41 protein-coding genes and 1 pseudogene are annotated in these 57,671 nt (G+C 45.5%); 22 read left to right on the top strand and 20 right to left on the bottom strand.

The features are described 5' to 3' along the window. Window positions 1-285 precede the first annotated feature (285 nt). Window positions 286-1,862 (top strand): annotated as a pseudogene (locus QUB44_RS16010) (IS5 family transposase). A 40-nt stretch (window positions 1,863-1,902) separates the two neighbouring features. Here QUB44_RS16010 and QUB44_RS16005 read toward each other — a convergent pair. The 4 genes from QUB44_RS16005 to QUB44_RS15990 form a co-directional block, all read right to left on the bottom strand. Continuing rightward, the gene (locus QUB44_RS16005) at window positions 1,903-2,076 is read right to left on the bottom strand and encodes a divalent metal cation transporter (RefSeq protein WP_333369173.1); all 174 of its coding nucleotides are present in this window, start codon (window positions 2,074-2,076) and stop codon (window positions 1,903-1,905) included. A gap of 59 nt (window positions 2,077-2,135) precedes the next feature. Next, window positions 2,136-3,056 carry a vitamin K epoxide reductase family protein gene (locus tag QUB44_RS16000; protein WP_333369171.1) on the bottom strand — a complete coding sequence of 307 codons (921 nt, stop codon included), beginning with the start codon at window positions 3,054-3,056 and terminating at the stop codon, window positions 2,136-2,138. A 70-nt stretch (window positions 3,057-3,126) separates the two neighbouring features. Further along, on the bottom strand, window positions 3,127-5,100 hold the full coding sequence (locus tag QUB44_RS15995) for a heavy metal translocating P-type ATPase (RefSeq protein ID WP_333369169.1): 1,974 nt from the start codon (window positions 5,098-5,100) through the stop codon (window positions 3,127-3,129). Window positions 5,101-5,314: 214 nt separating this feature from the next. Next, window positions 5,315-5,749 (bottom strand): VOC family protein, encoded by a 435-nt coding sequence (locus QUB44_RS15990; protein ID WP_333369167.1) that lies wholly within the window; start codon window positions 5,747-5,749, stop codon window positions 5,315-5,317. A gap of 32 nt (window positions 5,750-5,781) precedes the next feature. Here QUB44_RS15990 and QUB44_RS15985 point away from each other — a divergent pair, with 32 nt between their 5' ends. Next, a complete protein-coding gene (locus tag QUB44_RS15985; protein WP_333369165.1) occupies window positions 5,782-5,952 on the top strand; it encodes a hypothetical protein in 171 nt (56 codons plus the stop codon). 59 nt (window positions 5,953-6,011) lie between these two features. On the opposite strand, the gene QUB44_RS15980 is transcribed toward QUB44_RS15985, so the two are convergent. Beyond that, window positions 6,012-6,521, bottom strand: coding sequence for a TIGR02652 family protein (locus tag QUB44_RS15980; protein WP_006631343.1), 510 nt, complete (start codon window positions 6,519-6,521; stop codon window positions 6,012-6,014). Between the two features lie 105 nt (window positions 6,522-6,626). Here QUB44_RS15980 and QUB44_RS15975 point away from each other — a divergent pair, with 105 nt between their 5' ends. The 4 genes from QUB44_RS15975 (at window position 6,627) to QUB44_RS15960 (ending at window position 12,333) form a co-directional block, all read left to right on the top strand. After that, complete coding sequence (locus QUB44_RS15975; RefSeq protein ID WP_333369163.1) at window positions 6,627-7,172, top strand: gamma carbonic anhydrase family protein; 546 nt, start codon at window positions 6,627-6,629, stop codon at window positions 7,170-7,172. Between the two features lie 41 nt (window positions 7,173-7,213). Beyond that, complete coding sequence (locus QUB44_RS15970) at window positions 7,214-7,819, top strand: Uma2 family endonuclease (protein ID WP_333369161.1); 606 nt, start codon at window positions 7,214-7,216, stop codon at window positions 7,817-7,819. A 196-nt stretch (window positions 7,820-8,015) separates the two neighbouring features. Continuing rightward, the gene (locus tag QUB44_RS15965; protein ID WP_333369159.1) at window positions 8,016-10,427 is read left to right on the top strand and encodes a GH116 family glycosyl hydrolase; all 2,412 of its coding nucleotides are present in this window, start codon (window positions 8,016-8,018) and stop codon (window positions 10,425-10,427) included. Window positions 10,428-10,899: 472 nt separating this feature from the next. Further along, entirely contained in the window at window positions 10,900-12,333 is a 1,434-nt protein-coding gene (locus tag QUB44_RS15960; protein ID WP_333369157.1) for a protein adenylyltransferase SelO family protein, read from the top strand. Between the two features lie 215 nt (window positions 12,334-12,548). Here QUB44_RS15960 and QUB44_RS15955 read toward each other — a convergent pair whose 3' ends face one another. Both QUB44_RS15955 and QUB44_RS15950 read right to left on the bottom strand, forming a co-directional pair. Beyond that, the gene (locus QUB44_RS15955; protein ID WP_333369155.1) at window positions 12,549-14,963 is read right to left on the bottom strand and encodes a tetratricopeptide repeat protein; all 2,415 of its coding nucleotides are present in this window, start codon (window positions 14,961-14,963) and stop codon (window positions 12,549-12,551) included. Then, on the bottom strand, window positions 14,920-17,118 hold the full coding sequence (locus QUB44_RS15950) for a tetratricopeptide repeat protein (protein ID WP_333369153.1): 2,199 nt from the start codon (window positions 17,116-17,118) through the stop codon (window positions 14,920-14,922). Before QUB44_RS15950 ends, QUB44_RS15955 begins: the two co-directional genes overlap by 44 nt. A gap of 365 nt (window positions 17,119-17,483) precedes the next feature. Here QUB44_RS15950 and QUB44_RS15945 point away from each other — a divergent pair, with 365 nt between their 5' ends. Beyond that, on the top strand, window positions 17,484-17,693 hold the full coding sequence (locus QUB44_RS15945) for a hypothetical protein (RefSeq protein ID WP_333369151.1): 210 nt from the start codon (window positions 17,484-17,486) through the stop codon (window positions 17,691-17,693). A 50-nt stretch (window positions 17,694-17,743) separates the two neighbouring features. Beyond that, complete coding sequence (mnmE, locus tag QUB44_RS15940; protein ID WP_333369149.1) at window positions 17,744-19,129, top strand: tRNA uridine-5-carboxymethylaminomethyl(34) synthesis GTPase MnmE; 1,386 nt, start codon at window positions 17,744-17,746, stop codon at window positions 19,127-19,129. A 236-nt stretch (window positions 19,130-19,365) separates the two neighbouring features. On the opposite strand, the gene QUB44_RS15935 is transcribed toward mnmE, so the two are convergent. Beyond that, complete coding sequence (locus QUB44_RS15935) at window positions 19,366-20,898, bottom strand: SagB/ThcOx family dehydrogenase (RefSeq protein ID WP_333369147.1); 1,533 nt, start codon at window positions 20,896-20,898, stop codon at window positions 19,366-19,368. 224 nt (window positions 20,899-21,122) lie between these two features. Here QUB44_RS15935 and QUB44_RS15930 point away from each other — a divergent pair, with 224 nt between their 5' ends. From QUB44_RS15930 to QUB44_RS15915, 4 genes are all read left to right on the top strand, one after another. Next, a complete protein-coding gene (locus QUB44_RS15930; protein WP_333369145.1) occupies window positions 21,123-21,644 on the top strand; it encodes a pentapeptide repeat-containing protein in 522 nt (173 codons plus the stop codon). A 206-nt stretch (window positions 21,645-21,850) separates the two neighbouring features. Next, a complete protein-coding gene (locus QUB44_RS15925; protein WP_333369143.1) occupies window positions 21,851-22,183 on the top strand; it encodes a hypothetical protein in 333 nt (110 codons plus the stop codon). 33 nt (window positions 22,184-22,216) lie between these two features. Then, a complete protein-coding gene (locus QUB44_RS15920; protein ID WP_333369141.1) occupies window positions 22,217-24,292 on the top strand; it encodes a dynamin family protein in 2,076 nt (691 codons plus the stop codon). Window positions 24,293-24,306: 14 nt separating this feature from the next. Next, entirely contained in the window at window positions 24,307-25,989 is a 1,683-nt protein-coding gene (locus QUB44_RS15915; RefSeq protein WP_333369139.1) for a dynamin family protein, read from the top strand. Here QUB44_RS15915 and QUB44_RS15910 read toward each other — a convergent pair. Together QUB44_RS15910 and gloA2 are read right to left on the bottom strand one after the other, a co-directional pair. Further along, window positions 25,956-27,248, bottom strand: a complete 1,293-nt coding sequence (locus QUB44_RS15910) for an endonuclease/exonuclease/phosphatase family protein (RefSeq protein WP_333369137.1) — start codon at window positions 27,246-27,248, stop codon at window positions 25,956-25,958. The two genes, QUB44_RS15915 and QUB44_RS15910, sit on opposite strands and share 34 nt — an antisense overlap. A gap of 110 nt (window positions 27,249-27,358) precedes the next feature. Next, the gene (gene gloA2, locus QUB44_RS15905; RefSeq protein WP_333369135.1) at window positions 27,359-27,745 is read right to left on the bottom strand and encodes an SMU1112c/YaeR family gloxylase I-like metalloprotein; all 387 of its coding nucleotides are present in this window, start codon (window positions 27,743-27,745) and stop codon (window positions 27,359-27,361) included. Between the two features lie 178 nt (window positions 27,746-27,923). Between gloA2 and ilvC the strand changes: the two genes are divergently transcribed. Next, entirely contained in the window at window positions 27,924-28,973 is a 1,050-nt protein-coding gene (gene ilvC, locus QUB44_RS15900) for a ketol-acid reductoisomerase (protein WP_333369133.1), read from the top strand. Between the two features lie 1,015 nt (window positions 28,974-29,988). Here ilvC and QUB44_RS15895 read toward each other — a convergent pair. From QUB44_RS15895 to QUB44_RS15885, 3 genes are all read right to left on the bottom strand, one after another. Next, complete coding sequence (locus QUB44_RS15895) at window positions 29,989-31,647, bottom strand: alpha/beta hydrolase (RefSeq protein ID WP_333369131.1); 1,659 nt, start codon at window positions 31,645-31,647, stop codon at window positions 29,989-29,991. 615 nt (window positions 31,648-32,262) lie between these two features. Then, window positions 32,263-34,266: a cation:proton antiporter domain-containing protein gene (locus QUB44_RS15890; protein WP_333369129.1), complete on the bottom strand. Its 2,004-nt coding sequence runs from the start codon at window positions 34,264-34,266 to the stop codon at window positions 32,263-32,265. 361 nt (window positions 34,267-34,627) lie between these two features. Beyond that, on the bottom strand, window positions 34,628-36,025 hold the full coding sequence (locus QUB44_RS15885; RefSeq protein WP_333369127.1) for an amidase: 1,398 nt from the start codon (window positions 36,023-36,025) through the stop codon (window positions 34,628-34,630). 305 nt (window positions 36,026-36,330) lie between these two features. On the opposite strand from QUB44_RS15885, the gene QUB44_RS15880 reads away from it, so the two are divergent. Together QUB44_RS15880 and QUB44_RS15875 are read left to right on the top strand one after the other, a co-directional pair. Then, on the top strand, window positions 36,331-37,608 hold the full coding sequence (locus QUB44_RS15880; protein ID WP_333369125.1) for a type IV pilus twitching motility protein PilT: 1,278 nt from the start codon (window positions 36,331-36,333) through the stop codon (window positions 37,606-37,608). A 68-nt stretch (window positions 37,609-37,676) separates the two neighbouring features. After that, complete coding sequence (locus tag QUB44_RS15875; RefSeq protein ID WP_333369123.1) at window positions 37,677-38,477, top strand: circadian clock KaiB family protein; 801 nt, start codon at window positions 37,677-37,679, stop codon at window positions 38,475-38,477. A 339-nt stretch (window positions 38,478-38,816) separates the two neighbouring features. Here QUB44_RS15875 and QUB44_RS15870 read toward each other — a convergent pair whose 3' ends face one another. Beyond that, a complete protein-coding gene (locus QUB44_RS15870) occupies window positions 38,817-40,457 on the bottom strand; it encodes a thioredoxin-like domain-containing protein (protein WP_333369122.1) in 1,641 nt (546 codons plus the stop codon). A 295-nt stretch (window positions 40,458-40,752) separates the two neighbouring features. On the opposite strand from QUB44_RS15870, the gene QUB44_RS15865 reads away from it, so the two are divergent. Both QUB44_RS15865 and QUB44_RS15860 read left to right on the top strand, forming a co-directional pair. Next, on the top strand, window positions 40,753-41,475 hold the full coding sequence (locus tag QUB44_RS15865; RefSeq protein WP_333369120.1) for a hypothetical protein: 723 nt from the start codon (window positions 40,753-40,755) through the stop codon (window positions 41,473-41,475). Then, window positions 41,475-41,954 (top strand): DUF2726 domain-containing protein, encoded by a 480-nt coding sequence (locus QUB44_RS15860; RefSeq protein ID WP_333369118.1) that lies wholly within the window; start codon window positions 41,475-41,477, stop codon window positions 41,952-41,954. Before QUB44_RS15865 ends, QUB44_RS15860 begins: the two co-directional genes overlap by 1 nt. A 246-nt stretch (window positions 41,955-42,200) precedes the next feature. On the opposite strand, the gene QUB44_RS15855 is transcribed toward QUB44_RS15860, so the two are convergent. The 5 genes from QUB44_RS15855 to QUB44_RS15835 all read right to left on the bottom strand — a co-directional run bounded on the left by QUB44_RS15855 (window position 42,201) and on the right by QUB44_RS15835 (window position 49,173). Continuing rightward, window positions 42,201-43,199: a type II restriction endonuclease gene (locus QUB44_RS15855; RefSeq protein WP_333369116.1), complete on the bottom strand. Its 999-nt coding sequence runs from the start codon at window positions 43,197-43,199 to the stop codon at window positions 42,201-42,203. Next, window positions 43,180-44,586, bottom strand: coding sequence for a site-specific DNA-methyltransferase (locus QUB44_RS15850; RefSeq protein ID WP_333369114.1), 1,407 nt, complete (start codon window positions 44,584-44,586; stop codon window positions 43,180-43,182). Before QUB44_RS15850 ends, QUB44_RS15855 begins: the two co-directional genes overlap by 20 nt. Window positions 44,587-44,731: 145 nt before the next feature. Further along, on the bottom strand, window positions 44,732-46,381 hold the full coding sequence (locus QUB44_RS15845; protein WP_333369112.1) for a GAF domain-containing protein: 1,650 nt from the start codon (window positions 46,379-46,381) through the stop codon (window positions 44,732-44,734). Window positions 46,382-46,494: 113 nt separating this feature from the next. Next, window positions 46,495-47,463, bottom strand: a complete 969-nt coding sequence (arsM, locus tag QUB44_RS15840; protein ID WP_333369110.1) for an arsenosugar biosynthesis arsenite methyltransferase ArsM — start codon at window positions 47,461-47,463, stop codon at window positions 46,495-46,497. Between the two features lie 81 nt (window positions 47,464-47,544). Next, window positions 47,545-49,173 (bottom strand): hypothetical protein, encoded by a 1,629-nt coding sequence (locus QUB44_RS15835; protein ID WP_333369108.1) that lies wholly within the window; start codon window positions 49,171-49,173, stop codon window positions 47,545-47,547. 644 nt (window positions 49,174-49,817) lie between these two features. Between QUB44_RS15835 and psaA the strand changes: the two genes are divergently transcribed. From psaA to QUB44_RS15815, 4 genes are all read left to right on the top strand, one after another. Continuing rightward, the gene (gene psaA, locus QUB44_RS15830) at window positions 49,818-52,112 is read left to right on the top strand and encodes a photosystem I core protein PsaA (RefSeq protein ID WP_333057330.1); all 2,295 of its coding nucleotides are present in this window, start codon (window positions 49,818-49,820) and stop codon (window positions 52,110-52,112) included. A 110-nt stretch (window positions 52,113-52,222) separates the two neighbouring features. Next, on the top strand, window positions 52,223-54,448 hold the full coding sequence (gene psaB, locus QUB44_RS15825) for a photosystem I core protein PsaB (protein WP_333369106.1): 2,226 nt from the start codon (window positions 52,223-52,225) through the stop codon (window positions 54,446-54,448). 148 nt (window positions 54,449-54,596) lie between these two features. Next, window positions 54,597-55,628, top strand: coding sequence for a DMT family transporter (locus QUB44_RS15820; RefSeq protein WP_333369104.1), 1,032 nt, complete (start codon window positions 54,597-54,599; stop codon window positions 55,626-55,628). A gap of 191 nt (window positions 55,629-55,819) precedes the next feature. After that, entirely contained in the window at window positions 55,820-56,359 is a 540-nt protein-coding gene (locus QUB44_RS15815; RefSeq protein WP_333369102.1) for a cold shock domain-containing protein, read from the top strand. Between the two features lie 231 nt (window positions 56,360-56,590). On the opposite strand, the gene QUB44_RS15810 is transcribed toward QUB44_RS15815, so the two are convergent. Continuing rightward, entirely contained in the window at window positions 56,591-56,785 is a 195-nt protein-coding gene (locus QUB44_RS15810; RefSeq protein ID WP_333369100.1) for a hypothetical protein, read from the bottom strand. A 371-nt stretch (window positions 56,786-57,156) separates the two neighbouring features. Here QUB44_RS15810 and QUB44_RS15805 point away from each other — a divergent pair, with 371 nt between their 5' ends. Beyond that, entirely contained in the window at window positions 57,157-57,603 is a 447-nt protein-coding gene (locus QUB44_RS15805; protein WP_333369098.1) for a group 1 truncated hemoglobin, read from the top strand. The last annotated feature ends 68 nt before the right edge of the window (window positions 57,604-57,671 follow it).

The raw sequence follows: 57,671 nt of genomic DNA, 5'->3' as shown, positions 1-57,671 counted from the left end.
CTGCTATCTTTATTTTAAACATTGTTATTTGTTCGGGCTCTCTCTTGGAGTCTAGGCTATACTTAGGAATCAAAAATCAATAACTTGCACAATTAAACCAGAAGCCTTGATCCAACGTAAACTATTGCTCTATTAGTCACCTTATTTATTTTTCATTCCTAAGTAGGGCTTGCTGGATAAGTGCAGAAAGGTTACACGGCCTGGTTATGCGATCGTGCGATCAAGAAAAGTGTGCAAGATAAAGAGATAAAATAGTACAAAACCCTTGCATCACCCAGTGCGCTCGTGTACATAAAAGCTGAGCTTGCCTCAAGTCTCCCATCCGAGTTTGAACTGCCTTTTGGAGGAAGGTTGTCATCAGACAACCGTTGGGTAAAAATGGCCGAACTAATTCCGTGGTCAGATTTTGAAGCAGAATAAGCTGATACGCATTTAAATTGGGATTTTTGAAGCCTAGACTCCTTGCACCCTGGCTTTCAGGCAAAAAATTTAAATGCTGAACAGCTTATGCTGAAAACTTCCACAGAAAAGGGCGCACCAGCTTGCATCATATCGGACGGCATTGGGAGCATTAATCATCAAAGAAAAACTGGAAATTAGCGATCGCCTCACAGTAGAACAGATCCGGGAAAACCCCTATCTACAATACTTTATTGGTCAATCAAACTACAGTAACGAGCTACCTTTGACCCATCTCTATTAGTTCATTTTCGGCAACTAATTAGCCAGAACCTAATTAATAAAGTCAAGGAACGAAGGGTTAAAAAATCCGCTCTATCAGCCCAGTTTAACCCTAAAAAAAAGATTTGGACGCCAAAAAAGAATCACCCAATTGCAGAAAATTAATCATAGATGCAACCTGCGCTCCAGCCGATATTAGTTATCCGACCGACTTAGGACTATTAAACAGAGCCAGAATTCATACAGAAAAAATCATATACATTCTGTATAAACAAATTAAAGAAAAAACCACTCAAAAACCAAGAACCTACCGTAATCTAGCCAGAAAAGACTACTTAGTAGTAGCGAAACAAAGACGAGCCACGCGCAACAAAAGAAGACAGGCAATTAAAAAACAACTTCAATACATCAAAAGAAACCTCGCTCATATTGAAGAGCTAATCGATTTAGACGCGACCCTAGAAGGTCTGAATAAAAAGCAATATAAAACTTTGCTAGTCCTCACAGAAGTCTATCGCCAACAGCAATTGTTATTTGATGACAATAAACAGAGTATTGAGCATAGAATAGTAAGTCTAAGCCAACCCCATATCCGTCCTATAGTCAGAGAAAAAGCCGGAACAAGCGTAGATTTTGGAGCTAAATTATCAGCTAGCTATTTTGAAGGATATGTATTTTTAAACCGAATAAGCTGGGATAGCTTTAACGAATCAGGGGACTTAAAAGCCCAAGTAGAAGCTTATTATAGATTCACAGGATACTATCCTGAATCAGTTCATGCGGCTCGAATTTATCGTACAAGAGAGAACCGAGCTTGGCGTCATGAAAAAGGAATTAGAATCAGTGGGCTACCCCTAGGAAGACCGCCATCCCATGTCAGCAAATAAAAAAAGAGGCAAGCGTTGGAATATGATAGAATTCGCAATCCTATTGAGGGCAAATTCGGGTTAGGGAAACGAAGATTCGGTCTCAATCGAGTGATGACAAAACTTGATAATACTTCACAAACAGCTATTGCTATCCCTTTTTTAGTTGGGAACCTTTCTGCCTGGTGGCGTCGGTTTTTTTGGATGTTTTTATGTCTATTTGGAAAAAGAACACCTAATTTTGAGTAGGAGATAATCCCCAATTATAATTTGGGGCAATCGATACCGAAAAAATTTATCTTTAACCGAGCTTGAATATATCGATCGCTGTTGTTATTGATTTGCGATCGATTATTCAGCAAGCCCTATTTAATCCTACTATAATACTAGCCACTAACCAAGCTACCGCTTTCAGCCACAATGGATTCACAAACTCTCCTATTAAGCGCTGGTTCGAGGTAAACATTACCAAGGGAATTACTGCAAAGGGTAATTGCAAACTGAGAATCACTTGACTCAAAACCAGCAAATTAACCGAGATGCGTGCGATCGACTATGATTTAGGTCGATCGCCAAAAATCACTCTTGTCACCGTTCCTGATTTGAGAGGTTTTTAAATTCGCGAGTTCCCTGATAACCTGATAAATCAGCTAACTCCTGCAAAGATTTTTGCCCTGGGTAAAACTTACCATTAATTTCCCAAGTAGGAGTACCCTGAATCTTGGCAGCTTCGCAAAGATCGCGGCGAGCATTTTTCCCTTGCGGATTGCACTCGATATAATTGATAATGCGAGCCGCTTCTTTGCCAAAACTTTCCTTCTGCATCTGACAGCGATCGCAGGTAAAAGAGCCGTACATTTTAGCTCCCACTCTTTTTAAATGTCGGGCTAAAGCAATTTCTGAAGTACCAGAAGATGTTGTGGTATTCATACTTGTTTCCTTAGCTGTACCGAGATTATTGACATCGGCATAAAGAGCGAGAGAGGAAATCAGCACTAACATAGACACCAGAATTCCTATAAAAAATAGTTGCCCGATATCATCCCATTCGCGACCGATTAATGCTAAGACAAACAAGCTAGTTGCAAACAAAGCAGACGCAATACAGTAAATACAAGCTGCTTTGATATCAACAGCCAGTACATACATCAGATAGCCGCTGAAAATCGTCATAGCTGTGCTACCAGCAAACAGAAATAGTCCCGTCCAAGACTCTAACTTAGAGCGGAGACTCTTCTGTTCTGCGGGATTAACAAGTAGGGGAGCTACGGCAAAAACTATCATGCTCAAATAGCCCAAAAAACCGAACAAAGAAAGAGGCAAACCAAAGACATAGGCATAGGGACTCGAAAGCACGATATCGCAGCCTTCGATCGGACAAACTGCAGTTCCGTTGGATAACTTGACCACTGTTAGATAAGCAGTGATCGCAGCCCCTATCGAGGCAATTCCTGCCGTGATGGGACGAGAATAGCGGTGAATCCAAGGCTGAGAACGTTGACGACGCATAGTATTTTTGACCTCAAAATGTATGTCTCAATTGTGGGGTAAGGTGGGCAATGCCCGCCCTGCGAACACTCTATCTTAAAACTCTAGTCGCATTGAAAATAGCTGCTAAAGCCACCCCAACATCGGCAAAGACTGCCTCCCACATTGTAGCTAACCCAAAAGCACCCAAAGCAATAAATATGCCTTTGACTAACATGGCAAAAATGATATTTTGCCAAACAATATTGTGAGTTTTTCGGGCAATTTGGATGGCTTCAGCCACCTTGGACGGTGCATCTGCCATAATCACAACATCGGCAGTTTCGATCGCCGCATCGGAGCCCAAACCCCCCATCGCTATGCCCACATCAGCCCTAGCAAGCACGGGTGCATCATTAATTCCATCCCCGACGAAGACAATTTTATCGCCTTTTTTAGATTGGGAGATCAGTTTTTCGATCGCCTCTACTTTTTCTTCGGGTAATAACTCAGCTAAATAGGAATCTAAACCGAGCTTTCTCGCAACACTATCGGCTACAGCTTGATTATCTCCTGTTAGCATCACGATTCGCTCAACACCTAAATTTTTGAGGTCGCGAATAGCCTGTACTGCGTCTTCCTTAAGCTCGTCAGCAATTAAAATGTAGCCAGCGTAGCGGTTGTCTACCGCTAAATGGACGACAGTACCTTCAGCATTGCAGACATCGTGAGGGATCTTTTCTCGGTGGAGCAAACGGTCATTTCCCGCAAGCACAATTTGATTATTTACTTTTGCTCGAATGCCGTGTCCCGCTATTTCTTCGTAATCTTTCACATCCGATGAATCTATCTTTCCGCCGTAAGCTTCAATAATAGATTTCGCGACTGGGTGATTTGATTGAGATTCTACTTTAGCAGCTATTGTCATCAACTCTGTTTCGTGAAAACCATTTTTAGGCACAATTTGTGCTACTTTAAAAACTCCTTTTGTCAAAGTTCCTGTTTTGTCTAAAACAACTGTCTTGACTGCTGTCAGGGTATCTAAAAAAGTCGAGCCTTTAACCAAAATACCGCCCTTGGCTGCACCGCCAATTCCCCCAAAGTATCCGAGAGGGATGCTAATCACCAATCCGCAAGGGCAGGAAATGACTAACAAGACTAGGGCGCGGTAAACCCATAAAAATCTGTCTGCATTAGTTGCTCCTGAAATGAACAAAGGGGGAATTAGAGCCACTGCTAGCGATGCAAATACTACAAAGGGCGTGTAGTAGCTGGCAAATTTGGTGATAAATTTCTCAGTTTCAGCTTTTTTGCTTCTGGCATTTTCTACTAATTCTAGAATGCGGGATATTGAAGATTCACCGAAGAGTTTGGTAACTTTGACGGTGAGAACTCCTGTCTGGTTAATTGTTCCTGCTAAAACTGTTTCTCCAACTTTCACGGTTCGAGGTACTGATTCTCCAGTTAGTGCAGATGTGTCAATCTGAGAGTTGCCGTCTATAATTTCACCGTCTAAGGGAATTTTTTCTCCCGGTTTGACAAGGATGATATCGCCGACAGCTACTATTTCTGGTGCAACTTTTTTGATTTCACCCTTTGCTTTGAGGTTGGCGCTGTCTGGGCGAATTTCTAAAAGCGATCGGATCGATTGACGCGATCGCCCTACGGCAAATTCTTGAAAAAGTTCTCCGATTTTGAAAAACAACATCACCCCGACTGCTTCAGGGAGTTTGTGAATAGCGACAGCGCCGAGTGTTGCTATAGTCATTAAAAAATTTTCATCAAAAAATCGACCTCGCAGAATATTGCGACCCGCACTGGTTAAAACATTCCATCCGCTTAAAAGATAGGCTGGGATAAAAACCAGATATTCACCTATAGAATAGGGCGTGTTGTGCAGTTTTTCTTCAAAAATTAAACCGCCGACAAATAGTACAACAACCAATATCACAGGAACCAGTTCTTGATTCAGGTTAAAATCTCCGACGTTGTGGTTTTGGTTATGATTCTCCTGGCTGTGTTCCTGGTGGTCGTCCTCATGACTGCAACTACAGCAGCCGGAATTGCTCGATTTTGCTTTTTGCATGGTTTTTCCTGGGTTTATCTCAATACCTGATTGTATGAATAGATATTCATATTATAGTCAAAAATAAAAAAATACTAGATTTTGAGTTAAAAATCTAGTATTTTTTATAAAAATCTTGTTAAATTGATAGGGAACGTTACTAGGGATTAAAAGTAATAACTATTCTTAGTTTCCGATTGAGAGAGAATGATTATCCCTATTCGTTAGTGATGAACTAATTAAGCAGGCGGATAAACTCTAAGGGCAAACCATCAGTATCGGCAATAAAAGCTACTTCGTAAACATTTTGCCCGATCGCCTGTTGAGTCGGTTCTAATAAAACTTTCAAAGCTTGAAACTGGTTTGGTTGGTCTTTAGCAGCTTCCTCAAACCGTTCTTTCAGAGACTGCAACCAGCTAGGCAAGTCAGTTGTCGCCTCCGTTAAATCAAAAGATAAATGATAATATCCAACATAATGCTCGTCTCCGAAAGCATCCGGTGCGGGTTTGGGTTCCGGGATTTGAATTAGTTCGATGCGTCCGTTGAGACCTTCCATCCAACAGGCTAGGGTGTAACCTGTAGTAAAGCGATCGCTCACAGTAAATCCCAACTGTTCGTAAAAGGCGATCGCCCGGTGAATGTTAGCAGTGCGAATCGAGGCGTGGTGCATTCGATTTTAAATTTTAGATTTTAGATTTTAGATTGGGGAATTGGGAATTGGGAATTGGGCATTGGGAATTGGGCATTGGCCCGCGCAGGGCATTGGGCATTGGCCCGCGCAGGGCATTGGGCATTGGGCATTGGCCCGCGCAGGGCATTGGGCATTGGGCATTGGGCATTGGGCATTGGGCATTAGGAATAGGAACTAACTAATGACTCATAACTAATGACTAATGACTAATGACTACTGACTACTGACTACTGACTAATAACTATTCAAACAACCGAAAATAAGGATATCTAATCGGAACTCCCGGCTCTTTTTCCAAATCAAAATTAATTACTTCCCAGCAAGGGTCCTCTTGAGGATCGGGGCTAAAATCCACAGGCAAACCGTACAACCTCGGCCGGGGCGATTCCGACTGACCGCGCCAAGGCGTGCTGCGTTCCAAATAAGCGCTGATTAAGTCCCGATAGCGTTGGGCAACGATCACGCGAGTTGCTCGGTAGCCTTGAGTATACAGTCGATCGAGCGCTTCGTGAATTTCAAACCGAATCCCGTCCGGGTGCGTGTGCTGGCGATACCATTCATTCTCCCAGCGGCGCCAGTGCCGCCCAGACTGAAGGTGAACCAGTTCCCCCGTTTTTGGATCTGCCTCAAATGCCCCGTGACGCGGACACAAATAGGTATCCGTTAGCGTTAGAGCCGGAATTGTTTGGCGACAGTGGGGACACTGAATTTCCGGGCCAAACATCGGGTATTGCAAGGCAACTTCGATCATGTAGTGCGTCCCAACATATTTTCTCTGCAAAACTGCCAAATACTTTTATTATATCCCGTATCAACAACCAGCTAATCTGCTAGAAGTATAACGATCGACCAACTAATGAGCAATCTCAACCAACCTCTGTCTGCACCTCCTTCCTATTGGCCCAGGCCGGATCTGTCCCAAGCGGCTTTTGTCGCTGAAGGCGCTGTTGTGATCGGCAGGGTAGAGGTGGCTGCAGGCGCTAGTATCTGGTACGGGGCGGTGGTGCGGGCGGATGTAGAGCGAATTGCGATCGGCTCAAGTACCAATATCCAGGATGGAGCAATTCTGCACGGCGATCCGGGGAAACCGACTGTTTTGGAAGATTTCGTGACAGTCGGACACCGAGCCGTGATTCACTCAGCTTACATTGAACGGGGCTGCCTGATCGGGATTGGGGCGATCGTCCTGAACGGAGTGAGGGTGGGAACAGGCTCTATCGTCGGTGCAGGGGCTGTTGTCACCAAGGACGTTCCCCCTCACACGCTAGTTGCGGGAGTGCCTGCCAAACGCCTGCGGGATGTCTCTGAGGAAGAAGCTGCCGAGTTGGTGGAACACGCTAAGCATTACGAAAAATTGGCTTTGGTTCACGCGGGGAAAGGTTCTGAGTTGGGATTTGGTTAGTTGATAGAATAAGATTTTAAGCAAAAAACTATTAGTTTCCAATGGCTTACACTGTGCCAAAAATCTTAACTTTTGAAACATTCCTCGATCGATATTGTGACAACTTCCGCTACGAGCTCGCTGACGGAGAATTAGTTGACAGGTCACCCACAGGCCCACACGAAACCGTCAGCGGTAAACTGGCAACTCAAATCGGCATCGCCATCGCAGCCGAAAAACTACCCTGGTTCATTCCCCGCACTTGTTTGATCCGTCCATTTTCAGACGCAGCTACCGCCCGCCTTCCCGATATTGTCGTATTAGATGAAACTGCTATTGTCAGCGAACCTCTTTGGGAAAGAGAACCTGTGATTGCGCTGGGAGGATCTATTAAATTGGTGGTAGAAGTTGTCAGCACTAACTGGGAAACTGATTACGCGCGGAAAGTTGAAGAATACGCTCTTTTAGGAATTCCCGAATATTGGATAGTCGATTATCGCGGATTGGGGGGCGCGGTTTTTATCGGCAAACCGAAACAACCTACTGTCACTGTTTGCGAACTGATTGACGAAGAGTACGCGCAGCAACAATTTCGCCTCGGTCAACCGATTATTTCTCCTCTGTTAAAGACCTGGCAAATTCGCCTAGATGATATTCTTCCCCGTTAGGCGATCGACCAAGCGATTTTAGATTTTAGATTTTAGATTGGAGAATTGATGAAGCCGGCGAACCTGAAACCAATTGCTTGATAGTCAACAATCAACAGTCAACAATCTTAGGAAAAATCGGGATTTGTTCGAGCGATAAAAGTTTAAAATTAAATAAAAAAATTGTCAAGCTCGATCGAGCGCTAAAATTGATGACATGAATAACGATCGCACATCCAATCCAAACATCCCCCCGTACACCTGGAAACGTCCCATCGGCCTCGGTTGGGAAAATCCCTATACAGTCCGCTACGCCAGCAATCTCGACGACGGGCCCTGGCACGGAATGCCTCTGGGCGGGTTCGGTGCCGGCTGCATCGGGCGATCGTCCCGCGGCGACTTCAACCTCTGGCACATTGACGGCGGCGAGCACATTTTTCGCAGTTTGCCCGCTTGTCAGTTCAGTGTTTTTGAAGAAACTCAAGGCAAAAAACAAGCTTTTGCACTGTCCACTGAACCGCCTGTTGATGGCAGTTTATCGAATTGGAAATGGTATCCAAAAGAAGGAAGAAGAGAAGAGTCAAATTCTGGGAGTTATCATGCTTTGTATCCGCGCAGTTGGTTTGTATACGAAAATGTGTTTCATGCTCAATTAAGCTGCGAGCAATTTTCGCCAATTTTGCCGAACAATTATCAGGAAAGCAGTTACCCAGTAGCCATGTTTGAATGGGTAGCGCACAATCCTACAGATGCGCCGATTACTCTCAGCATCATGCTGACTTGGGAGAATATTGTTGGTTGGTTTACTAATGCCAACAAGTCGCCGAAAGTGATGGTTCGAGATGATGGTAGTCCATTTTATGACTATCAACCCCGGTGGGGAGAAAGTGCCGGAAATTTGAATTTGTTGGTGGAAGATTTTCACCGAATCGGTTGCGTGATGACGCGGTTGACTGCTGATGACGAACCGCAAGAGGGGGAGGGACAATGGGCGATCGCAACTATTACTAATCCAGCGGTAGAAGTATTCTATCAAACTCGTTGGAACCCGGCGGGGAACGGTGACGATATTTGGCGCAACTTTTCTGCAGAAGGTTTCTTGTTGGATGACAAAGATGAGACAGCCGCAGCAGCCGGAGAACAGTTGGCTTGTGCGATCGCAGTTCGCTTTACTATTCGGCCGGGAAAAACTCGCAAAATTCCCTTTATTATAGCTTGGGATTTGCCCGTTACTGAGTTTGCATCGGGAGTTTTGTACTACCGCCGCTATACGGATTTCTTTGGCCGCAACGGCAAAAATGCTTGGCCAATTATTCGCACTGCAATGAAGCATTCGGATACTTGGCGCGAAAATATTGAAGCTTGGCAAAAACCCATTTTAGAACGTAAAGATTTGTCAGACTGTTTTAAAATGGCGCTGTTTAACGAGTTATACGCCCTCACAGACGGCGGTACTCTGTGGAGTGCCGCTGACGAACGCGATCCGAAGGGCCAATTTGCGGTTTTGGAGTGCATTGATTATCGCTGGTACGAAAGTTTGGACGTGCGGCTTTACGGTTCTTTTGCTTTGTTGATGCTGTGGCCTGATTTGGAAAAGTCGGTGGTTTTAGCGTTCGCTAGGGCAATTTCTGCAGGAGACGATACGCCGAGAATTATTGGCTGGAATCAAGCTTCGGCTATTAGAAAAGCTGTCGGTGCGACTCCACACGATTTGGGTGCTCCTAACGAACATCCTTGGGAGAAAACGAATTATACTAGCTATCAAGATTGCAATTTGTGGAAGGATTTGCCTTGCGATTTTGTGTTGCAGGTTTATCGGGATTTCCTGTTGACGGGTGGCACAGATTGTGAGTTTCTGCAAGAGTGTTGGCCGGCAATTGTTGAGGCTTTGGCTTATCTGAAAACTTTTGATGAGGATGGGGACGGAATTCCTGAGAATTCAGGAGCACCGGATCAGACGTTTGATGACTGGCAAATGCGGGGAATAAGTGCGTATTGCGGGGGTTTGTGGTTGGCGGCGCTGGAGGCTGCGATCGCGATCGGCGAAATTTTGGAAGATGCAGCACCGGAGATAATTCCTAACCCTCAAGCAAAGATAGCATTATATCACAGTTGGCTGTTACAAGCAAGACCGAGCTATCAAGAAAAACTGTGGAACGGTCAATATTACCGTTTGGACAGCGAGAGTAATTCCGAAGTGGTGATGGCCGACCAACTGTGCGGTCAATTTTACGCAAAACTGTTAGGATTGCCGGATATTGTGCCGCCGGAATGTGCAGCCAGCGCTCTAGAAACTGTGTACGATTCTTGCTTTTTGAAGTTCAACGATGGCGAGTTCGGTGCGGCGAATGGGGTAATGTTAAACGGTTCGCCGGAAAATCCGAATGCGACTCATCCTTTGGAAGTTTGGACGGGGATTAATTTTGGGTTGGCGGCTTTTTTGGTACAGATGGGAATGGAGGAGAAAGCGTTTAAATTGACGGATGCGGTGGTGAAACAGATTTATCAGAATGGGTTGCAGTTTCGCACGCCGGAAGCGATTACGGCGGGGGGAACTTTTCGGGCGAGTCACTATTTGCGGGCGATGGCAATTTGGGCAATTTACGGGGTGTTGACCAATTTTAAATAGGGCAAAATGTATATTAGCTGGTGAATCCCCCTAAAATTAAAAAAATTAAGCCTTCAACCCCATTTTTAGCAAGGACAACAGTTAATTTAACTATCAATAAAATTGACCGTAAAAAATTTCCGCATTCGAGGAAGACATTAATGTTTCATGCTCAAACTTTACCTATGCTAAAATTTGAGCATGAAACAGCACTGATATCATGTCCGGTCGATTCCCTCCGCTTCGCTTCGCCCAAAATCAGGTAGGGGCGGGTTCACCAACAATATCTGCCAATAATTAACAATCTCAAAAACCCGCCCGGCCGGGATATTATGGTCAATCTATCGGACATGATATGAGATAAAAGTAGGAGCGAGACTCGGCTATAAACAAGAGAGACAAAGGGTATGAGGCAATTGTTGACACCAATGCAGTCCGCATCTTACCCGTATATAATTTGGAGCGATCGCCAATTTCAAGATACAATAGAAAAATGTCAAATCCCTTACTTTCCCTCAACTACGAACCCGCCGTCGAATCCCTCGGCGGCGACTATTTTGATGAAGTCCCTGCGGCCGATTTTCCGCAGCACATCCTCCGCTTCCGCAACGACCAATTATTGCCGACATTGGGTTTAGACCCCGCACAAGTAACCGACCAACATTTTATCGAAGCGTTCGGCGAATTTCACTGCGTCCGCCCTTTTCTCGCACTTCGCTATCACGGCTATCAATTCAACGAATACAACCCGAATTTAGGCGACGGTAGAGGCTTTTTGTACGGCCAAGTTCGCGGCACTGACGGCAGACTTTACGACTTCGGCACTAAAGGTTCGGGCCGCACTCCCTACTCCCGGCACGCTGATGGTAGACTCACTCTCAAAGGGGGAATTCGCGAAGTTTTAGCCGCCGAAGCTTTGCACCGGTTGGGAGTTCGGACATCTCGGTGTTTTAGTTTAGTTGAAACGGGCGAGGCTTTGTGGCGGGGCGATGAACCATCACCCACACGATCGTCCGTAATGGTGCGTTTCAGTCATTCTCACATCCGGTTTGGAACTTTTGAAAGATTGCACTATATCCGCAGACCGGATTTAACTAAAAAACTTTTAGATTTTGTTATTGAATATTACTATCCAGAACTGCATTTAGAAGCAAGTAATGCGGGTGTGTCGCCTGCCGAAAAATATGCGCTATTTTATGCAGATTTAGTCCAGCGAGTAGCTGAATTAGTCGCTCAATGGATGGCGGCAGGATTTTGTCACGCAGTGCTGAATACTGATAATATGTCGATTACTGGAGAAAGTTTCGATTACGGGCCTTTCGCTTTTATCCCAACTTACAAGCCGGAATTTACAGCAGCTTATTTCGACCATTACGGTCTTTATTGTTACGGAAATCAACCGTTTATTTGTAAGGGAAATTTAGAGAAGCTCCAGCAACCGCTAGCAGCCGCGATTCCTCAAGCTGATATGGATGCGGGTTTGGCAAAGTTTGGCGATTATTATAATGCAGCTTATCGGCAGTTGATGCTAAATAGATTGGGATTTGAGGATTTGCCAGAGGCTGAGGGAGATGAGTTGTTGAAGGTGACAATTAAAATGCTGGCGGAGTCTCAAGTCGGCTATCAGGATTTCTTTTTTGAATTGCGAAGACAGTTTGATCGCACTTGGCGAGATGATGCTAGTCTAATTTTTGCTGAGGCGGAACCGGCGGACTTGATAGCACCTTGGCGACAGTTTTATTATCACGTTTTGCAAAGTTTGTCTACGGATGATATGGATCAAATGGCGGACAGGTTGCGGAAGCACAATCCCGAACAATCGCTCTTGAGACCGACGATTGAGGCTGTTTGGGAACCCATAGCTATTGAGGATAATTGGGAACCGTTTTATGAATTGGTTAAACGACTTCAAGACCCAGAAAATTGATTAATAATAGCTGGCATTAATAGCACGTAAGGGCTCGTTCACCTGCATTTTCTCTTAGTATTAAAGATTAGCGTGAACCAGCCCCGGAGCAATCTGAGATTATAAAAATCTGGCACATAAGAAATATAACACCGAGAAATAATGACTAATGACTAATGACTAATGACTAATGACTAATGACTAATGACTAATGACTAATGACTAATGACTAATGACTACTTGAGCTTCTCAATCTCAAATTGTGCATCTTTGTAACCGCCAGTAAGCCCTTGATCTAGAAACATTTTGCCGGCTTTTTCTAAATCGCTAATCGCTCCTGCTTTGTCTCCCAAGGAGCGGCGAACCATGCCTCTACCGTAGTAAGCAGCAGCATAATTCGGGCTGATCCGAATAGCTTGCACGTAATCTGCGATCGCACTATTGTAATTCTTTAACTCCTGATAAATCTTAGCCCGATTGGCGTAAGCTTCCGCATTGTTGGGATTGAACCCGATTGCTGCTGTAAAATCTGCGATCGCACCCTGGGCGTCACCCCCTGCGTTGCGAGCTAAACCACGATTGTTAAAAGCATTAAAATCATTCGGATTCACTGTCAGCGCTTGAGTGCAATCGGCAATTGCTTTCGGATAATCCTTCAAATTTAAATAAGCAATGCAGCGATTGTTGTAAGGAACCCCATCCTCATCGCTCAGCGAAATTGCCTGAGTGCAATCGTCAATTGCCGCTTGATGCGCTCCCAAATTCAACTGCGTGCTGCAACGATTAGCGTAAGCATCTGCACTCTTGGGATCGATCGCAATTACCTGAGAATAATCCGCCAAAGCTCCCTGATAATCTCCTAGGTGAAAGCGAGCTCTCCCCCGACTGTAAAAAGCATCAACATTCTTAGTATCAAGTTTAATTGCCTCAGTATAATCTCCAATCCCCCCCTGCAAATCGCCGCTCCCAGCACGAGCCAACCCCCGCGAATGATAAGCTTTAACAAGCTTCGGCTGCAACCGAATTACTTCGTTAAAATCCTGAATAGCCGCCTTGTAATCTTGCATTTCTAAATAAGCAACTCCTCTTTCATAATATGTATCAGCATCCCTGGGCTGGAGATTCAAAGCTTGAGTGTAATCCTCAATCGCCCCACGCTTGTCGTTAAAATCGTGACGGGCTAGGCCGCGGTTAAAATAAGCCTGAACATATTTAGGATTGAGAGCGATCGCCTGAGAATAATCCGCAATTGCTTCTTGATACTTTTGTAAATCATAATTAGCATTACCGCGCTGGTAAAAACTCTCAGCATTTTTAGGATTCAATTGAATTGACTTATTAAAAGCCTGCAAAGCTGCATCCGCATCTTGATTGCGAGACTTTTCCACTCCCTCTTCGTAATATTCCTGAGCTTTAATCGGATTCGGGCGGCTCCAATAACTAAACAGAAATATCAGAACTATTGCCGCCCCGACGCCCGCCAAAACCAGCAACCAAAATCGACTTCCCAAACGTGACGAAAAACTATCAGAAGAAACTAAGCTGGGAGCCATACTTTTCTTGTGAGCCGAATTCATCGGCTCTTGGCGGTGTCTCAACTTGCTGAGAGCTACCAAAACTTCCTCCGCAGATTGATAGCGCTTGGCAAATTGGTGACAGACCATTTTGTCAATTATATTGGCTAATCCCACAGAACATTGAGCTCGGTTTCGCCAAACAATTTCCCCCGTATGAGAAGGACTCGGATCTTGCAATTTTGGCAAATCCGTACCGGGTAAACCAGTGATAGCTTGGACTGCCATCATCCCGACTGCATAGAGGTCACTGCTAAATTGCGGGTTGCCTTGAAATTGTTCGATCGGCATATAAGCCGGAGTACCAGTAGCAATGGTGCGCGGAAATTCGGTATCGTAGTCACTGACGTGATTCGCAACTTCTTTAACCGAACCAAAGTCAATTAAAACTAATTTGCCGTCTGGTTTGCGGCGGATTAAGTTGGAGGGATTAACATCGCGGTGAATCACTCCCTGAGAGTGTACGAAGGCGAGAACTTGTAACACTTCTTGCAACAGATCCAGCACTCGTTCTTCTCGCCAAGGTTGACCGGCCACAATTTCTCTATTTAGGGCGTGTCCGGGGACAAACTCTTCGACGAGGTAGAATTGATTGGCTTCTTCAAAATAAGCTAGTAAAAATGGAATTTGATCGTGTTTCCCCAGCTTTTCTAATATTTCTGCTTCTTGTTTAAATAAGCGATAAGCTGTTTTGAGAACTGTGGAAGTGTTGCTGGGAGGGCGCAGTTGTTTGACTACACATTGAGGATGGCCCGGACGGCGAGTATCGACAGCTAAATAAGTTTGTCCAAAAGCTCCTGAACTGAGAATTTGCACTACGCGATAACGCCTGTCTAAAAGTTGACCAACCATGTTCATATCTATAAGTGAGAATTGGTAACGGGGAGGTGGTAATTGGGAATTGGTAACGGGGAGTTGGTAACGGGAACTGGGTAATTTGGAATTTGGAATTGGGTCTTCTTGTTTCTTCCTTTTTCCTTCTTCCTTCTGCCTTTTTTCTTCTTTTTTTAACATCAGAATGGTGACTAATAGTTTATTTAGGGTCGTTGATTTGTGATTGTGCGTTTTGGAAACCATCAGCTCTTCCTTGTTCTAGAAACAAGGTTGCAGCTTTCTGAAAATCTTCGATCGCCCCAGCACGGTCTTTGAGTTGGCGGCGGACGAGGCCTCGGCTGTAAAAAGCGCTAGCATTGTTGGGGTTGAGCCGCAGCGAGTGAGCGAAATCCTCAACCGCTAAAGGGTAATTTTTTAGTTCTGAGTAAATAGTACCGCGATTGCTGTATGCTACTGCATCGCTGGGATTGAGGCGAATTGCTTGAGTAAAATCTTCTAAAGCTCCCTGCTTGTCTCCCGAAGCCGATCGAGCTAATCCTCGATTGCTGTATGCTTTGGGATTGTTGCCGTTGAGTCCGATCGTCAAACTGCAATCTTCGCTAGCCTTTTGAAATTGTTTTAAATTCAGATAAGCAATGCAGCGGTTGTTGTAAGCTGCTTCATCTTTTGGAGCAAGGCGAATTCCTTTGGTGCAATCTGCAATCGCTTTGTCGTAGGTGGCCAAATTCAGGTAAGCGCTGCACCGATTGGTATAAGCATCAGCTAACTCTGGTTGCAATTCGATCGCCTTACTATAATCTTCCATAGCTCCTTGATAATCTGCCAGATTAAACCGCGATCGACCACGACTGTAGTATACGCCAGCTTGTTTGGGACTAATTTGAAGGGCTTGAGTAAAATCTGCCATTGCTCCTGTTTTGTCGCCTGCCGCCGATCGAGCTAAACCCCGATTGCTGTAAGCTGTAGCATCGTTGGGAGTGAGCCGAATTGCTTGAGTGTAGTCTTCTATTGCCGTGCGGTAGTCGCCCAAATCGTAGTAGGCTAAACCCCGCTGAGAGTATGCCTCACCGTCGCTGGGATTGAGTCGCACTACTTGAGTGAAATCTTCCACTGCCCCCCGCTTGTCCCCGATGTCGAGGCGGGCCATACCTCGATTGTAGAGAGCTTTGGTGTGGCTAGGATTGACTTTAATGGCTTGCGTGTAATCCTGTATTGCTTGCTCGGTTGCGCCCATGTCGTAGCGAGCGTTTGCCCGCTTGTAGTAAGTTTCCGCATCGGTGGCATTCATGGCGATCGCTTGAGTATAATCGGCGATCGCGCCTGTTGTGTCACCTTGCTGCGCCTTGGTAACGCCGCGGGCTAACAATTCTTTTGCCCTCGCCGGATTTTGACTCTGCCAGAAGTAAATTATGACTGCTGTCAAGATTAAAGCTGCCGCTGTTGCAGCCAACAGCAGGAGTTTGGTTTGGCTTTGTCTTCGCGGTTGACTCATAGCGTGCGTGATGATTGTGGCTGGCGGCGGCTCAACCTCCAATTTTACGGCGATTTGTTTGAGGTCTGCTAAAACTTCGGCTGCTTCCTGGTAACGTTCCTCGCAGTCGGGGCGCACCATGCGATCGATAATATCTGCTAGGGCAGGCGAACAAGTTGCCCGGTTTCGCCAGGGAATTTGGCTTTTGTTGTTTTTTAAGGCACTCAGTTCGTTGGGTGAGAGTCCCGTCACGGCAAGCTGGGCGATCGTACCTAGAGCGTAGATGTCGCTATTGTAACGGGGGTTGCCGCTCAATTGCTCGATCGGCACATATAACTCCTGGGCTACCAAACCCTGTTTTTTTGCCACAGGCCGTTTAACAGAGTTTGGGGAAGTTTGCGACAACAAATGACAGTTAGCAAGTTCCGGGTTAATTTCTTTGTCTAAGCTAAAGTCTACCAATACAAATTTTCCGTCTGACTCGCGCCGGATCGCTCTGTCTGGTTGAATTCTGCGGTGAATGAAACCCTTCTCGTGGATGAACACCAAAATTTCTAATATTTCTGATAGCAGACCAATTACTTGGTCTTCATCCCAATGTTGACCGGGTATTAGTTCTTGACTTAAAGGTAATCCCGCAATAAATTCTTCAATTAAGTATAAACTTTGATTTTCCTCAAAATACGCCAATAATTCCGGGATTTTGTCATGTTTTCCCAATTTTTCAATTATTTCTGCGTTTCTTTGAAATAAAACTTTGACTAATTCTGGAGTTTGCGAACTTGTGCCGGGTAGCCGCATTTCTCTAACCGTGCATTGCGGATACCCGGGACGGTGAGTATCTGCTGCTAGATAAGTTTTTCCCACCTCACTTGAGTCTGTGACTTTAATGATGCGGTAACGTCTGTCTAGAAGTTGACCAATCATGCTTTGCCCTCTGCCCTGTCAATTTCCCATTATCGCATGAAATCAGAATAGCCAAAATATTTGGCTGAGTAATTTAAGTTCGATCGAGCCCTGACTCCCACCCAAAAACGGATAGTTGCTTTCCGACAGGAGTCGTTAGCCTCCCAAAATTTTAGACCCCAGTTCAAGCTACCCGATTCATTTGTGGAGTCAATCTAAAATCTAAAATCTAAAATCGACTGACTGGACAAACGGGCGATCGGATTGGCTAGCCAAGTCCAGCGCTGTTGCCACGCTCTTCTAATATCTTAGGAAAAAAATGCTGAAATTGTTTATCCTCTCAATGAAAACTGTATAATTTAACAACCGGGGCGGAAGTGACTCAAATGAAAGTACAACTGGTTGAATCCCTAATTCAATTTATCCTGTCTCTCGAAGCCTGCGAGCAATTAGCGATCGCAGGAAAAAGATTAAAAAATCTCCCTTGCCCTGTGACTCAGAAACTCGTGCAGCTTGCCCAAAAGGGCGGAAATTTAATTTTTTTGAATGACGAACTAGAGATTTATACTCTCGAATACCGAGAAGCAATTGCCTGATACTCAAAAACAGGAGATTGAGAGAACTTTTAAATGTGTGAACAATAAAAATGTCTGAATCATTAACCAAAGGAGGAACGATCGCAGCGATCGCCACTGCCATAGTTCCCCAACAAGGCAGCGTCGGCATTGTGCGAGTTTCCGGTTCCGCAGCCTTAAAAATTGCCGAAACTCTGTTTTGCGCCCTAGGAAGGCAAATTTGGGAGTCTCACCGCATTCTTTACGGCCACATCCGTCGCCCCAAAACTCAAGAATTAGTCGATGAAGCTTTGCTGCTAATCATGAAAGCGCCGCGTTCTTTTACTCGCGAAGATGTGGTGGAATTTCACTGTCACGGCGGCATTATGGCCGTGCAGCAAGTCTTGCAATTGTGTTTGGAAAATGGGGCGAGATTAGCGCAGCCAGGAGAGTTTTCTCTGCGGGCTTTTTTGAACGGGAGGCTGGATTTAACTCAAGCTGAAAGTATCTCAGATTTGGTGGGAGCAAAATCGCCCGCTGCTGCACAAAGTGCTTTGGCCGGTTTGCAAGGAAAATTAGCGCAGCCAATTCGCAAATTGAGAACAACTTGTTTGGATGTGCTGGCAGAAATTGAGGCAAGAATTGATTTTGAGGAAGATTTGCCGCCTTTAGATGAAGCTAAAACTTCTTTGGAAATAAATCATGTTTTGGAGGAATTGTCAACAATTTTGGCAACGGCAGATCGTGGAGAATTGTTGAGAAGTGGTTTGAAAGTAGCGATTGTTGGGCGACCGAATGTGGGCAAATCGAGTTTGCTGAATGCGTGGAGTAAGAGCGATCGGGCGATCGTCACGGATTTGCCCGGTACGACGCGGGATGTGGTAGAGTCGCAGCTAGTTGTGGGCGGCATTCCGGTGCAGGTGCTCGATACTGCGGGCATTCGAGAAACCGAAGACAAGGTAGAAAAAATTGGCGTTGAGCGATCGCGCGCAGCAGCAAAACAAGCCGATTTAGTGTTGTTGACAATTGATGCGGAATCTGGTTGGACAGAGGAAGATTCGGAAATTTACGAACAAGTAAAACACCGCCAGCTAATTATAATTATCAACAAAATCGACCTAGTAAAAACCATCCATGAATTACCTTTTTCCCCTGAAGTTCACCCAATAGTTACCGCAGCAGCAGCCCTCAATCGAGGCATAGAAGACTTAGAAACAGCAATTTTAGATGTTGTCAGCGGGGGAAATTTGCAAGCAGCAAACTCAGACTTAGCAATCAACCAGCGACAAGCAGCGGCGTTAACTAAAGCTAAAATTTCTCTGGAACAATGCACAGATACTATGAGCAATAAATTGCCTTTAGATTTCTGGACAATAGATTTGCGCGGTGCAATTCAAGCATTGGGGGAAGTTACGGGCGAAGAAGTGACAGAATCAGTGCTCGACAGAATATTTAGTAGGTTTTGTATTGGGAAATAGTAATAGGAAAAGATTAAATTAAAGAGGTAAGCTGTCTCGCATTTAAGTTGTATTTTTAGGGCGGGCGGGACGCCCAACCCCTACTCCCCACAATATTTTCACTCTTTGTGGAACAGGCATCTTGCCTGTTCTTGAGAATGGTGTAAGATGTTAATTTCATCAAACTTGACTGTAAAATTTAGATGCCCCTGGGCTTAGTGAAGCAATACTACTGACAAATAACAACTAACTTATTGTCACGATCGAGGTCTTCCGAGACTTGTAATATAAAGCACAGCCTCACCCGCAGGAATACCGAGAACGTCATTGACGCGATCGTCAAAAAAGCCCGCGATACCGCTGACACCCAAACGCAGTTGCATAGCTGCTAAATTTAACCGCTGGCCCAAATGACCCGCGTCCATGTGCAAATAGCGGTAAACTCGATCGCCATATTTTGCTACAGCCCTGTTCAAATCCGCCGTGTGAAACAACAGCGCCCCCGCATCTCTGCCCAAGTCTTGCCCCAAACACAAAAAATGCAGTTCCCTGCGGAAATTTTTAAACCGAATTTGCCGCAATTCTTGAGCTTTCGGAGCATAATAATAACAGCCTTCTTCTAATCCATTCACTCCCGAAACAGCAATAAAAGTCTCGATCAAGCTTAAATCGAAATAGTCGGGATAACCGTCTAATCCTTGGTCGATATAGTGCTGCGGCTGGTAAGTAAAATCGAGCATAGCTAGCAGTTCGCCCAAGCTCAAAGAAGCACCTGTATAAGCACGGGTAGAACGCCTTTTGAGCATAGTGTTTTCTAAACTTTCCAGGTTCACTCCCCAAGGAATCGAAGGAGTGACCGTCGAAACTTTAGTACAAAATGGAAAGTTATATTTATCCTCTAATTCCCCTTCACTTTCATCAAGTTTCCAGCCATCCGCTCCGGTAGGGTCTGATTCTAAATGCGTGGCTTTGTGGAGGTATTTTAGCAGTTGACCTTCCGAAATTTGCGGGTAATCTGTCGTAGTGTTTCCGGGCAAAGCTGTTTTAAATTTAGGCAAGTTTTGGTCAATATCTAGCAAGTCCGCTAAAGCAACTACACAAATAGCTCCTTCTTGCTCCGAGTCGATGTACAGTAATTCATTGACAGCTTCGTCGGCGAATCCTCCAATCAGGTGAGGTCGGTAATCGTTGACGGCGCAAGCTAACTCGATATTACTCAATAAATGGCCGGTGTCTAGAAAAATTCGCCTATAAGCTCGGTCTTCGTAACGCCAAGAAGAACGGAAAAAAACAGTGGTGATGGCGATCGCCAATTGGGTATTTTCTAGCGCTGGCGACTGGAAACAAGCTGCTTGCAAGACTGGCCAAACTTGACTGTCCCAAAAATGAACAAGTGAATGAGTTCTGCACTGATAGTTGTAGAGTCCGGCCGGCAAATGGGCAGTGCCACGGGAGATTAAATAAACCTCTGCCGGGTAGAGTCCACCCGCTGACGGTGCAGATCGCAAATACAGGTAGCTGTCGTCTACCGTCTGCACTTTCGCCGTCAAGCCGTAGCTGCACAGCAACAAGCTAGATAACCGATGCCACCAAGCGGCATCGGGATCGGCATCCTCCGAGGGGTCTTTTAGATAAGGCTTGAGGTCAAAATACGCTCCAATTTTATATTCTTTGAAAGGCACAGGTTGCTCTGTCCAATCTAGCTGTCTACTTTTAGCAGCAATGGTTTCAGGGTCGTATTTTGTCCGTTCGTGGTAGTGCTCAGCAATGGAGACAGGAAGTTCTGGCATATTTCAGTAGAGGATTGGCTTTGGTTTCTCGATCTTGACATTACTAACCGCTTACTGGTCGAGCAAGGCAGAAATTTACAAATATAAAAAAAATCTTAGAAAAAATGAGATCGTTGTTACACAAGCTTAACATAAAATAATGCCTAAGTATAAATACACAGATTAATACCCATTAATTACTGCTATGGATTGGCTGCAATAGCTGTCCTCATAAAGGGATGAAAATGCAAAAGCTAAGCGCTGAAGAATTGCTGACTCAGTATGCTGAGGGCAAGCGAAACTTTAACGCCGTTGACTTAAGTGAAGATAACTTGTTTCAAGCAGATTTGGCAGAAATAAATCTTTCTGGTAGCGTTCTGAGGCGAGCTTATTTGCCCTACGGAAATTTGACTGAAGCCAATCTTTATAAAACTGATTTGCAAGATGCTGAGTTGGGCGACATTCAACTTTATCAAGCCAACTTGTCGGAAGCAAATTTATCAAGAGCAAATTTATCAAGAGCAAATTTGCGTCACGCCAATTTGCAAGGTGCTAATTTGCAGAAAGCCAATTTGCAAGGTGCGGATTTGTACAATGCAGATTTGACAAATGCCGATTTGAGATATGCGGATTTGAGCCGAGCTAATTTGGAGAAAGCAAAGTTAAGCAAAGCTCAATTAGCGGGCTGCAACTTATTTCGATCGCGCTTGGTTGATTTGTCGGAAGCGGAGTGCGATCGCACTACTATCGGACCCGAAGGCTATTGAGGATTTGCAGCGGCTAATCTAGCACGTAGGGCGATCGGCTTAATTAGTCGTGAAGCGTAGCTATCCCGTAGGGAATCGCCCTTTTTAAAATTTCTTAACATTTCTCGACACGCGGGAAAATGTGAGTTACAGTCGTAGAGAACTTATCGCTCCGCAACATAGACAATAAATAACACATTTTTCCAGCGGAAAAAAGGCTAAAATTTATGAATTCTCCTGACGAAAAATCCAGAGAACTCCGGCACAAAGAACAAGAACTACGGAAGCGCGAACAAGAAATTCGACTGCGCGAACTAGAAGCCGAAATCGACCGCTCAGTGCCAGAACATCTAACAAGCAAGTACCAAGAACCAGACCGCCAAGTTAACGGCAAACTCAAACAGTGGCGCCGAAAAATTATAGCAGCCGCTCAATTTACAGGCATTGTCATTGCTGTTATCGTTGCAGTTCGCATAGCATCTTGGCTGGCAGCCGCCCTGATAGTGGGAGGCATTGCTTTTATCGCTTACAAAATGTTTATTGAAGAAGACAGAAGTTGAAAATCTCAAGCAGGAAACTATTAGGAAAACCCTATGAACCTTAAAGTAGAAACTAGCAACTTTCTCAACGATTTAGAGCGAGTAGCCGCCGTCCGCCGAGAAATTGCCACTCGCCTCAGCAACATCGCCACAGCCATCAATCAATCAGAATTAGCAGGAGGAGAAGCATCGGGAAAACTAGGTTTAGAAACAGACAACGCCGACATTGATGTCGCCAGTAAAAACTTGCGCCAAGGAGTCTTCCGGCTGCTAGTGCTAGGCGACATGAAACGCGGCAAAAGCACTTTTCTCAATGCGTTAATCGGCGAAAACTTACTGCCCAGCGATGTAAATCCCTGTACAGCTTTGCTGACGATTTTGCGCTATGGTTCAGAAAAAAAAGTCACCGTTTATTTCAATGACGGCAAAAGCCCCAAACAGCTAGATTTTAAAAGTTTTAAACAGAACTACACAATTGATCCCGCTGAGGCAAAACGCCTAGAAGAAGAAAAGAAACCAGCATTTCCAGATATCGATTGCGCCGTAGTAGAATATCCCTTACCTTTGCTAGAAAAAGGCATAGAAATAGTAGATAGTCCCGGACTGAACGATACAGAAGCTCGCAATGAATTATCTCTCGGTTACATCAACAACTGCCACGCTATTTTGTTTGTGCTCAGGGCAACTCAGCCTTGCACAATGGGTGAAAGACGCTATCTAGAAAATTATATCAAAAATCGCGGATTGAGCATTTTCTTTCTGATTAATGCTTGGGATCAGGTGCAGGAAAGTTTGATTGACCCGGATGATCCTGAAGAATTAGCAGAAGCAGAAGGGAAACTGCGGCGGGTTTTTCAAGCTAATTTGGCTGAATATTGTTTAACAGAAGGACACGATATTTACGACGAGCGAGTGTTTGCAATTACCTCAATTAAGGCGCTCAGGTTGCGGATAAAAAACCCGGATGCGGATTTGGCAGGAACTGGTTTTCCCGAGTTCATGGCGGCACTAAATACGTTTTTAACCCAGGAAAGGGCGATTTCGGAATTGCGTCCGGCGAGAACTTTGGCGCGTCAAATTTCTGCTCGTGTCCGCGAAGCTGTTGAACGCCGATTACCATTACTCGATCGCGATGTCAATGAATTGAAGGAAAAGATTAATTCAGTTGAGCCGGAGTTTAAAAAACTGACTCACATTCGCGATGAATTTCAACAAGAAATTATCGAAGTTAGAGATAGTAAATCGCGGGCGATCGCAGATTCTTTCCGCGCCTACGTTCTTAACTTAGAAAATACCTTTGAAACAGATTTCTTACGGTATCAACCAGAGCTGAGATTTCTAGATTTCTTCAGCCAAGGCAAGCGAGAAGCTTTTGAAGCATCGCTCAAACGAGCCTTCGAGCAGTACATCAATGACAAACTAGCAGCTTGGACTCTCACGGCCGAACAAGAAATGAATTCAGCCTTTTCGCAGCTATCGAAAAGTGCCGCAAATTACGGAGCATCTTACACGAAAGTGACTGAAAAAATTACCGAAAAACTGACCGGGCAAAAAATACCAGCAGCAGTCAGCAACTCAAACGAAGATAACTCGCCCGGTTGGGCAAAATGGGCGATGGGATTGTTCTCGTTAACGACCGGAAATCTGGCGGGCGTAGCAATGGCAGGAGCGGGTTTTGATTGGAAAAATATCCTGCTCAATTTAATTACTGTGTTGAGCGTCAGTACGATTTTTGCTAGTTTTACGGGGGTTGTTTTGGGGCCCCTGTACTTGGCGTTGTTGGGGATGGGTGTTGGGGTTTTGCAAGCAGACGGAGCTCATAAACAGTTGGTGAAAGCCGCGAAAAAAGAGCTGGTGAAATATCTGCCGCAGGTGGCTCAAGAGCAGTGGCAGCCGATTCACGATGCTGTGAAAGAGTGTTTTGATGTTTACGGGCGGGAAGTGGGCGATCGCATGAATGCTGATATTAATTCTCGGAAATCTGAGTTAGATAATTTGCTCAAACAAAAGGAATCTCGCGAGATTAATTGTCAGGCTGAATCTGAGCGGTTGAAAAAATTGGAGGCTGATGTTTCTGCCGAGTCGCAGAGTATTGAATCGCTATATCAAGCTTTCCTAGCATCCGCTTGAAATAAAACAACAATATGCAACAACCCGAAATTTATCAAGACCTGACCGACTATCTCAAATCAGCACTCGGTATTCTCGAACTTGACAAAAACTCCCAACTGTATCGAGATACCACCTCAATTTGCGACTATCTTGCCAAACCAACTTTTCAAATTGCTGTCTTTGGCCCGTTTAATTACGGCAAGTCAACTTTGCTGAATGCTTTGCTGGGAAATCGTGCTTTGCCGATCGACCTTGTGCCCACTACAGGTGCTGCCATTTATGTCAACTACGGCGAGGAATTGCGCGCAAAAATTACCCTGAAAGACGGCACGGAAATTAGCGAACCGGGGACTGATGTTTTGAAACGCTACGCCATCCTTGACGACGCGAGACAAATGCGGGATGATGTGGCGGCCGTGAATGTTTACTGTCCCCATCCATTCCTGGAAACAGGTGTGGAATTGCTGGATTTACCGGGAACCAATGACCGCGAAGAACAGGATTATTTGGTTCGGGATAAATTGCTAACGGCTGATTTAGTTGTGCAGGTTTTAGATGCTCGCAAATTGATGACTTTAGGCGAACGGGAGAACTTGAGAGATTGGTTGAGCGATCGCCACATTAACACTGTCGTCTTTGTTGCCAATTTTCTCAATCTACTCGAACCAGACGACCAAAAACAAGTTTACAATCGCTTGTTGTTTGTTGCCGAAAGTTTTCGCTCCAACTTACCGAACAATATCAGCAATATCTACCGCGTTGATGCTTTGCCGGCTTTGAGGGCGAGGCTGAAAGGAGATGTGGCGGCCGCCCAAACTACAGGAATTGCCACGTTTGAATCGGCTTTGCAAAGTATTGTGGCAGCTCAACAGGAACAACTAGCAGTTAAGTTGCCCAGAATTGAAGCTATAGCTACTAAAATTTGCCAATCTCTCCGAGCCAAAGCTGAAAGTGTAACCGCAGAAATAGCCACAGCTAAAAAAAAGCATAAAGACAAAATTGAAATTAAACAAAAAGCTGAAAAGCTGATATCAAAAGGCTTTTTATCCAGCGTTTCTGACTTCGAGATTTGGCTTTACCAGCCCACACTTTTGCAGCGGTATCAATCGGAAATGGCGGTGTCGCTCCAGGAAGGAAGTTTTGATGCGTGGAAGCTAAAATTTCAGCGAGAGGTCTTACATCAGCAGCAAAGCATCGCAGAATGGGTAAATAAAGCTTGCGAATTCTTTGATAAAGAACAGCCGATCGCACTTTTGATTTCGTTTCCTCCATCCCCGCAAGTCAGTTTACCGGAACCGCCACCACCTCCAGCTCAAAAGTCGATCGACAGCGAAGTGACTCCAGTGGCGATCGCCACTGGCTTAGGTTGGCTGTTGGGCGGGCCTGTGGGAGCCGCAGTAGTCGGCGGTGCTAGCTATATTTTGAATAAAAGAACTGGGTATGAAAAGCCGCCTGAATCGTCAGAAGCTTATCTAAATCAAGTAACGGAAATTTGCAGCGAGGCTGCTAAAAACTATCTCGCTCGCTTCAGCACCGATACTTTTTCCATGCTGCAACACTACAAGGAAATCGCCGGAAAAGTTATCTGTTTTCAAGACAGTAAAGAGCCACTACAGACAAATATTCAGCAATACCAAATACAGTTAATCAATAATTTGTTAGAAAATATCGAATCCTGCCTTCAAATAACCAAATCTGTAATTAACGGCAAATGATCCGAACCGACATTGCGGCCAGTACGAATCTTCAACACACCAATTTCTTTGCTGACTAGAAAGTGATCGATCGGAATATAAGCCAGCGGCATAAAAGTCGGCCAAGTCGGTAAAATGCCAAAGCCCGATCGCGCATTTCGCAAATTTCCGGTTTTTACCATATTTTTGTAGAAAGGCGACCACATTGTGGTATTTAAATCCCCAACCACAATCAGCGGATTTTTGATTTGGGCTGCATACTCGCCGATGCCTGCTAGCTGTTTATTGCGATCGATAAAACTCTCCTGTTTGATCGGCACAGTCGGATGAGCAAGAATCAGAGAAATGATTTTACCTTGAAATTTAACATCCGCCGACAAGCTCTTTCTTTGATTTGAAAAGGCTTTAACCGAAGAATTTTCTAAAGGCAGCTTGCTGTATATTGCACTGCCAAATCTCTCAGATTCTTGCTGCTTGGAAGAGTAAGGAAAAATCTCGCTTAAAACCGATAACTGTTTTGCCCAAGATGAGTTGACTTCCACAAAAACCGCGATATCAGGTTGTTCTGCTTTAACCAGCGATATCACCTCAGAATATCGCCGATTAGCCCTTAAAACATTTGAATGCAAAATCCGCAAGTTGTGTCCGGGAGTTGCTCCGGCAACTGCTGGCGCTGGAAAATACCAAGGAACAATTTCCGCCAAGTTAATGATAATGCAAAATGCGCTCACCAGCAACCATATTTTTTTTGAGCGCACCAGAGCGAAGAATATAAAAGTAGAGAAACCAACCAGCAGATATTGTAGTTTAAAATGAGAAGTCAATTCCAAAAAAATGTTGAATTCTCCCAAATAACCGACTATTGAAAATACGGCATTTACAGTTACTGCGATAATAAACCATTTTGAAATTACGTGCTTCAAGTTAATGATTTTGTAGTTGCTGCTGTGCATCACCGCCCATTTGAGCTTAATTTTGAGGTCGTTGGTAATCGGCAATTTATCAATTTCTCTTACCAGTTGTTCTTCCTGTCCCAACACTCGCCGCTTTTGATAAAATCTCACCAGCAAGCTATCTACCACAAAATAACTAAAATAATTGGCAACAAATCCGACAAATACCAACACACCTAAACCGATCAGCATACCAAAGGAACCGCCGACTTTGACTAAACCCGACCAAACGGCTGCGTCACCTGTTTTCCCTGTAGCTAATATGGCTATAAATAGCATTAAAGCCGGCAATCCGATCGTGATTGTGTTTCTGATGAGAGAGTCCATTATGCAATTTTAGATTTTAGATTTTAGATTGGGAATGAATAATGCAGTTTGTATAGTCAGCACTACGGACTGGTTGACTTAATAACGGCTTGACACAATAGAGATACTCCTTAATTTTCATAAAGTTCTAATGGTAAGTTGTCGGGATCTCTGAAAAATGTAAATCGTTTTTCGGTGATCTCGTCAAGGCGAATTTCTTCTACTTCTACTTGTTGGGATTTTAAATAAGCAACTGATGCTTCCATGTCCTCAACTGCAAAAGCTAAATGTCTCAAACCGCAGGCTTCAGGATTGTTAACTCTTTGAGGAGGATGCGGAAATGAAAAAAGCTCAATGGTGTCGCCGTTTCCGACTCGCAAATCTAATTTGTAAGAATTCCTCTCGGTTCGGAAAGTTTCTTTGATAATTGAACATCCCAATACTTCTACATAAAATTTCTTCGATGCTTCGTAATCCGAGCAAATAATCGCCACATGATGTATTGCTTTTATTTTCATCTTAAAAAAGTTAGTTAGTGGCGTTTTGGCAAATGCACAGCACGCTATTGACAATTATATTTGACGATCGCAGACTCCGCCACCAACCCTGCTAAATTCAGCGCGAGATCCCTTTATTTTCCCCCGTTCAAATCTTAATAAAAAAAAATCTGTAAAAAAAGTACCTTACTTTGATAAAATGAGAGTTTTGCACTCAATCACCCAATTTGCATCTTCGGAGACAAGCATTATGGCCCGTATGTATTACGACACCGACGCGAACCTAGACCTCTTAGCCAACAAAACGATTGCTATCATCGGCTACGGTTCCCAAGGACACGCCCACGCCCTCAACCTCAAAGACAGCGGCATGAATGTCGTTGTCGGTTTGTATCCCGGTAGCAAATCTGCAGCCAAAGCAACCGACGCGGGTTTAACAGTTCACCCGGTAGACAAAGCAGCCGCCGCTGCTGACTTCATCATGATTTTATTGCCCGATGAAGTTCAAAAAACTATTTACAAAGAACAAATCGAACCGAACCTTTCTGAAGGAAATGTTTTAGCATTTGCTCACGGTTTTAACATTCACTTCGGCCAAGTTGTTCCCCCTGCCAATGTAGACGTAGTAATGGTTGCCCCCAAAGGCCCCGGACACTTAGTGCGACGGACTTACGAACAAGGGGAAGGTGTTCCGAGTTTGTTTGCAGTATATCAAGATGCTTCCGGTCAAGCGCGCGATCGGGCAATGGCTTATGCTAAAGGTATCGGTGGCACCAGAGCCGGCATCCTTGAAACCACTTTCCGCGAAGAAACAGAAACGGATCTTTTTGGCGAACAAGTAGTTTTGTGCGGCGGTTTGAGCGCCTTAATTAAAGCTGGATTTGAAACTTTAGTTGACGCCGGATACCAACCGGAATTAGCTTATTTTGAATGTTTGCACGAAGTTAAACTTATCGTTGACTTAGTAGTAGAAGGAGGCCTCGCCAAAATGCGCGACAGCATCTCCAATACCGCAGAATACGGCGATTTAACTCGCGGCCCCCGCATCGTCACGGATCAAACCCGCGCCGAAATGCGTAAAATTCTCAGCGAAATTCAATCCGGTCAATTTGCCCGCGAATTCGTTCTGGAAAACCAAGCAGGCAAACCAGGCTTTACCTCCATGCGCCGTCAGGAAGCAGAACATCCTATTGAAGAAGTTGGTAAAGATTTGCGAGCTATGTTTAGCTGGTTGAAAAAGCACGCCTAATCAATTTTAGATTTTAGATTTTAGATTTTAGATGGGAAGACCAATCTAAAACAGTCTGGACGCATAACCTCTATCTGTAGGGTGTGCATTGCACACCTTACTGGTTTGAGGAAAATCTAAAATCTCACGTTTAATCGATTTGAGATTGAAGGAAAAATCTCAAATCTACAATCTCAAATCGTCATGTTTGGTTGGGCTTCGCTTAACCCAACCTACAAGAAAATGGCTAGGTTTTATTAAAGAAACCGGGTTTCTCGCTGGTAGCTCAAAACTATCGTTTCGGGCTAGGACTTTTTTGCAATTTCTCAATATCCTGTTGCCTTTGCTCGTTGAAATCTCTCGGCCTCAACCAATCTGGCCACAACCCGACGAAGAACTTTCGACTGGCCACGCTAGTATCTCTTACAGGTTTGGGGAGAAAAGTTAAAGTGTCACCGTAAAGGGTAAACAGCGCTATAAACAGAAGCAACAGCGGGATAAGATTTTTTTTAGGCATGGCAGTTTGGGAGTAGAGTTTGTGAAAGCGCTTTGTTATATTTTGCCCTTGCACGAACAAAATATATCAGAAACAATAGTCCGGACACTTTTTCTAGGGCCCAATGGCTTATTCTCGCTTGACTTTGAGGCGAGCGTGGATAATTAAATCAATGTCACCTCTACCGCTGACTTGCATTTAATTCGACTTTTTTATGATGCTTGCCCTGTAAGGCTTGTAGTATCGTTCCAAAAACTGTCCGGAGTATTGAGAAACAGCTTAAGAAGAAAATACACCTCTGGGGGCTAAGGGGCGCCACCTACACAAGGAAAAACTGCTAGTCGCAATATCATGTCCCCTCGAACTCTCACTACAAACACCTTTATTATAGGTGTTCGAGCGGACATCAGATTATTAGCTAATGACTAATAGTGGTAAGGTTCGCACTGCGAACCCTACATAATTATGTGTTCGGTCGAAAACTCTACAAAATACTAGGGTTTTTGGGCGCTTACCTACTTAAGGACTAAGGACTAATCACTACTTATTCCCCTGAATAAAAGTTTGCACTACTGCATTAATTTCTGGAGAAATTTCTGTTACTAGCCGCACCGGGATTGCCGATGTGGAAGCAAATTGCGCGTATTCTGGTGTTAGAAAGACTGCATATTTGTCAGATTCAGCAGTCAGTTGAGCGGCGGTAGCCAAACTTACAGCTTTAATATAATTGCGTATGCTAACAGCTTGGTCGCCCACAACTTCATCTCCGGTAATTCCTGTGCTTGGCCTGCGAAATTGGTCTAAAGTTGTACTGGGATCTTTGACGCTTAAGTGCGTTCCTCCTACAAAACCGACTAGCCATTTAGGAGAGGGAATCTTTGGGAATCCGGCAATTTGTTCTGCTAAGGCGGGAGTTGTTTTGTCAGCAGAAGATGCTACTATTAAGGTGGGAATTTGAATTGCACTTAAACCCGTTTCTCCAAATAATAATGATGTGATCGGATTCATGGCGATCGCCCTTTTAATCCTCCCATCCCGCAATTGATAACGTTCTTCGGGCAATCCGGCCGCCGCGCACTGAATGCCTTCGCCTAAGCTGAACCCAATCAAATCCCCCTGACACCGCTGTTTGAGTCCGCTCAATTGCAGTTCGGCGCCGGCCAAGGACAAGGCTGTAGCGCCGCCGAAGGAATAGCCAATTATTACCGATCGGTCGATCGCGATTTTCCCCTGCAAATTATCATCAGTTTGGTTCAATTTGGTCAGTTCGTCGAGTACAAAACTGATGTCTTTGGGACGGTCTAAAAACTCTTGAGGAGCTAACAAGGGAGACTTCCCCGCCATCGCAGCATTGGTGTTAGTCTCGTTGCTGCCCGGATGTTCTAAAGCTGCTACCACATAACCGTGAGACGCCAAATGCTCGGCTAAGTAGCGCAAATCCGTGCGGACGGAACCCAACCCGTGAGAAAAGACGATCGCCGGTTTGTCGGCTGTTGCAGCTCTCGACCAGTACACATCAACCGGAATATGTCGATTGCGGGCGCTATCGTTCAAATCTAGCGCCCGTACCTGCACCGAATTAGGGCCTGGCTGGGTGGGATCGAAAGGCAGGTTAAACGCGGGTTTAACTGGTGCTAACTGAGGTGCGATCGCCGCCATAAAGCGCTGAGTTTGCCAAAAACTAGCGTTCATATTTCCCAAAACTGCGAAAGCTCGATCGAGATCCACCACGACCCGCGAGCTGGGATAAGATTCAATGAAACTCAGTACCGATAAGCCTTCCGGCGCGTTTGCTCCCTGCACCAGAGCGGCTCGCAGCGCTTCCACACCCCCACCGTCGCGCCTGGGTATCACAGTAGTCAAATCCGTCAGGATGCCAGTGCCGATGCCCGTATTTAGCAAGTTGCTCAGGCCGACTACATTTAGGGGAATTTTTGCTTGCAGCGCCCGAAAAATTTTACTCCGCTGTTCCTCAGACAGGAGATTGGCATAAGCTTGCAGTTTGGCGGGGACTTTTCCTGTTTCTGCGAGTTCACGCAAATCCGCAACCGATATTGACGATTCTAAAATACCTTTGCGGACAACAACCGTTTCTGCTGCTTTTACAGAGGATGTCGCGCCGCTCAAAGGGCCGATCGAAATCGAACCCAAAACACTCGCCACTGAAGAAAACCATCTGAAATTTGGTCTAATGCTCATTTTTACTTTATTGAACTAGAGGGGGGTAGATCACCATATTCTCAAAATTCTCCCAGATACCGAGATATTGTTCTAGATGCCGAGAAATTGGCTGCATCGGAGTGCGATCGTCAAGGCCTCTACGCATATTTACTTGCCGAGCTTACATTCCGTACCTAAGTGCACTTCTTATGCGGGTGCTAATGATGATGAGTTGAAGGATTTTTTAATCGGCAGCCCCAAAAATACAAACTTCGCGAGTAAAAAGAGCCATCTAGTATATTTCCAATCCGCGCAAAGGTGCGGAATTTTTCCTAGCAATTCCGTTGAATTAGGATTAAATATAGGACTTACACAATTGTCACAAATAGGGCTTAAATTTTAGGTATATAGTTGCACTTGTGCGCTCTTTGTTAGGAAAAAGCGCACAAGTGCAACTATAGCCGTTCTCAAGCTTTGTGAGGTAGAGGGGCGAACCCTATGCCATATGCCCTATGCCCTATGCCCGCGTGAGCACCTCATGTTACTGAGAAAGGCTATACATACCTTTGTTTAATGTGCCAGTTGGCTTTAGTCCTAAAATATTAACTGCAGATGAATGCAGATTCATAACATCATCTGCGGTTAAAATATTCCTCAAGATACAGGAAAATAAACAACAAGCATCGAAATATTTGGGTGAGTCCGGGCGATCGCTTCCGGTTCTTTGAGAGTTCCCGGTTTGTCCCACATATTCTGTTGCTGAGAAATTGTTGTTAAAATCAGCAAATCGTGTTCTAACAAATTCTGCGAAACTAGCTTGATAAAATTTCCCCGCACCCGATTTACTGGTATCTCAGAAAGAATTGCCAACTCCGCCGCACTTTTCTCGCTTTTTTCCCGTTGTGCCGTCACCAACAACACTTGCAAATTCGCCTTAAGTTCCTCGGCCAAACTCTTAGCAATATCCACGGTTTCCTGAAATCCAAACCGACTCAACTCGCTGTCAGTTACCGCCAAAATAATTCTGGCTGTATTCTGGAGAGGATCGGGAAATCGAGCAATCAGTACGGGTACGGGCGCTCGCCTTACCACATTGTCAATGATGCTGCCAAAAAAATTCTCGCGAGTCGTGGAAAATCCCTTCCAGCCGCAAACTATTAAACTAGCCTCTCGTTCGGTTGCACTCCGCAGAATTCCGCGATCGATCGCATCATCTATCCTCGCGATCGGTTCAACCGCACAAGCAGCAGCATTAGCCACAGTTTCCGCAGCCGTCAAAAGTTGAGTTTGCTGCATTTTATCTGCCGGTGAAATTGCTTCCCCGCGATCGGACAAAATATGCAGTGGCAACAAAGTTCCGTGAGATGTTTTTGCTAAAATCAAAGCCAAACGCAGCAAATTATCTTCCGTATTCGGATTAGCCACAGGCACTAAAACTCGCTCTCCCCATGAATGCTTTCCCGAAGTAGCAGCCGGCAAACTCGACCCCGGCTGCTGCATTTCTTGACCCCACCGAGATACAATCCAAGGAGAAGCGACACAAGTTACTAAAATCATGGCAATGATGCCGTTCACCGTTTCAGTATCGACCAATTTAATGTCAAAAGCAACCGTAATCGCAGCCAAAGTAGAAGCAGCTTGAGAAACAGAAAGACCGAACATTACCATAATGCTGGGAAACTCAAAACGAAATAATTTCCCCGGTATCCAAGCTGCCAAAAACTTGCTCGCCACCTCTGCTAAAATCATCACCGCCGCCACCAACAAAGACTGCGGCTGATTTACCAAAATTAGCGGGTCAATTAACATCCCCACAGAAATTAGAAAAAACGGCACAAACAGGGTATTGCCAATAAACTCAATCCGATTCATCAGGGGACTCATTTTGGGAATAATTTGAGTAATGGCAATTCCCGATAAAAATGCACCAATAATTGCCTCAATTTCAATTAGTTCTGCTGCGTAAGAAACTAGAAATAGGGTCGCCAATACAAATATAAACTCGGCATTTTCGTCGTGTCCGAATTTCTTAAAAAACCACCGACCGATTTTGGGAACGCCCCACAAAGTAGCAAAAGTGTAGATAGCAAGAGAGGGAATGAGAACCAGCCAAAAATTGAGAGTGAGATTTCCTTGGTCAGCTTTGACAACAATTGCCAGCACCAACAGTCCCAACACATTCGTAATTAAAGTCCCCCCCAAAGTCGCAGTTATAGTCTGAGTTCGCATCAATCCCAATTTGCTGAGAATTGGCAGCGCTAAAAGCGTGTGCGTAGCAAAACAAGAAGCGACTAAAATTGCAGCCAACCAGCTATATCCCAACAGCAGCATAGCTCCTGTCCCCAATATCATCGGTAGCGCAAAAGTAGCTAGCCCAAATATGACAGCTTTGTCCGCATTCAGTTTAAGGTCGTCAAGGCTAGTTTCCAGTCCCGCTAGGAACATCAAAAACAGCAATCCTACAGTACCTAGCAAAACAATAGTAGCGTCCCGTTGCAGCAAATTGAGACCGTTGGGCCCGACAATTACGCCAGCAATAATTAAACCCACTATTCCCGGTAGTCGCAAGCGCTCAAATACCAGTGGGGCGATTAGCATGATTGCTAAAAGAACCAGGAAAACGGGAACGGGAGCGGTAATCGGCCCGGAAGTTAACATAATTTTTTTTACCTTAGAGATTGGCCGCGAACTGCTACCAGTTTTAAAAGAAAATAACCAAAATATCTATCAATCTAAAGAGGTATTCTCAATAAATTACAGCGTAATTGGTAATAAGTAGGACTGGGCGGGAGTAACTCGGTTTATTGGTAAAATATGGGTTGGATGACTAGAAAATTATGCAAAAAACCTGGTTTATAGTTCCCCGCGCACAAGTCCTGATTTGGCATAAGCTGTTGTGCATTTAAAATGCGTGTTTTAGAGGTTGAAACCCAATGCTTGCTTAGATAGCCTCGAAAATTTAAATGATGAACAGCTTACCCATAAAAAATGGAAACGTGCTTTTATCCCTGGCTATTGTCTATTTAAAATCTAAAACCGGGAAAGGTTTCGCCGCTTCCATCTGCGCCGCTAAAGCAATTAAAGTTGCTTCCGCAGCCGGCCGCCCGATAATTTGAATTCCCACGGGCAAACCGTTGTTATCTAAAATAGCAGGAAGTGCGATCGCAGGCAAACCGCTAGCATTAAACGGCGGACAAGGAGCAACCCAATTAATGATCCGCTGCAAAGTTTCTTCAAAACTCAAATCGGCCCACTCCCCAACCCGGATTGGCGAGTGCATATAAGTCGGCAAAACTAATACATCAAATTTTTCAAAGAATCCCACAATCCGCCGTGAAATAACCTGCATTTGATTCACCGCCCGCAAATATTCCCCAGCCGAAACAGTTCTTTCCAACAGCCAGCGATTCATCGGTTCCAAAGCAGGGCCTGGAATGCCGCTTGCAGCCGCCCCTGACTGCCAAATTGCGGTAAACGGTTCGATTAAACCCGTAAAATCCGGGCATCCAGGTTCGATATCGTGACCCAAATCAGTCAATAATTTTACGGTTTCGAGTACCGCTTGCTGACAGATAGCCGCAGCCTCGCCCACAGGGGAAATAGTCGTAGAAAACGCAATTCGCAGTTGGCCCGACTTTTGACGGGAAGCCTCTAGAAACGTCGGATTTGAATCGGGTAGCCAGTACGGATCGCCTGTTGTGTAGCCTGACATCACGTCCAAAAGTGCGGCGGCGTCAGCTACAGTGCGCGCCAGTGGGCCGTTAACAGAAATGCCGCTGAGGTAATCTCCAACAGGTGCCCAGGAAACTCGCCCCCGCGACGGTTTAATGCCCACTAAACCGCAGCAGGAAGCTGGGCCTCGAATCGAACCGCCGCCGTCTGAACCTTGGGCGATCGCGCACAAACCCGCTGCTACAGCCGCCGCTGAGCCGCCGCTGGAACCTCCCGGCGTATAGTCTAAATTCCAGGGATTGCGCGCGGGCGGGAAACCTTCGGGTTCGGTGTAAGGCAATGAGCCAATTTGAGAGGTTGCTGTTTTGCCCAGAATGTTAAATCCCGCTGCTTTGATCCGCCATACTACTGACTCGTCGTAGGCAGAGATGTTACCCAGCAAAGCCTGAGCGCCGTAGGTACAGGGAACGCCGGTAACTGGTGTCAAGTCTTTAATGGCGATCGGCACTCCGAAAAAAGGTGGCAATTCCTGTGACTTGTTTAACCCAGCTAGTTGTTCGGTTTGGGATTTAGCCAGGGCGATCGCCCGATCGGCTGTTACTGTAAAATAACTGCCAAGCTCAGGGTTTAATCGATCGATCCGTTCCAAATACAGATTGACAATTTCTAAAGGCGACACTTCTAGGGCGCGAATCGACTCCGCCAACTCCAGAGCTGGAGTAAAAGCCCGATCGACAGAATTCATCCGTTTAACTCCTTAATAGTTGGGCAAAGTATAATTTAATACTGTTGAGTTGCGGCCAACTCTTTTCCTTAAGAAATTTATCCGAAAAAGTCAAAAATCCATATTTGATCATATATCGAGAGTGATAGCATCCTCCAATTGGCATAATAGTTCCTTAGTAGTGCAGCACTACGACCCCCTCTTGGGATAGACTGAGAACAACAGTTAAGCTCTTGTGCAAGAGACGCACAATGGCGATCGGCATTGTTCAACTCCCACAAATCATCTGTTCGAGTCAGCCTTCTCACCAACTTAAGGTAGCGCATATGACACAACAGCATCCGCCAGCTCCTCGCCCGCCCGTACCCGGAGTTCCCCCACCGCCAGGAATGCCCCGCCCTCCAGCTCCAGGGATGCCCCCCAGAGCAGCAGGAATGCCGCCAGCACCGCCACCGCCTGCAGCCGCGCCGCCTGCAGCCGCGCCGCCTGCAGCCGGGCCCCAATCCTTCGCCACACCTAAAAACCCGATCGCAAGCAGCGGTGGCTCTCCGACTTTGAAAGAGCTAGTTTTGCGAGCCAAAGAAGAAGGAGTATCCGACCTTCACCTCGGAGTAAACGAATTCCCGCGCTTCCGCACGCGGGGCGAGATTGCCGACATCGGCTATCCACCGACGGATTTAGATACGTTTTTTGGCTGGTTGCGGGAGTGCATGAGCGATGAAGAAATTGAAATTTTCCAAAAAACCCTAGACTTTGACGGCGCTTTCGACTTCGGGTTCGTCCGGATTCGGATCAGTTGCATGGACTCCTTAGCCGGGCCGGCGATGGTGCTGCGGTTAATTCCTGCCAAAATAATGACATTGGAGGAATTGAAGCTGCCGGAGGTCTTTAAGAAAATATGCGGCTACCACAAAGGGCTGATTTTGGTGACGGGGCCGACTGGTTCGGGCAAGTCTACCACCTTGGCAGCGATGATCGACTACATCAACAAGACTAAAGCCTACAACATCATCACGATCGAAGACCCGGTAGAATTCGTACACGAGAGCAAAAAATCCTTGATCAAGCACCGGGAAGTCGGCAGGCACACCCTCAAGTTTATGAACGCTCTCAAAGGCGCTCTGCGGCAAGACCCGGACATGATGCTAGTAGGAGAAATTCGGGACAGAGAGACGGTGGAAATCGCCCTCAAAGCCTCTCAGACAGGTCACTTAGTTGCAGGAACTCTGCACACCAACAGTGCGATTAAAACCCTGAACCGGATTCTTGATATGTTCGGGGCGGAAGAACAGGATGCCATACGGGTTTCAATTTCCGAATCCCTAGTGGCGATTATTGCTCAACTGCTGTGCAAAACCACAGACGGAAAGCGGGCTGCTTTCCACGACGTTATGATCAATACCGACGTGGTTAAGGAATACATTCTGAAGGGGCAGAATGAGGAAATTAATCAAATCATGATCAAAGATACTTATGAAGGCATGACGACGATGAATAAGTCGCTCTACGGCCTTTATCAAGAAGGTCGGATTACGGAAGAACTTTGTGTAGAGAACTCGCCGTTCCCGAACGAAATGGCTCAGATGCTCCGAGGTCGAGTCTAAAGGTCGAGTGTTAACAGTTAGCAGTTAAAAGTTAACTGTTAACTGTTAACTTTTATTGGTGTACTGAATTGAAAGTCGATCGCCCGATTTTGCCAGAAATTTTCAAAGGCATTGCGCTGTTTACACCAGGGGGAGACTTAATCTATTGCATAGACCCCCACAAGCAAACTCGGTGGCATTTGCAGTTGTGCGTAGCTCTACAGGAGATCCTCGGTTTGTCGGAACCGCCGCATTTTCTGATACCTTGCTACACGGCAACCGTTGACTGCTGGCTCGATCCAGGTGATCGGCAGGTGCGGCTTGCTGCCGAGGCTTACCCCCCCGTGCTGCGACATCAAACCCTGCTGAACGCCATTTTTGGGACTGGCGACTTAGTGTGGCATCCCCGGAGCGAAGAAATGTGCGAACCGATGGCGATTGCTACTTATCACGAACAATTCCCCGAACTTTGGCAAAATCACGACTTAGTTGTACAGTATGCCAGCCCCGAAGCTCGATCGGACTGGAGCAGTTCGACAGTAACTCCCTTGGGCTTTCCGCAATCGCAGCAGACTCGGCTTCCCAAACCAACAGCACTCACCCCACCGCCACAAACTCAAGGGTACGTTTTGCGTCTGTTTGTTTCCGGCAGCAACCCCAGCACCGAACGCACCCTCGAAACTTTACACCAGTTCTTAGAGAAATGCCTCGATCGTCCCTACACTTTAAAAGTAATTGATGTTTTGAAACATCCAGACCAAGCTGAGGCAGATCAGATTTCAGCAACTCCTACTTTGATTAAAATCTGGCCGAAACCCGTGCGACGAATTGTCGGGGAACTGAACGATGATGAAAAAATAGTGCGGCTGCTGAGCTATTCGGAATTTTAGATTGGGGCGAGGATTTTTGCGATTATTTAATACGGGCGATCGCGGTTTTAGTAGCGATGGAATTAACAACATTTAGTAATTCAGTCCTGGGCGCAAAAAGTGGTTTGACGTTCTACTTATATCGGTCAGGTATTCTTGGGCCGTACACCCTAAATATAGAGGTTCTGCATCCAGGAGTGAATTGCGGGTGAGGCACTGCACTCACCGCGAATAATTAGGGTAACTTACTTGGCTTGAAAATGGTGGTAAGGTGCGCCGAAGAGCACCCTACTTTACCACAATCAATCTGGCAATCAGGAGAATTGACGACCGTGCCTGAAGTAAAAAAAGTCGATCGACTTAATCAGGAATACAAACATCAGGAGCGCACAAACCGGGGAAATCCAAAGTTGCGACTTCCAGCGTATCCAACTCAACTCTCCGAATTACATGATTGTTCGTATCAGCAACAAACAAGTGAGACCCGATCGCGCTCAACCCTGAAGGTTCAAAAAATCGAGCCTTGAGACCTTTAGCATCAACCAAACCCGCTGTACCATCTCCAATCATTGTTCTGCACGTACCGCCCCGGTGGTCGATCCGCTTAATTTTGTGATTGTAAGTATCAGCCACCCAGAGGTAATTTTGAGCGTATTCAACACCCAAACAGTGCTGCAACCTTACCTCATCACCGCGACCATCTTTATCTCCAAAACCAAACAATTCACCGCTACCGCAAACAGTGCGAACCTTCGGGTCTTCATCTATACCCACAGCCCGAATCGAACTAATTTCGCTGTCGGCAACAAACAACTCCGATCGATCGGTCGCCAGGCCGCTGGGCTGAGAAAAAGCAGATTCTGCAATATTCCCGTCCACACAGGATTCTCGGCCAATACCCGCATAAGTGCCGATCGTGCCAGTGTCTAACTGCATTTCCCAAATTTGGTGGGAACCCGCCATTGCAATAAAAAGCCTATTTCCAACTCTTTCTAAATCCCAAGGCGAATTCAATTGCATTTCTAAACCCTTGCCGCTGCGGGGTGAAATTTCGTGACTTTGTTCGCCCGTACCAGCAACAGTTTCTACCCGTTGAGTCGTAAAATCAATTTTTCTGAGAGCATGATTTTCCGTATCAGCAACATATAGAATTTGACTTTCTGCATCAAAAGCCATACCTTGAGGTGCAAAAAACTCAGCCTCTTCAAAGTCCCCATCAGTTAAACCCGGTTTGCCACTACCGATAACGTGCAGCACCTCACCTTCGAGGGTGCTGACAACAATCCTATTGTGGCCGGAATCGGCAATAAATAAGCAAGAACCGACTAAGTTTTGTATGACAGAATTAGCAGGCCCGGGCAATACAGTTTCATCTACAGATTCATTTTCCTGGCTCATTTCGCCCAAAAGCGCGACCTGTTGGTGAAGATGTTTTGCCTCCGTTGCAGCGATCGCAAATGCCAGCACTTTACCGGGAAAAGCCAGCGGTGTTGATACAGGTTTGCGCTGTTTTTCTAAGGTAAAACTGAGTTGTTTAAAGTTGAGTGCATTTTTATCTTTGTATTCAGCAATTAACTTGCCAACTAACTCGTCAAGTGCTTCTCTATTGCCTTCGCCGGAAACAAAGCCAACGACATAACTTTCAGGATCGATCACCATTAAAGTCGGCCAAGCGCGAACCGCGTAGCTTTGCCAAACTTTCATTCCGCTGTCAACGATTACAGGATGTTCGATATCGTAGCGGAGGATAGCTTGGCGGATGTTTTCTACTTCTTTTTCGTTTTCAAATTTAGCCGAGTGAACGCCGATAACCGTGAGGGAATCTTTATATTTTTTTTCGAGGTATTTTAAGTCTGGCAGGACGTGCAAGCAGTTGATGCAGCAGTACGTCCAGAAGTCGAGGAGGACGACGCGCCCTTTTAAGGATTCAATGGATAAAGGTTTTTCGGTGTTCAGCCAGGGGTAGTTTCCGGGGAATTCTGGTGCTCTGACGCGAGGCATGGCATCTCCTGGGTAGGATGTGAATGATTTTTTTACTTCTTTAATTTAGCGGGAAGTTTCGCGGGATGGGGAGAAAGCTGGTTAAATCAGGGTTTTTGGACATAGGCAAGATGGCTGTGGCACAAGAGGGGGGCAAGGGAGGCGATCGGGCTTCATTGTCCTTGTTGCGTATAAATACTCAAAAAATTCCTGTGTAATTAACATCTAAAAATCTTAGCCAAGATGCTTGACATTCCTGGCTGGTCAGTTTAAGCTATATCTATGAATCTTAGCCAAGGTTCTTAGGAACCAGCCAATGTCTAAAATTATCTACGATGTCATCCAACGTTTTGAGGTAGAAGACGGCGTACCCCGCCTGATTTCAACCAATATTCAAGTGATTGAAGGTGGCGAAGATTTAATGTCTTCTGCTGCAACTTTACTCAAGCAAATGGGCTTCTATGACAAGTTTGAAGAGAAGCGAACCTCTCAATATATAGGATACAGAGTTAAGAAGCCAGGGAAAGGGGATAAACGTTATCAAGTTGTTTTTCAAGAGCGAAAGGATAGTTTGTTTATTTCGATTCCTCAAGATATCTTAGACGAACATATACTCAGCTTCAAGTATTGGACATTGGTAGAAGTAGAACCTGAACTTAGAGCAGGATCAGTCTGGGTTTTACCTAGTAAAAAAGACCTTTTTTTAAATTCAATCGATCCGCGATTTACTACCCTAATAGAAGGGAAAATAACGGGAACTTTTTATATAAATGAAATTAGAGAACAACTAATAGACTATTCTGATCTACCAGAAAAAATCAACGTTTATTTTGCATCCTGTAAACGACGCACAATTCTCAATATTCCCCTAAAAAAAAATGAAAAAGTTCCCATTGAAACCTTAAGTAATAGGGACAGCTACGTCATACTCAGCGAAGATAAACTTTTTCCCTACGCATGGCAGGTTTCTATCAGTTCAAGTGAAGTTCTAGAAGAGTTCCTGGGTCACTTTGCAAAAATTATCATGGAGGCACAATAATGTCTGTCAAAGCCAAAAGACTTGTCAACCCTTACGAAGAAAGAATGCTCGAATTTCTTCATACCTGTGTAGACAACAACTATAAAATTCATACACAGGTTAGCTTATCCCAAATTTGCGAACAAGTCAGCAACCTTGACTGGGAACTAAAAAAGTTTTTATTTAGCCCCAGTGCTGTCGATGCTCTAATCACAGACTTGAACTACAATCCTTGCCTAGTATTAGAGTTTCAGTCTCAATACCACGATAGCCCAGAAGCGAAAGAGCGCGATCGTAAAAAAGCCACTTTACTTGACTTTGCCAAAGTTCCCTTAATTTACTCGCGGGTAAAAAACTGTGGTTTGTTATATCTCTCCTCTCAAAATGAAGAAGTAGTTTACAATTTATACACAGGACAAAACAGGGAAAATGCCCAAAGGCTAATCACACAATATTGCAGGGAATCAGTCGCGCCTCAAGTTCAGCTTATAGCTTGGTAACTAGGAATAGTTATATATCCGACTATTGGTACATATACCGGGCGATTAGAAATCGCGGGTACACAGACAAAACCCGTCTGCGCGGGTTGAGAAGAAGAGCAATCGTAGATTAGGTTGAGGAACGAACCCTCCGTTTCACTCCGACCAACTTTCTTGTTTGTAGCAAAACTTTTTTAAATTGGCACGATTCAGTCCGCGCAGGCGGACTTTGTTTGTGTAGGCGCGAAGTCAAAACCGTTGTTGTTTTTATAAATTACATAACCAACGACAAATAGATGCAACTTGATTCTCCTCATTCAGATTGGCAGCATTAGTGAGAGTCCCGTTTTCCAGTTGATGCCAAATTTCACTCGCCATCCTTGTCGCCACCGCTGAAGCCACAAAGAAAGTCAGAGGTGAATGTCCAACCCGGAAAAAAGCTTCGCGTATGCGATTTAGTGCCGCTTGTGCCGTTTTCCAATGCTCATCTGCACCGGCAGGATCGATTCCGCCTTTAAGTTCGCCCAATGCAATAACATAAGGTGCCACCATAGATGGGTCAATTGCGCTGGATTGACTGGCTACCAACTCCGTCGGGGCAAGATTAAATAAACATAAATCCACATTGCTCCTGACTAGCGGAACAGTTAGGTTATAAATCAATGTGCGATTACCCAGCTCGCTCTCCCAACTTATTCCACGTAAAGACAACTCAATTTCTGTGTCATCATTTGTCATTGCTATCCACTTTTTTGTCTTTGAGTGTTGCCAGTAATATCTCTTACCAGCAATGGTGAGAGTCGAGAGGATAGCACGAGTTAGTTTTCTTTGTGCTAATGCTCCGCCAACATTACGCATTGAGCCACCAAGCGTGTCACCACGAGTCAGTAGAAATCTAAAGACCAATTCCTCCACAAAATTTGTGCCTGCTGGCTCAAGAAAATTCCTGATTAGACCATTGATAGCTTCAATTTTATCATTTGGCATCAAATGAGCAAGAGACTTGTCAGATAATCCTGCTGCAGTCAACAATCCCATTTCAATGCCCTTAACATTTAACAAATCAGTAGGACTCTCAGCTTGACCCGCAGCTTCTTGAAGTGCTCTTGCTTGGGCGACGTAAGGGGTAGCGCGTCGATTTTTTTCAAGGGCAAGTGCAACAAAACCCGCACGAGTGTCTTCATATGTTGTGACAAGATCGTCACTGGATTGAAGGTGGTTACGATAAACACACATAGGTTTCCAGTTATTGTTTTTTCCATACATAAACGCACTTCCTCAAAGGAGCGCGTCCATAGTTGCCCATCTGTTGACTACTATTCCCCTTATCACCTGGTAAGACGAGAATATTTTCCGTAAAAAAGCCTAGCTTTTCAGCAAAATCAGAAAGAATCATGTCCACTGAAATGCTTATACCTGCGTAGCGCACATTGTCATTAACCATAAACAAAAATGCCCCAGGTTTAAGAATACGAAAGCTTTCTTGTATTACACAAGCCATTTCATAGAAATATCCTCTTACCATTCTTGGTATACCATTGTTATTCAATACGCCCTGTGACTTTTGGCTGTCCAAATATCTTAATATAGCCTGCAATAGAGTTTGCGAATTAGCAATACTTAAAGCTACTTCCCAAGCCTGATTGATAGCCAATAAATCTTTGGGGTGATTCTCAACCGTACAACTTAGCATTTCCTGACGCAGATTAATTAATTCCTTTTCAGAAATTCCTAGTAAAGCTAGCTCTAGTGCATAGGTGCGAGTATAGTCATATCGATTGCAGTAGGGTGGAGATGTAATGATTGCATCGTATGTAGAGTCCGGCAAACCGGGCATTATCTTCAGACAAGAACCTTGATGCAAATTAATTTTGCCTTGATTATTCTGAGTTTGAAAAAGCTCAAGTTGTTGTGTAGGAGGTTCTAAGTCGTTAACAAGTTCATTGAATTTTTGGGTAATAGCTTTACTGAACTCAAGAACCTCACCTTTATTGAAGGACTTCTTTGAATGACCATGATCTGAACGGTAATCCCAACGAAGATACTGTCCATCTTTGCGTGTATAGCTTACGGATTCTAAAACACACAGTAAAATCAAGACTAAAACTGATTGAATCTTAATATTTTCTTGATAACAAGCTCCAAGATATTGCTCAATTTCTATTTTATTTTTTTCCGGGTAAGCTCCCTTAGTGATTCTCAATTCTGGCAGAGTGACTTGGCCCTCAAATTGTTTCCATATTTGCCCATTAAACCATGTCTTTAGCCGCTCAAAATCATCAAGAGTGAAGGCAGTGTCTAAAAGGATTTTGGTATTAATTATATGTTGACCGATAGGTAACAATTCAATACCCTCACCATCTATTCCCAAGTCACTAGCAGCAAATAAAGCAGTTCCACTACCTGTAAAAGGATCAAAAATCTTGCCTTGAATGACTTGATATTTTTGAAATAAAAACTCGACCAGAGAAACGGAAAAAGCTTCCTTGTACTTGTACCATCGATAGATTGGTCTAGTTTTGTTAGCCTGAAAACTAACCAAAAGTCTGGTCAGGGAGGGCTGGACTACAAACTTGTCTTGAAAGCGATCGTGTAATTGCTTGTCAAGGTTATCAATCTCTCCCAGAAAGTTACTTTCCACTTCAGAGGCCATATTGGAGATGCTTGACATATTTACCATGACTAGAAATTATTAAATAACTAACTGTCATCGTAGTATACCAGTATCTCCAATCAAAGAACCGGCAGAGGTCGCTACTCTTGTAAATTCTCTCTGACGAACCAGAGAATTAACCGCTTCAGAAATTCGCCCCTCTTACTGAACCCCAATTTTCTCCTTGGTTTTGCCGGCTGTTATTTTCCAGCATCACCAATACACCGTTAATTTTATTCGGGTCGATCGCACTTGCGATTGAGTTAAACCACAGATTGATATTCTGCGGTTCTCCTTGCAATGGCAATAGAACCAGATTGGGGTAATATTGCTCTCTATCTCGATCGCCTTCCGGTGACAAAGCAGCATTTAACCATTGACTAAAATTCTCATTCTCGATTTTAATTAAATCACCCAAAAATACACCCTCTACGACTTCTCCCTCGCTAGCACCTAGCAATTGTTTAGCTCGATCGTTAGCGGTAATAACCTTACCTTTTTTATCCGTGGAGATGACACCATTAGGGAGCGATCGCACTATATCTTTATGTCTGTTTTCTTGTTGTTTGACCTTGGAAAACAAGATAGCGTTTTGCAGGGCGACTCCTGCTTGGATGTTAAACGCTTTCATAAATTCCATGTCGGTTTGACTGAAACTCGCTTTCCACTGTTCGGGGGCTTGCGGCCAGTTTTCTGGGTTGTATGGGGGGAAATCTCCTTTCTTTGTTTTGTTGACTAATTGAGTCACTCCAATCAATTTATGGTCTGCATTAAACACTGGCATACACAGCATACTGCAAGTGCGGTAGCCAGTTTTTTTGTCGGTTTCTGTGTAAATTCCAGGCCGGGAGTCGTCGTAGATATCAAAGGGAATCAGCAGCGGTTCGCCGGATTGAGCCACAATACCTGCCAAACCGGCGGTTCTGGGTATGCGAATTTCTTTAAGGTTGCCGCCGATCGGGATTTTCGTCCACAGTTCGTCTTTATCTTCGTCGATCAGCCACAGGATACTGCGATCGGCTTGCATCAGTTCTTGGGCCCCATCCATCACCCGCTTCAAGGTATCATCTAAGTCTAAACTGCTCCGACAAAGAGCGCTGACGGCGTGCATCAGTGCTGTCGCGGCCAGTTGTCTTTGATTTAGTGCGTACAAAGATTGGACTGACTCTAGAATTAGGCGAATCGACGGGGCAAATTCTCGAAAAATTTGTTCGTCTGCTTCAGTAAATCCTACCTTGTCAATCTGTTCGTCTAAAGTACCATAATCTTGGTGGTTCGGCTTGAGTTTATTAATGAGTTGAACTACTGCGATTAACTTGCCTGTTTCTTCATTTAACAAAGGCATAGCCAGCATTGTAGAGGTGCGATATCCTGTTATGTCGTCAACTTTTTTGGCGTTTACAGAACGTGGGTCATCATAGAAATCATAGGGAATATTTACCACTTTTTTCTCCGTGGCTACTTCTCCCGCAATGCCCAGATGGGCGGGAACTCGGATCTCTAGGCTTTTGCCATTTTCATCTTTGGCTACAATTGCCGAGAGTTCATTCGGCTCTTCATCGAATAGAAAAATTGTGGCTCTATCTGCATTCAACAATTCCCCTGTTTGTAGAGTAATCTTCTGCAACTTTTCATAAAGGACTGCATCAAATCCTCGCTCGTCAATCATATTATCTAGGAATGACAGGATGAGATTGAGAATTTCACGCTCTTGATGTCCTTCGCAACAAATATCTCTAGTAACAAATCGAAAACTCTCGCGGCTCAGAGGTTTTAAAATATCGCTCAAACTCATACAATAACTCCTATGATAATTTTCATCAGGCACTCTCTAAAGATAACTATCAGCAGAAAGAGTTGAAAGAGGTATATCTGCGGTGAAAGCTACCTCCCCCATTCCAACAAAATTTAACAGCAACCGCCGCCGCTATAATGCCAAGTCGAATCAGTAATTAACACCTTATCGGGCATTGATCCCCCCAATTTCCCAGCAGTTTTATCGCATACCGCCGCCGGAACTCCCCGCTGCAAAACGTGGCCTGCTCCGTCATCAAACAGATCTTCATACCCCGTATAAATCGCCGTCTTGCCAGTGAAAATGCAAGCTCCATCCTCCGGTACATCCACTTTGAAAGACACCGAATCCAGGCTTTCTAACAGCAAATCCGCTTCCAATTGATAATTGTGTTTGTCAAGCAATCGGTAAGGACGGCGCGCCCGCACTTCGACTTGCCCAAAACCCACGTCTACAAGGTGTTGAACGTATTCTGCGTATGTCAAAGCGCCGGACAAACACAAGGCCCGCAAGCGTTGGTCTTCCTTTAAATGCTGCGGAATGGGGCGAGTTGCGATCGGATCGCTCATCAACAATCTGCCACCCGGTTTTAACACCCGATAAGTCTCTTTTAATGCTTTAGCTAAATCCGCTGGTTCAAAGATATTAAACAAGCAGTTTTGGGCGACAACATCTACAGAAGCATCCGGCACCGGCAACGCAAAAGCATCGCCTTCACAAATTTCTACAAAACTCGGATCAAACCAATCATTTTCGTGGGCGGCTATTTGCAAGTTTCGTGCCGCCGCATCTCGCATTGCTGGAACCGGATCGACGGCAATAACTGCTCCTTTGTGTCTAGAAAAATATGCAAATTGTAGTGCTTCCAAGCCGCCGCCGACGCCTACATAAAGCACGAAGGGATTGCCGACGAGTTCAGCGGCGTGAACGGTTGTGCCGCAGCCGTAATTCATTTCCTGCATTTGTTCGGGAATTTTTAATCCTGGCAATTGCAAGGGATTGCTTTGGACGCAGCAAAGTCCGATTTGGGGTGTTTCGGCAACATCACTGTAGAATTTGGCTGCTGTTTCGAGGTAGGTCATTTTTTAGTGTTCTTTAATTGTTAACTGCAGATAGATCACGAGCGCGACGCCGATGCAACGAAGAAGCCCAGAAAGTTTTTGTTAGGTGGCAAATTCGACTTTTTGTTCGGATTTGGGCGGATTTTCGGGTTCGGAAACAGTTGTTTCGGGAGGGGCTAATTCGGTGGTTGGCTGGCTAGGAGTTTCAGCGGCAACTGGTGGCGTTGGCGGTACAAGATTGGGAGATTGTTCTGGTATCGCGGGAGCGACTACTTTTGGTACTGGAGCTTTTCCTGTTATTTCTGGCAGGGTTGGTGGCTCTGAAAAATTAGCAGGTTGCTGTTCTTCACGCAAGAAGTTGCGGAACCGATTGTAGTATCCTTTATATTCCTGTTTTTTTGTTTGGGGAGATGCTGTTGGGGTCGGTTCTATTACTTGAACTGGTTCTACATTTTTCGGCGCTTCTAACTGTGGAGTTGCTGCCGGTGTCGGTTCTATTACTTGAACTGGTTCTACAATTTTTGGGGTTTCTAACGGTGGAGTTGCTGTCGGTTTCGGTTCTATTACTTGAATAGGTTCTACAATTTTCGGCGCTTCTAGTTGGGGGGTTGCTGTTGGTGTCGGTTCTATTTCTTGAATGGGAGGAACTTCGGGAGCGACTGTTGGCTCTAAGCTGGGTTCGGTAACAGGGGTTTCTGGAACCGCTGGTGAGGGTTGGACAACTGGTGTTTTTTCTAATGCAGGTGTCGGTGTCGGTTCGGGGGTTGGGGTTGGTGTCGGATCGGGGGCTTGGTAGGTGCGATCGACTATACCGCGAGTTTCTGCTGCTGTTAGTTCGCCCCGCACTAATTTTGAAAGAGGATCTTGACCGAGCGGTTGGAAAGTGATCAGTCTGACTGTATTATTAAAGGCGTTTTTGACGATATTTCCCCGTTCGTCAATTAATTCTAGCTGTACCCAGTTTTTCCCTGGTTTAAATCCTTTAAGGTATATAGGTTGCCACTGGTCGATCGCAAAGCTTTGGCCGTTGACTGTGGCTCGAATTTTCCAATCGAGTATTTCATCTTGGGAATTTTCTTGCGCCACTTCGTGCGGAGGGGCATTTGTCAAGTAAAAGTCGAGCAGGATGGGTTCTGCCCCATAGCTGCCTTGGGGGCTGTTGTACGTTAATAGGGGCAATGTTCGATCGGGATTATTGTCGTCTGTTTTGGTAAAAACGTGAAAGGTGGTTTGAGCTGCGGCACCTTCGTTTTTAAAGCTTTCTTCCCAAGGGCGGGCGGCGAACACCTGCAGGGTATGGGTTCCGGGTTCTAAGTCGGAGAGCGTTAAAGGTTGGTTGATGTCGTAAACTGCTGCATAAGGTTGGTTGTCTAATAAAACTTGCAGATGGGGGCCCAAACCCAAGTTTGCATCTTTGAAAATGGGCAAGTCCTTCACTTGGAACTGAACAGACACATTTATATCCTGAAGCACTTCGTCAGGTTTTGGATTCAAAATACTAATTTGAGGCTGGTAGATTTCTAGAGCCTGACGCAGTTGTTGGATGGCTTCTGGGGGAGAAACCTCTGAGATTCTGTTTACTGGGGCGGTAGCTGAGCCGCTCTTGTTCCCTGATTTGGGCAATTCGGGATGGCCGGCGCCACAACTTGCTAAACCCAAAATTAATACTGCTACTGCGAACAATGCCAGCAGCCTGCCCACAACCGTTCTGTGCCAATTGATCCCAATCACGCAACGATACTCCTAGAAGCCTTCTCATAGGGAACTATAGCCCAAAAATGAATTTAGTATTGGGGAATTCTACCTCATGAATTCCAAAGCCGCGTAGGAACCCGGATTGAGGCAGCAGCGGGCAACTCATCCTCTCCCACTCTTAATTCCCGCAGCCTTTTTCCAAAACATCTATCTACAAATGAGTAATCCTAAATTACCTTATCTTTGAGTTTTGTAAAGTTAATGGCAGTACCCCTTGACTTTTTCGAGGGACTGTGGGATTTAAAGGCGTTATTACATCAAGAATTGAGCCTTTTTTAAGTATTGTTAACAAGCGATTAATACTTCTCTAGCAAGCTTATAATTCATAAAACTCCCTCAAAAGAAGCAGCCGTATCAAGTCTGAATCAAGGACGCGATCGGCGGCTGCAGATAGCGAGAAGAGTTAGCAGTACCCAGTCACATTGTTAGCGACACTGGGAAACTGGCTTCTTCACAGAAGCAAAATGCTTGGGGAGACGATGAACCTGCGTCTAGCTCTGCAAAGAGTAAAGTGCAGTGAAGTGTCGGCTTTTTCGAGAATCCCCCGCCTAATCAAGCGTGGGGAGTGTCCGGTACAGTGTTCAGTTCTCGTTCCTTGTCTTACCGAGAGGAGAGTCTTCATGACCATTAGTCCTCCAGAGCGAGAGGTAAAAGCTAGGGTAGTAGTCGATAAAAATCCGGTTCCAACTTCTTTCGAGAAGTGGTCAAAACCCGGTCATTTTGATCGCACTCTAGCTAAGGGGCCAAAAACCACCACTTGGATTTGGAACCTCCACGCTAACGCTCACGACTTTGACAGTCATACAAGTGACTTAGAAGACGTTTCGCGCAAAATCTTTAGCGCTCACTTCGGCCACTTGGCAGTAATCTTCGTATGGTTGAGCGGCGCATATTTCCACGGCGCTAAATTTTCCAATTACGAAGCTTGGCTGACAAATCCTACAGCCATCAAGCCCAGCGCTCAAGTGGTCTGGCCGATTTTTGGTCAAGAAATTTTAAATGCAGATGTAGGCGGCGGCTTTCACGGGATTCAGATCACCTCTGGTCTATTCCAACTGTGGCGCGCCAACGGCATCACTAACTCATACCAGCTATATTGCACTGCGATCGGCGCCCTGGTAATGGCAGCTTTGATGCTGTTTGCCGGTTGGTTCCACTATCACGTCCGCGCTCCGAAACTGGAATGGTTCCAGAACGTGGAATCGATGATGAACCACCACTTGGCAGTTTTGTTAGGCTGCGGGTGCTTGGGCTTCGCAGGACAACAAATTCACGTTGCTCTGCCGATCAATGCTTGCATGGACGCGATCGATGCAGGTGCACCGCTGACAGTCGGCGGTAAGCTGATCAAAACAGTTGCCGACATCCCCCTGCCGCACGAGTGGATTTTGACACCGGGCTTGATGGCTGACATCTACCCGAGTTTCGCTAAAGGTTTAACCCCCTTCTTCACCCTCAACTGGGGCGCATATACAGACTTCCTGACCTTCAAAGGCGGTCTGAACCCCACCACAGGCGGTTTGTGGCTGACTGATACAGCACACCACCACTTAGCTTTGGCAGTGCTATTCATCGTCGCTGGTCATATGTACCGGACGAACTGGGGCATCGGCCACAGCATGAAAGAAATCCTAGAGAACCACAAAGGCCCCTTCACTGGTGAAGGTCACAAAGGTCTCTACGAAATCCTGACTAATTCTTGGCACGCGCAACTGTCGATTAACTTGGCACTGATGGGCTCTTTGAGCATCATCGTCGCCCAACACATGTACGCGATGCCTCCCTATCCGTACATCGCGACCGACTACCCGACTCAGCTATCCCTGTTCACCCACCACATGTGGATTGGCGGATTCCTGATTGTTGGAGCAGCCGCTCACGGAGCAATCTTCATGGTTCGGGATTACGATCCCGCTGGAAATGTCAACAACTTGTTGGATCGCGTGATCCGTCATAGAGATGCGATCATTTCCCACCTGAACTGGGTTTGTATATTCTTGGGCTTCCACAGCTTCGGTTTGTACGTTCACAACGACACGATGCGCGCTTTCGGTCGTCCTCAAGATTTGTTCTCGGATACCGGGATTCAGTTGCGTCCGATATTTGCCCAGTGGGTGCAAAACATCCACGCTTTGGCTCCGGGCACAACAGCGCCTAATGCTACGGAAATCGTTAGCCACGCTTTTGGCGGCGGTGCAGTAGTAGTAGCCGGCAAAGTAGCGATGATGCCGATCGAGTTGGGTACGGCGGATTTCATGATCCACCACATCCACGCTTTCACCATTCACGTTACAGTCCTGATTCTCTTGAAGGGCGTGTTGTTTGCACGCAGTTCTCGCTTGGTTCCTGACAAAGGCAACTTGGGCTTCCGGTTCCCTTGCGACGGCCCCGGCCGTGGCGGCACCTGCCAAGTTTCTGGTTGGGATCACGTGTTCCTAGGCTTGTTCTGGATGTACAACTGCATCTCGATCGTGATTTTCCACTTTAGCTGGAAAATGCAGTCGGACGTGTGGGGAACAGTATCGCCAGACGGCACAATTTCTCACATTACCGGTGGCAACTTCGCACAAAGTGCGATCACGATTAACGGCTGGCTGCGGGACTTCCTTTGGGCGCAAGCTTCTCAGGTGATTCAGTCCTACGGTTCGGCACTGTCGGCCTACGGTTTGATGTTCCTAGCAGGACACTTTGTCTTCGCCTTCAGCTTGATGTTCCTGTTCAGCGGCCGCGGCTACTGGCAAGAACTGATTGAGTCGATTGTTTGGGCTCACAACAAGCTCAAGGTAGCTCCGTCGATTCAGCCTCGCGCTCTGAGCATTATTCAGGGTCGGGCTGTGGGTGTAGCTCACTACCTCCTAGGAGGAATTGTCACTACGTGGGCATTTTTCCTAGCGCGAATCATTTCGGTAGGGTAAACTACCCCTAGGTTTTGGATTCTCGATTTGGGAGGAATCTCAAATCGAGAATCCAAACTCCGAACCGAATCCCTTCAATTTTGTTCAGGATTCAGGATTAATCAAGGCTTATGGCAACGAAATTTCCAAAATTTAGCCAAGACCTTGCCCAAGACCCGACCACACGGCGGATCTGGTACGGGATTGCCACAGCACACGACTTTGAAAGCCACGATGGCATGACCGAAGAAAATCTTTACCAAAAGATTTTTGCTTCTCACTTCGGCCACCTAGCAATCATTTTCTTGTGGACATCGGGCAGCCTGTTCCACGTAGCATGGCAAGGTAACTTTGAACAGTGGATTAAAGACCCTCTAAACGTCCGCCCGATCGCTCACGCGATTTGGGACCCGCAATTCGGCGCTCCAGCAGTAGAAGCTTTCACTCAAGGCGGCGCTTCTAACCCGGTGGATATCTCTTACTCTGGTGTCTACCATTGGTGGTTCACCCAAGGGATTCGGACAAACGCCGACCTGTATCAAGGAGCTATCTTCTTGCTACTACTGGCGGCAGTCTTCCTGTTCGCAGGTTGGTTGCACCTCCAGCCCAAGTACCGCCCCAGCTTGTCTTGGTTCAAAAATGCTGAATCTCGCCTCAACCACCACTTGGCTGGTTTGTTCGGTGTCAGCTCTTTGGCTTGGACTGGTCACATGGTTCACGTTGCTATCCCCGAATCTCGCGGACAGCACGTAGGTTGGGACAACTTCTTGTCTACCCCGCCTCACCCGGCCGGTTTGGCTCCGTTCTTCACTGGTAACTGGGGCGTATACGCCGAGAATCCAGATGCAGCGAGCCATGTCTTCGGTACTTCCGAAGGCGCTGGAACCGCAATTCTGACTTTCTTGGGTGGCTTCCACCCTCAAACAGAATCCCTGTGGCTGACAGACATCGCTCACCACCACTTGGCGATCGCAGTTCTGTTTATCGTTGCCGGTCATATGTACCGGACTAACTTCGGTATCGGTCACAGCATCAAAGAAATGTGCGATGCTAAAGACTTCTTTGGCAAGAAGGTTGAAGGCCCTTTCAATATGCCTCACCAAGGCATTTACGAGACCTACAACAACTCGCTACACTTCCAATTGGGCTGGCACCTCGCCGCTTTGGGCGTAATTACCTCCTTGGTAGCACAGCATATGTACGCGATGCCTCCCTACGCTTTTATAGGTAAGGACTTCACGACTCAGGCTGCGCTTTACACCCACCACCAGTACATTGCTGGATTCATCATGGTCGGCGCTTTCGCCCACGGAGCTATCTTCTTGGTGCGGGACTACGATCCTGAAGCAAACAAAGGCAACGTGCTCGATCGCGTGTTGCAGCACAAAGAAGCGATTATCTCTCACTTGAGCTGGGTGTCGCTGTTCTTGGGCTTCCACACTCTCGGTCTGTACGTTCACAATGACGTTGTAGTTGCTTTCGGTACTCCTGAAAAGCAAATCTTGATTGAACCAGTGTTCGCACAGTTCATCCAAGCTGCTCACGGAAAAGCTCTCTACGGCATGGACGTGCTGTTGTCTAACCCTGACAGCATTGCTTCTACCGCTTGGCCCAACTACGGCAACGTATGGCTCCCAGGCTGGTTGGATGCGATTAACAGCGGTACTAATTCTCTGTTCTTGGCGATCGGACCTGGCGATTTCTTGGTTCACCACGCGATCGCACTAGGCTTGCACACCACCACCTTGATCTTGGTCAAGGGCGCTCTGGATGCACGCGGTTCTAAGCTGATGCCGGACAAAAAAGACTTCGGTTATGCTTTCCCTTGCGACGGCCCCGGCCGTGGCGGTACTTGCGACATCTCTGCTTGGGACGCGATGTACCTGTCTGTATTCTGGATGTTGAACACCCTAGCTTGGGTAACGTTCTACTGGCACTGGAAGCACCTGGGCATCTGGCAAGGTAATGTGGCTCAGTTCAATGAGTCTTCTACCTACCTGATGGGCTGGTTCCGCGATTACCTCTGGCTGTATTCTTCCCAGTTGATCAACGGTTACAACCCGTATGGTACTAACAACTTGTCAGTCTGGGCTTGGATGTTCTTATTCGGACACCTTGTTTGGGCAACTGGTTTCATGTTCCTGATCTCTTGGAGAGGTTACTGGCAAGAGTTGATCGAGACTTTGGTTTGGGCTCACGAGCGCACTCCTTTGGCTAACTTGGTTCGCTGGAAAGACAAGCCTGTTGCTTTGTCGATCGTCCAAGGTCGTTTGGTTGGCTTAGTTCACTTTACTGTGGGCAACGTCCTCACTTACGCGGCCTTTGTAATTGCCTCGACGGCCGGGAAATTCGGGTAACTCTGAACTCTGGTTTCTAGGTAATTAACTAAAATCCCCCGCCTTCTAGCGGGGGATTTTTTTGTATATTTCTGTAAGGAATTACCGCATAGGAAACAGTGCTATAAAGAAGAGAACGCATCATTCATATATTCATGTTCATATTATCGTGTCTCAATTATTCAACCGCATCCCTGGACGAACCTATTTATTACTAGCAATCATTATTTTTGCTGCCTCTAACTCTGTCATTCGCAAACTGACCGATTTAGGAGCCCAGAACGCGATCGACGGCAGAAATTTGATTTCACTTTGTAATGTTTTATTTGTAGGGAATCTCTGCGCGTTAGCAGTTTTATTCCTGGTTTATCGCCAGCAATGTACGGTGCAAAATTTCCGATCGATTCCCAGTAAAACATGGTGGGGATTGATCGGAATTTCTTTGCTCTCTGGGGCATTGGCTCCAGCCTTAACTTTTATGGCGTTGGATTTAACCGCTGTCAATAATGTGGTACTGATTGGACGCATCGAGCCGCCTCTGATTTTAGCGCTGTCCATTCTAATTTTGGGCGATCGCGTCAATCTTTGGGTGATTGCGGGGGCAATCGTTTCGTTTGTGGGTGTTGCACTGACTGTTGTATTGCAAGCACCGACTACCGATATGATGGACATGGGCGGATTGACGATTGGCAGAGGCGAATTCATGGCAGCAGGAGGGGCGATCGCGTTAGCCATTTCGACGATTATTAGTAAAGTCATGCTCAAGCAAATTCCGTTAGGATTGTTCTCTATTATCAGAACAACACTGGGAACGGTTGTTTTCTTTATTGCCGTTTTAATCTTATATACTCCCACCCACTTTATCGATGTTTTTGCGCCCTTCCTCTGGCAGTGGATGCTCGTCTATGGTGCGATTATTGTTGTTGGCGGACAACTGTGCTGGTTTACGGGACTAAAAACGACGGGCGCGGCAGATGTATCCCTCGCCAGTTCGTTTAGTCCGATCGCAGGGATTTTAGCCGCCTATTTGATTTTATCGGAAACGCCAACAACAGCTCAATACATCGGCGGCAGCATCATTTTAATCGGGATCGTTCTCAATCAAATTGGCGTTTTTCGCAAGCAAACCCAATCCGCGCCTCAACTTCCTGTAAGTCCGGCAAAAGAGATGGATATGGAGGTGGGATTCAAAGGGATTTAATGGTGAATACCCAGCCTTAGTTAAGGGGCGATCAAGTCAAAACTTAAAAGGGATTGGAATATACTACAGATTCTTAGTTACAATAAGTAACCCTAGAAGTTGATATTCGCAATAGTCCGATTAATGTTCGTCGGCGCCAGAAGGCGAAGTGGTTGGCTGAGTCTGTTAAGCACGAATAAAAGTTCAATTTTATGAAACCTGTTCTGAATAAAGGGCAACTGACAACCTGGAAAGACGATCGGGGGTTTGGCTTCATTAAACCGGATGATGGCAGTAAAGAAGTTTTCTTGCATATCAGTGCGCTGAAGGAAGGAAGTCGTCGCCCAAAAGTCGGAGATACGATTTTGTACGAGCAAGTTGCTGAAACAGACGGGAAAGTACGTGCAACTAGAGCATCAATTCAAGGTGTTGCACCTCGACATCAGCCAACAAAGCAGAAACCACAGAAACGCGGTGTACTCAAAACAGTTTTTGGTATTGGGATTCTGGCTGTCATTGTGGTTCTTACAATGGAGTTTAGTCCTAGTCGTTCACCTTCTCCAATTACATCGATCGCCAAACCAGGATGTACTATCAAAGGCAACATCTCGATCGATACAGGCAATAAGGTTTATCACCTTCCAGGCATGGAAGATTACGAATCAACAGTTATTGATCCAGCTAGGGGTGAGAGATGGTTTTGCACAGAGTCAGAGGCGATCGCAAATGGTTGGCGTAAAGCACCGAGGTAGCCACAGCATCTCAACAACTGGGCTGCACCAGAACGTATAGCCGAATGAAAAATCAATGCCAAAAGTTAAGAGAATAGGCGAGTTTAAAATCTGTTGTCTTACTTGATTATGAAATTAATGGCCATCTAGATAATCTGAATAAACCTCTTTCTCATGTTTGCTTCATTGTGAAATTCTTGCAAAGTGATTGGCCGTAAAGCTGAAACTGTTGACCTAGTTTTCCTCAACCTCTCAAATCTCGCCATTCACCTGCATTTGATGCACCTTTTCGGCTAATTCTTGTAGGCGCTTTTCGTCCAATTCGTCAATCGCCAGCATCCCGACATAGAAAATTTCCTTCAGCCTTAGTCGGGTTGCTAGCGCCTTTTTATGCACAATATTCTTAATAATGGAGCTGACTCCACTGGCGGTACTTGCTCTGGTCACAAAACTAACCGGAGATTAACAACTTCGATTAAATCTTAGCACTTTTCACCTGAGCTTTTAGCTGCGATGCAACTTGTTTAACCGCGTTCTGACAAGACGCAACACAATGTGAAGTCAATCAATCCGCAAATGCTGACTTATCTAAGAAATATTACAAAATCTACCGTAAGATGATTTGATGGTAAAGTTATCAATTGATGTGGAGAGCGATCGCTCTTTCCCATCGCCTCTTTACCATCCCACAGAGCGCAAAGACTAAGTTTAGTTGGGCTTATACTTCGGCTGTCGGCTTCTTAAGCCTATGTATCTGTAAATGAATTAGTGCTGAAGATTCAATTAACCATATTACCATCACAATTGGAGATTTTTCAATGAAACTCAGTAAATCTTTGGCAATGTTGTTGACATTAATTTGTATGACAGTCATAGTAGTGACTACTTTCAGATTAAGCCCTAGTTTCGCTCGTTCTACGCCGGCGATGTCAGCACAAGAATCAGCAGAAAAAGTAACTACAGATCTGATTGCACAAGGTGACGGAAGACCATCTCTCTACAATAGGCTAGGAGGCTACAACGCGATCGCAGCCGTCATTGATGATTCAGCAACTTTCATATTCGCTGACCCAGTAATTGGTAAATACTTTATTGGCTTGGGTACAAACTCACAACAGAGGCTGCGTCAGTTGTTAGTGGATCAATTCTGCCAAGCAGCAGGGGGGCCTTGTGTTTATACAGGGCGGACTATGAAGCTTTCGCATAGTGGAATGGATGGAGGTCTGACGGACATTGAATTTAATGCTTTTGCTAACGATAAGTAGCTAGACAAAATTAATTACATAGTTTTCTCCAAATTCTTTCAGGATTTTTTCCACAGAGGTAACAAAAG

Source organism: Microcoleus sp. AT3-D2 (assembly GCF_036705715.1).
Classification (GTDB): domain Bacteria; phylum Cyanobacteriota; class Cyanobacteriia; order Cyanobacteriales; family Microcoleaceae; genus Microcoleus.
Note: the sequence above shows the minus strand (reverse complement) of the source record. Positions and strands in the feature narration are given on the sequence as shown.

Excerpts from the sequence above, each read along its gene's own strand:
- QUB44_RS16000 (WP_333369171.1), bottom strand. The coding sequence starts at position 3,056 with ATGCGTCGTCAACGTTCTCAGCCTTGGATTCACCGCTATTCTCGTCCC.
- QUB44_RS15995 (WP_333369169.1), bottom strand. The coding sequence starts at position 5,100 with ATGCAAAAAGCAAAATCGAGCAATTCCGGCTGCTGTAGTTGCAGTCAT.
- QUB44_RS15990 (WP_333369167.1), bottom strand. The coding sequence starts at position 5,749 with ATGCACCACGCCTCGATTCGCACTGCTAACATTCACCGGGCGATCGCC.
- QUB44_RS15980 (WP_006631343.1), bottom strand. The coding sequence starts at position 6,521 with ATGATCGAAGTTGCCTTGCAATACCCGATGTTTGGCCCGGAAATTCAG.
- QUB44_RS15975 (WP_333369163.1), top strand. The coding sequence starts at position 6,627 with ATGAGCAATCTCAACCAACCTCTGTCTGCACCTCCTTCCTATTGGCCC.
- QUB44_RS15970 (WP_333369161.1), top strand. The coding sequence starts at position 7,214 with ATGGCTTACACTGTGCCAAAAATCTTAACTTTTGAAACATTCCTCGAT.
- QUB44_RS15965 (WP_333369159.1), top strand. The coding sequence starts at position 8,016 with ATGAATAACGATCGCACATCCAATCCAAACATCCCCCCGTACACCTGG.
- QUB44_RS15960 (WP_333369157.1), top strand. The coding sequence starts at position 10,900 with ATGTCAAATCCCTTACTTTCCCTCAACTACGAACCCGCCGTCGAATCC.
- QUB44_RS15955 (WP_333369155.1), bottom strand. The coding sequence starts at position 14,963 with ATGGTTTCCAAAACGCACAATCACAAATCAACGACCCTAAATAAACTA.
- QUB44_RS15950 (WP_333369153.1), bottom strand. The coding sequence starts at position 17,118 with ATGATTGGTCAACTTCTAGACAGACGTTACCGCATCATTAAAGTCACA.
- QUB44_RS15945 (WP_333369151.1), top strand. The coding sequence starts at position 17,484 with ATGAAAGTACAACTGGTTGAATCCCTAATTCAATTTATCCTGTCTCTC.
- mnmE (WP_333369149.1), top strand. The coding sequence starts at position 17,744 with ATGTCTGAATCATTAACCAAAGGAGGAACGATCGCAGCGATCGCCACT.
- QUB44_RS15935 (WP_333369147.1), bottom strand. The coding sequence starts at position 20,898 with ATGCCAGAACTTCCTGTCTCCATTGCTGAGCACTACCACGAACGGACA.
- QUB44_RS15930 (WP_333369145.1), top strand. The coding sequence starts at position 21,123 with ATGCAAAAGCTAAGCGCTGAAGAATTGCTGACTCAGTATGCTGAGGGC.
- QUB44_RS15925 (WP_333369143.1), top strand. The coding sequence starts at position 21,851 with ATGAATTCTCCTGACGAAAAATCCAGAGAACTCCGGCACAAAGAACAA.
- QUB44_RS15920 (WP_333369141.1), top strand. The coding sequence starts at position 22,217 with ATGAACCTTAAAGTAGAAACTAGCAACTTTCTCAACGATTTAGAGCGA.
- QUB44_RS15915 (WP_333369139.1), top strand. The coding sequence starts at position 24,307 with ATGCAACAACCCGAAATTTATCAAGACCTGACCGACTATCTCAAATCA.
- QUB44_RS15910 (WP_333369137.1), bottom strand. The coding sequence starts at position 27,248 with ATGGACTCTCTCATCAGAAACACAATCACGATCGGATTGCCGGCTTTA.
- gloA2 (WP_333369135.1), bottom strand. The coding sequence starts at position 27,745 with ATGAAAATAAAAGCAATACATCATGTGGCGATTATTTGCTCGGATTAC.
- ilvC (WP_333369133.1), top strand. The coding sequence starts at position 27,924 with ATGAGAGTTTTGCACTCAATCACCCAATTTGCATCTTCGGAGACAAGC.
- QUB44_RS15895 (WP_333369131.1), bottom strand. The coding sequence starts at position 31,647 with ATGAGCATTAGACCAAATTTCAGATGGTTTTCTTCAGTGGCGAGTGTT.
- QUB44_RS15890 (WP_333369129.1), bottom strand. The coding sequence starts at position 34,266 with ATGTTAACTTCCGGGCCGATTACCGCTCCCGTTCCCGTTTTCCTGGTT.
- QUB44_RS15885 (WP_333369127.1), bottom strand. The coding sequence starts at position 36,025 with ATGAATTCTGTCGATCGGGCTTTTACTCCAGCTCTGGAGTTGGCGGAG.
- QUB44_RS15880 (WP_333369125.1), top strand. The coding sequence starts at position 36,331 with ATGACACAACAGCATCCGCCAGCTCCTCGCCCGCCCGTACCCGGAGTT.
- QUB44_RS15870 (WP_333369122.1), bottom strand. The coding sequence starts at position 40,457 with ATGCCTCGCGTCAGAGCACCAGAATTCCCCGGAAACTACCCCTGGCTG.
- QUB44_RS15865 (WP_333369120.1), top strand. The coding sequence starts at position 40,753 with ATGTCTAAAATTATCTACGATGTCATCCAACGTTTTGAGGTAGAAGAC.
- QUB44_RS15860 (WP_333369118.1), top strand. The coding sequence starts at position 41,475 with ATGTCTGTCAAAGCCAAAAGACTTGTCAACCCTTACGAAGAAAGAATG.
- QUB44_RS15855 (WP_333369116.1), bottom strand. The coding sequence starts at position 43,199 with ATGTATGGAAAAAACAATAACTGGAAACCTATGTGTGTTTATCGTAAC.
- QUB44_RS15850 (WP_333369114.1), bottom strand. The coding sequence starts at position 44,586 with ATGGCCTCTGAAGTGGAAAGTAACTTTCTGGGAGAGATTGATAACCTT.
- QUB44_RS15845 (WP_333369112.1), bottom strand. The coding sequence starts at position 46,381 with ATGAGTTTGAGCGATATTTTAAAACCTCTGAGCCGCGAGAGTTTTCGA.
- arsM (WP_333369110.1), bottom strand. The coding sequence starts at position 47,463 with ATGACCTACCTCGAAACAGCAGCCAAATTCTACAGTGATGTTGCCGAA.
- psaA (WP_333057330.1), top strand. The coding sequence starts at position 49,818 with ATGACCATTAGTCCTCCAGAGCGAGAGGTAAAAGCTAGGGTAGTAGTC.
- psaB (WP_333369106.1), top strand. The coding sequence starts at position 52,223 with ATGGCAACGAAATTTCCAAAATTTAGCCAAGACCTTGCCCAAGACCCG.
- QUB44_RS15815 (WP_333369102.1), top strand. The coding sequence starts at position 55,820 with ATGAAACCTGTTCTGAATAAAGGGCAACTGACAACCTGGAAAGACGAT.
- QUB44_RS15805 (WP_333369098.1), top strand. The coding sequence starts at position 57,157 with ATGAAACTCAGTAAATCTTTGGCAATGTTGTTGACATTAATTTGTATG.